Annotated in this window: 35 protein-coding genes and 1 pseudogene (1 of these 36 cut by a window edge); 16 read left to right on the plus strand and 20 right to left on the minus strand. The window is 68.5% G+C overall.

Going from position 1 to position 42,313, the window contains the following annotated elements; all coding sequences use genetic code 11:
* The 3 genes in view from E8A74_RS54540 to E8A74_RS01890 are tightly spaced (at most 28 nt apart) and all read right to left on the minus strand, a layout consistent with a single transcriptional unit that may run on beyond the window.
* On the minus strand, positions 1-80 hold the beginning of the coding sequence (locus E8A74_RS54540; protein WP_136927137.1) for a LamB/YcsF family protein. It extends 631 nt beyond the left edge of the window; 80 of the gene's 711 nt are visible here — the first part of the coding sequence; its start codon is at positions 78-80; its stop codon lies off the left edge, out of view.
* A 20-nt stretch (positions 81-100) separates the two neighbouring features.
* The gene (locus E8A74_RS01885) at positions 101-1,156 is read right to left on the minus strand and encodes a hypothetical protein (protein WP_136927138.1); all 1,056 of its coding nucleotides are present in this window, start codon (positions 1,154-1,156) and stop codon (positions 101-103) included.
* Between the two features lie 28 nt (positions 1,157-1,184).
* Entirely contained in the window at positions 1,185-3,221 is a 2,037-nt protein-coding gene (locus E8A74_RS01890) for a hypothetical protein (RefSeq protein WP_136927139.1), read from the minus strand.
* A gap of 47 nt (positions 3,222-3,268) precedes the next feature.
* Here E8A74_RS01890 and E8A74_RS01895 point away from each other — a divergent pair, with 47 nt between their 5' ends.
* Positions 3,269-4,450 (plus strand): class I SAM-dependent rRNA methyltransferase, encoded by a 1,182-nt coding sequence (locus E8A74_RS01895; RefSeq protein WP_136927140.1) that lies wholly within the window; start codon positions 3,269-3,271, stop codon positions 4,448-4,450.
* A gap of 49 nt (positions 4,451-4,499) precedes the next feature.
* Here E8A74_RS01895 and E8A74_RS01900 read toward each other — a convergent pair whose 3' ends face one another.
* The 7 genes from E8A74_RS01900 to E8A74_RS01935 form a co-directional block, all read right to left on the minus strand.
* Entirely contained in the window at positions 4,500-6,164 is a 1,665-nt protein-coding gene (locus E8A74_RS01900; RefSeq protein ID WP_136927141.1) for a serine/threonine-protein kinase, read from the minus strand.
* Positions 6,165-6,294: 130 nt separating this feature from the next.
* The gene (locus tag E8A74_RS01905) at positions 6,295-7,485 is read right to left on the minus strand and encodes a M20/M25/M40 family metallo-hydrolase (protein ID WP_136927142.1); all 1,191 of its coding nucleotides are present in this window, start codon (positions 7,483-7,485) and stop codon (positions 6,295-6,297) included.
* Between the two features lie 544 nt (positions 7,486-8,029).
* Positions 8,030-8,794 (minus strand): acyl-ACP--UDP-N-acetylglucosamine O-acyltransferase, encoded by a 765-nt coding sequence (lpxA, locus tag E8A74_RS01915; RefSeq protein WP_170228776.1) that lies wholly within the window; start codon positions 8,792-8,794, stop codon positions 8,030-8,032.
* 119 nt (positions 8,795-8,913) lie between these two features.
* Positions 8,914-9,732 carry an SIMPL domain-containing protein gene (locus E8A74_RS01920; protein ID WP_170228777.1) on the minus strand — a complete coding sequence of 273 codons (819 nt, stop codon included), beginning with the start codon at positions 9,730-9,732 and terminating at the stop codon, positions 8,914-8,916.
* Between the two features lie 214 nt (positions 9,733-9,946).
* A complete protein-coding gene (locus E8A74_RS01925) occupies positions 9,947-11,677 on the minus strand; it encodes a protein kinase domain-containing protein (protein ID WP_136927145.1) in 1,731 nt (576 codons plus the stop codon).
* Positions 11,678-11,685: 8 nt separating this feature from the next.
* Positions 11,686-12,327 (minus strand): hypothetical protein, encoded by a 642-nt coding sequence (locus tag E8A74_RS01930; protein WP_136927146.1) that lies wholly within the window; start codon positions 12,325-12,327, stop codon positions 11,686-11,688.
* Between the two features lie 116 nt (positions 12,328-12,443).
* Positions 12,444-13,151: a hypothetical protein gene (locus tag E8A74_RS01935; protein ID WP_136927147.1), complete on the minus strand. Its 708-nt coding sequence runs from the start codon at positions 13,149-13,151 to the stop codon at positions 12,444-12,446.
* Positions 13,152-13,394: 243 nt separating this feature from the next.
* Between E8A74_RS01935 and glgC the strand changes: the two genes are divergently transcribed.
* From glgC to E8A74_RS01970, 7 genes are all read left to right on the plus strand, one after another.
* Positions 13,395-14,660: a glucose-1-phosphate adenylyltransferase gene (gene glgC / locus E8A74_RS01940; protein WP_136927148.1), complete on the plus strand. Its 1,266-nt coding sequence runs from the start codon at positions 13,395-13,397 to the stop codon at positions 14,658-14,660.
* Between the two features lie 9 nt (positions 14,661-14,669).
* On the plus strand, positions 14,670-15,359 hold the full coding sequence (locus E8A74_RS01945; protein ID WP_136927149.1) for a metallophosphoesterase: 690 nt from the start codon (positions 14,670-14,672) through the stop codon (positions 15,357-15,359).
* A gap of 56 nt (positions 15,360-15,415) precedes the next feature.
* Positions 15,416-16,318, plus strand: a complete 903-nt coding sequence (locus tag E8A74_RS01950; RefSeq protein WP_136927150.1) for a hypothetical protein — start codon at positions 15,416-15,418, stop codon at positions 16,316-16,318.
* 50 nt (positions 16,319-16,368) lie between these two features.
* Positions 16,369-17,265: a 50S ribosomal protein L11 methyltransferase gene (locus tag E8A74_RS01955; protein ID WP_136927151.1), complete on the plus strand. Its 897-nt coding sequence runs from the start codon at positions 16,369-16,371 to the stop codon at positions 17,263-17,265.
* Positions 17,262-17,990: an RsmE family RNA methyltransferase gene (locus tag E8A74_RS01960; protein ID WP_136927152.1), complete on the plus strand. Its 729-nt coding sequence runs from the start codon at positions 17,262-17,264 to the stop codon at positions 17,988-17,990. Before E8A74_RS01955 ends, E8A74_RS01960 begins: the two co-directional genes overlap by 4 nt.
* Before the next feature lie 84 nt (positions 17,991-18,074).
* A complete protein-coding gene (locus tag E8A74_RS01965; RefSeq protein WP_170228778.1) occupies positions 18,075-19,622 on the plus strand; it encodes a sensor histidine kinase in 1,548 nt (515 codons plus the stop codon).
* Positions 19,623-19,627: 5 nt separating this feature from the next.
* Entirely contained in the window at positions 19,628-20,551 is a 924-nt protein-coding gene (locus E8A74_RS01970; protein WP_232379330.1) for a response regulator, read from the plus strand.
* 7 nt (positions 20,552-20,558) lie between these two features.
* Here the strand turns inward: E8A74_RS01970 and E8A74_RS01975 are convergent, their stop codons facing one another.
* Positions 20,559-22,037, minus strand: coding sequence for an STAS domain-containing protein (locus E8A74_RS01975; RefSeq protein ID WP_136927155.1), 1,479 nt, complete (start codon positions 22,035-22,037; stop codon positions 20,559-20,561).
* Between the two features lie 99 nt (positions 22,038-22,136).
* On the minus strand, positions 22,137-23,792 hold the full coding sequence (locus E8A74_RS01980) for an FAD-dependent oxidoreductase (RefSeq protein ID WP_136927156.1): 1,656 nt from the start codon (positions 23,790-23,792) through the stop codon (positions 22,137-22,139).
* A gap of 277 nt (positions 23,793-24,069) precedes the next feature.
* Here E8A74_RS01980 and E8A74_RS01985 point away from each other — a divergent pair, with 277 nt between their 5' ends.
* The 3 genes from E8A74_RS01985 to E8A74_RS01995 all read left to right on the plus strand — a co-directional run bounded on the left by E8A74_RS01985 (position 24,070) and on the right by E8A74_RS01995 (position 27,562).
* On the plus strand, positions 24,070-25,398 hold the full coding sequence (locus tag E8A74_RS01985) for an amidohydrolase family protein (protein ID WP_232379327.1): 1,329 nt from the start codon (positions 24,070-24,072) through the stop codon (positions 25,396-25,398).
* A 65-nt stretch (positions 25,399-25,463) separates the two neighbouring features.
* A complete protein-coding gene (locus E8A74_RS01990) occupies positions 25,464-26,585 on the plus strand; it encodes a Type 1 glutamine amidotransferase-like domain-containing protein (protein ID WP_136927157.1) in 1,122 nt (373 codons plus the stop codon).
* A 5-nt stretch (positions 26,586-26,590) separates the two neighbouring features.
* Positions 26,591-27,562: an alpha/beta fold hydrolase gene (locus E8A74_RS01995; RefSeq protein ID WP_136927195.1), complete on the plus strand. Its 972-nt coding sequence runs from the start codon at positions 26,591-26,593 to the stop codon at positions 27,560-27,562.
* A 4-nt stretch (positions 27,563-27,566) separates the two neighbouring features.
* On the opposite strand, the gene E8A74_RS51740 is transcribed toward E8A74_RS01995, so the two are convergent.
* From E8A74_RS51740 to E8A74_RS02035, 8 genes and pseudogenes are all read right to left on the minus strand, one after another.
* Positions 27,567-28,157: a hypothetical protein gene (locus E8A74_RS51740; protein ID WP_170228779.1), complete on the minus strand. Its 591-nt coding sequence runs from the start codon at positions 28,155-28,157 to the stop codon at positions 27,567-27,569.
* Positions 28,158-28,218: 61 nt separating this feature from the next.
* A complete protein-coding gene (locus E8A74_RS53750; RefSeq protein WP_211365263.1) occupies positions 28,219-28,782 on the minus strand; it encodes a hypothetical protein in 564 nt (187 codons plus the stop codon).
* Between the two features lie 13 nt (positions 28,783-28,795).
* Positions 28,796-31,876, minus strand: a complete 3,081-nt coding sequence (locus tag E8A74_RS02010; RefSeq protein ID WP_136927159.1) for a serine/threonine-protein kinase — start codon at positions 31,874-31,876, stop codon at positions 28,796-28,798.
* A 144-nt stretch (positions 31,877-32,020) separates the two neighbouring features.
* Positions 32,021-32,239 carry a hypothetical protein gene (locus E8A74_RS02015; RefSeq protein ID WP_136927160.1) on the minus strand — a complete coding sequence of 73 codons (219 nt, stop codon included), beginning with the start codon at positions 32,237-32,239 and terminating at the stop codon, positions 32,021-32,023.
* A 55-nt stretch (positions 32,240-32,294) separates the two neighbouring features.
* Positions 32,295-33,221 carry a hypothetical protein gene (locus tag E8A74_RS02020; protein ID WP_136927161.1) on the minus strand — a complete coding sequence of 309 codons (927 nt, stop codon included), beginning with the start codon at positions 33,219-33,221 and terminating at the stop codon, positions 32,295-32,297.
* 73 nt (positions 33,222-33,294) lie between these two features.
* Positions 33,295-33,969 carry a DUF2490 domain-containing protein gene (locus E8A74_RS02025; RefSeq protein WP_170228780.1) on the minus strand — a complete coding sequence of 225 codons (675 nt, stop codon included), beginning with the start codon at positions 33,967-33,969 and terminating at the stop codon, positions 33,295-33,297.
* A 46-nt stretch (positions 33,970-34,015) separates the two neighbouring features.
* Positions 34,016-36,145: a protein kinase domain-containing protein gene (locus tag E8A74_RS02030; protein WP_136927163.1), complete on the minus strand. Its 2,130-nt coding sequence runs from the start codon at positions 36,143-36,145 to the stop codon at positions 34,016-34,018.
* A gap of 466 nt (positions 36,146-36,611) precedes the next feature.
* Positions 36,612-36,758: pseudogene (locus tag E8A74_RS02035) on the minus strand (tyrosine-type recombinase/integrase); the annotation flags it as partial.
* Between the two features lie 117 nt (positions 36,759-36,875).
* On the opposite strand from E8A74_RS02035, the gene E8A74_RS02040 reads away from it, so the two are divergent.
* From E8A74_RS02040 to E8A74_RS51750, 5 genes are all read left to right on the plus strand, one after another.
* Positions 36,876-37,685: a hypothetical protein gene (locus E8A74_RS02040; RefSeq protein WP_136927164.1), complete on the plus strand. Its 810-nt coding sequence runs from the start codon at positions 36,876-36,878 to the stop codon at positions 37,683-37,685.
* Positions 37,686-37,887: 202 nt separating this feature from the next.
* Complete coding sequence (locus E8A74_RS02045; RefSeq protein ID WP_136927165.1) at positions 37,888-38,802, plus strand: ATP-grasp domain-containing protein; 915 nt, start codon at positions 37,888-37,890, stop codon at positions 38,800-38,802.
* 657 nt (positions 38,803-39,459) lie between these two features.
* Positions 39,460-39,735: a CPCC family cysteine-rich protein gene (locus tag E8A74_RS02050; protein ID WP_269749844.1), complete on the plus strand. Its 276-nt coding sequence runs from the start codon at positions 39,460-39,462 to the stop codon at positions 39,733-39,735.
* A 79-nt stretch (positions 39,736-39,814) separates the two neighbouring features.
* The gene (locus E8A74_RS51745) at positions 39,815-40,549 is read left to right on the plus strand and encodes an SMI1/KNR4 family protein (RefSeq protein WP_170228781.1); all 735 of its coding nucleotides are present in this window, start codon (positions 39,815-39,817) and stop codon (positions 40,547-40,549) included.
* A 191-nt stretch (positions 40,550-40,740) separates the two neighbouring features.
* On the plus strand, positions 40,741-41,517 hold the full coding sequence (locus tag E8A74_RS51750) for an alpha/beta fold hydrolase (RefSeq protein ID WP_170228782.1): 777 nt from the start codon (positions 40,741-40,743) through the stop codon (positions 41,515-41,517).
* The last annotated feature ends 796 nt before the right edge of the window (positions 41,518-42,313 follow it).

Genomic DNA, 42,313 nt, shown 5'->3' on the forward strand with positions numbered 1-42,313 from the left:
TTGACCATCGTCGCGATCGAATAAAGCTCCTCGGGCTCGCCCGGTAGCTCCCCGAGGTCCACGTTCAGCGATACGGCCATGACGCCCTCACCCTGCCATTCTAGGGATCCGACCGTACCACGGTCCACGTGAGCGCGTGCCAGAACGCGCCCGCCGCAATGCCCGGCTGCGCGCCCACCGCGACGAACGTGAACGCCCGCCCGTCCTCGAAATCGGCCTGCGTGAGGCCGCCCCGCGCGAGGGCCGCATCGAGCGGCGACGCCGAGGTCTTCACGAACTGCCCCGGCACGAACGTGAGGATCTCCGTCTGCGCGATCGATCCCAATTCGAACCGCGCGACCTGCCGGAACGGCGGAAACGGCCCGACGGCGCCCGCCGTGAGCGAGGGCGCGACCTGCTGCGGCATTCCGCCCTCGGTCCCGGGCACGAGCCGCACGTCGACGGAAGGCATCGGCTGCGCTGCATGCGCAGCCTGGAGCGAGAGATGGCCCTCCGCCGTCACGCGCGACATGGCCGCCGCGAGGAGGCCCGGATTCGGTGCGTTCGCCGAATACGTCGGGCCACAGGCTTCTCGTTCGAGCGGATCGGTATGGCCCGGCCCGCCGACGCAGCCCGTCGGCACGAGCAGGAGGCTCCGCTTGGCGACGAACGCCGACGCCGGGATCACGGCGACCGGCGCGACCACGACGCCCGCCGGCGTATTGCCCTCGGTGAGCGTCGCGCACCCGAGATCCTTGGTTTTCGTGAGATCCCCGGCGATGACGTACAGATACACGTCCTCGTCCGCGGGCAAGAGCATCGCCGGATCCACCCGCGCGGCCGCCGCAAACGCGAGCCCTGCCGGGTCGGCCGGATAAGGCGCGGGATCCCCGCCGTCGGGGTAGGGGACGAAGCAGAGCCGGATCGCCTCGTGATCGTTCACGCCATTGACGATCGTGAGCACGGGCGGCGCATCGGGCTCGGGCACGACCTCGCCGCCGCCCGCGCCGCCCGCGCCGCCGCCGCCCGCGCCGCTCGACGACGACGCGCTCGAAGAGGCGCTCGTCGTGGGCGGGAGCGGGGCGTCCGTGCCCTCGGCGCAGCCTGCTTCGAGGCCAAACACGAGGGGCACGAGGGCGGCGAGGAGGATCTTTGTCTGGCGAGGAAGGGCGGTCATGCGCCGAGTTTAGCGCGCGCCGGGGGATTCAGCGTCGGATCGAGTAGACGAAGCTCGCCTTGGGCTGCCGGAGCCATCGCTCGGTGATCGTCTTCTTGAGATCCGCGTACGCGCCGGGCGCATCCACGTATTTCGCGACGAGCGCCTCGGCGCCGGGTTTGTCGCCGCTGCCCTTGATTTTCGCCACGATCCCCATGAGCTTCTTGCTCGCGGCCGGGAACGCGTCGAGCTTGACCGCGAAGCAGCCCGCGTCCGTGCCATTTTGCGCTTTTTCGCCTGCGTTCCAGGTGAGGACGCCCTCGTCGAGCAAAAAGCCCACCTGGATCGCCGCGAGTTGGCTGTAGTTCAGCGGGTGCTTGGCCTCGTCGTACATCCCGCGCGAGATGTGGCCGAAGGCCCAGGCGATGTCCCGCACGTGCGCGAAGTTCGCCTTGTTCTTGTCGATCGTGCCCCGCTCGACGAGCCAATCCGTGAAATAAAGCGCCGCCGATTGCGCCTTCAGCTCCTCCAGCGTGCTCGCGAGCGGCCCGCCGAAGATCTCGCTGTCGATCTTGCCGTTCACCGCATACTGGTGCGAAGGCCCGAGGTTGTGCGCAGCCTCGTGCAGGACCGTGCTCATGAGCTGCGGCCCCGGGTCGTCCGTGTACGAGGCCATCGTCGCGCCGCAGAACAACGACGCCGCGAGCCCCCGCTGCGAGGCGATGCTGTCCGGGTCGGTATAAAAATTCGTCATCGCGACCGTGCGGCCGCGCCCCTCGTTGCCCACGGGGCCGAAGTTCGGCAGGCTCTGGCCGATCGTCGCGCCAAACGCGTCCCGCGAATCGCCCGCGTTCAAGATGACCGTGATGAAATCGGGCAGCTTGAAGGACACCTTCTGCGCCGTATACGGCGGCCCGGCGAGCGCCGCGAGCGCCTGCTCCATGTCCTGCTTCAGCGGATCGAGCTTCTCCTTCCATTCGATCGATCCCTGGTCGATCCGCGCGAAGCTCACGTGGAAGCCCGCCTTCTCGCTGCACGGCTCGAAATACGTCTCGTCCGGGCCGATGCGCAGGTACCATTTCGAGTTGAACGTGCTCATCCGCGCCCAGGCCTCGTCCGCCTCGAACCAGCTCCCGTCCCGGAACGCCTTCGCGGCAGCACGCAGATACGCCTGGAACGAGGCCTCGTCCGGATTCGTGATCGCCTCGGCCGCCGCGTCGAGCTCACGCGCCACGGCCTGCATGTCGTTCTCGTAGGCCCGCTGGTACGGCACGGGCTTGAGCGCGTCGCCCTCGCCCGTCACCACGACGAACGGATTCATGAGCGCGCGGGCATCCGGGCGCGCGGCGAGCGTTTTGCAGAAATCGGGCTTCGATTGCAATTCGGCGGGATAAAGCCCCGAGGGGACGCGCTTCTCTTCGCCCGGCGCCCGCGGGATCGCGTAACAATTGACGTCGCCCTTCGTGGGCGGCGCCTCGCATTGCGGGCCCTGGTTCCGGTAGAAGAGCCGCCGGCTCGCCGGATCGTCTGCGGGGACCTTCGACGCGAGCGAGAGCGTGCCTGTCTGCTTCTGGTAGAGCTTCTCGACGAGCCGCGCCGCCGCGAGCACGTGGTTCACGATCGCCCGATCCTCGTCGGTCGCAGCGCTGCCGCGGAAATCCGAGGCGACGAGCGTGGGCCGGCCCGCGTCGAGCTCGCGCAGGACGGCCTTGCGGCGCTCGACCTCGCCGGGCGCGAGGCCCGCGAACTTCGGACCGTTCTTCACGAAGTCCACGATCGAGGCGTACGCGCTGCCGAACGTCGGGTTGAAGGCGCCGGACGAGACCCAGGAGGACTCCTCCGTGGGCGCGGCGGCCCAGAGCACCGCGAGCTCGCTCGGATCGAGCGTGCCGTCGCGATCGGCATCCTCGGTCCAGAAGAGCGGTAGATCGAGGGCGACCGCAGCACGATTGAAGTCCGCGCGAGGCACCGCATCGAACGTGGCCAGCCAGACCCCGTCCGGCGAGACGGCCGGCGGCGCGCCGCCGCACGAGGCAGAGAGCGCGAGGACCCACGGAAACGCGAGGCGAGGCCAGGAAAAACGCATGCGCCCTTCTATCACGAGGGGCCCGGAAGTAGGCTTCCCAAAGCCCCGTGACCGCACGTGATTCGAAGACGCTCCGCCTCACCCGTTCCGCCGCCGCCTCCGTTCGTCGAGGTCATCCCTGGGTGTTTCGAGAAGGCCTCGCCCGGCCGCCGAAGCTCGACTCGGGCACGGCCGTCTCGCTCGCGAGCGAGGAGGGCGAGCCGCTCGGCGTGGGCCTCTGGGACGAGTCCTCCCCCATCGCCGTGCGCGTCTTCGGCAAGAGCGGGCGCCTCGACGAGCGCGCGTTGCTCGAGCGGATCGAACGCGCCTTCGCCCGCCGCGAGGCGTTCGTCGGGCCTGACACCGACGCCTACCGCCTCTGCAACGGCGAAGGCGACCACGTGCCCGGCCTCGTGATCGACAGGTACGCGCACGTCGCGATCGTCCGCCTCGACGGCGATCACCTCGACCCCTGGATCGAAAAGCTCGCGCCGAAGATCGCGCGCGTCCTCGCCGGGCGCGGCGTGCGCAGCGTCGCGCTCCGCCGCGCCCGCGACGAGGCCGGCGATCGTCGCATCCGCCCGCTCGCAGGCGAGGAGCCCGAGGACCGCGTGATCGTGCGCGAGAACGGGATGGCGATGGAGGTCGACCTCGCGCACGGGCAGAAGACGGGCGCGTTCCTCGATCAACGCGACAACCGCGCCCGCGTCCGCGCGTTCGGCTCGCGCCGCGCCCGCGCGCTGAACCTCTACAGCTACGCGGGCGGCTTCTCGGTCGCGGCCGCGCTCGGCGGCGCCGCGCACGTGACCTCGGTCGACGTCGCCGCCGCCGCGCACGCGACCGCGCAACGCTCGTTCCGCGCGAACGGGCTCGACCCGGCGAAACACGCGTTCGTCACGGCGGACGCCTTCGCCTTCCTCGAAGCGGCAGCGCGACGCGGCGACAAGTTCGACCTCATCGTGTCGGATCCGCCGAGCTTCGCGCCGAACGAGCGGACGAAGCCGCGCGCGCTCACCGCGTACCGCAAGCTCCACGGCGCGCTCGCGAAGGTGCTCGCCCCGGGCGGGCTGCTCTGCGCGGCGTCGTGTTCGAGCCACGTGTCGGCCGAGGACTTCCTCGACACGCTCGACGACGCCGCGCTCGGTCGCGACGATCTCTCGCTCGTGGCCATGCACGGACAGCCGCCCGATCACCCGACGCTGCCTGCGTGGTTCGAAGGCCGGTACTTGAAGTTCGCCGTCCTCGCCTGAGGGTTCGTCCGCGCGAACCCGTTGGGCGTGAAACGATCAGGCGCGCCGATCAGAAGCCGGGGTCACGCACGCTGGGCAGGTTGTCCTGGCCGCCCGGCTTCGGGGTGCCGGTGCTCTTCGTGCTCGGCGATTTCGTGGTGCCGGCCCCGGTGGTCGTGGTCGTGGCCTTCGTCGTCGCGCCGCCCTGGTTGTGCGTCGCGGGGGGCACGGCGGCGCTCGTCGAGGGCGCGGCGCTCGTGACGGGCGAGGGGAGGGGGGTCGGCGTGGGCGCAGGTGTGGTCGCCGCGGGCGCCATCGTGGTGACGGAAGGTTGCGTCGCGGGCTCGGGCGTCGTCGAGCCTTGCGAGAAGGCGAGGACCGCGCCGCCGATCGCGAGCACGCCGATCGCGCCGAACACCACGGCGAGCTTCTTCTTTCCGCCTCCCGTAAAGGCCGCGATGTCGTCGTCGACGTCGGCGACGATCGCGGCCGCCGTCGGCGACGAGGGCGCGCCTTGCGCGTGGAGCGTGCCGGGCACGAGGCTCGCGCGGCCGTGCGCGATCGTGGCGATGTCGGGCATCGATCCGGGCGGCGGCGGGATCGACTGCAGGCCCGGCGGGATCGTGGGCATACGATTGCCGAGCAGCCCCGGCGGGATCGTCCCTCCGTTCGCCCGCGCCTGCGCGAGGAGCGCGGCGCGTTGCGCCTTGAGCTGCTCGCGTTGCTCGGCGCGCTCGTCGGCGACCTTGAGGCCATCCCGAATCGCCGCGCGGCGCTTGTCGGCGCGCTCGCCGAGCATGGACCTGACGAACGCGACCACGTCCTCGTCGGGCTGCCCTGCGAGCTTGAGCTCCGCGATCCCACGATCGAGCGCGCGCGCGAACTCGGCCATCGACGGGTAGCGTTTGTCGGCCTCCTTCTCGAGCGCCTTCATGACGATCTCGTTCAGGAGCGTCGGGCAGTTCGGCATCGCCGAGAGCAACGACGGCGCCGGCTCTTTGTCGCAGATCCGTCGCAGCGTGATCATGTCGTTGTCCCCGCGGAACGGGTGCTTCGAGGCGAGGAGCTGGTAGAGCACGATGCCGAGCGCGAAGACGTCCGTGCGGCGATCCACGGCCCTTCCGAGCGCTTGTTCGGGCGACATGAACGGCACCTTGCCCTTGAGCTGGCCGTCCTTCGTCGCGCCCGTATCCGAGACCGCCGTGGCCTTGGCCACGCCGAAGTCCACGATCTTCACGACGCCGTCGTACGTGACGAGGATGTTCTGCGGCGAGACGTCGCGGTGCACGAGCCCCACGAGCTCGCCGGCTTCGTTCTGCAGCTCGTGCGCGGCATGCAGGCCGAGCGCGGCGTTGAGGCAGACGCGGAGCGCGATGAGCATCGGGACGCCGCCCTTCTGCCGGGCCGCGCGCGCGAGCTGGCTGAGCGGCTCGCCGTCGATCCACTCCATCACGATGTAGATCAGCCCGTCCTGCTCGCCGAGATCGAGGATCTCGCAGACGTGCGGGTGGCGGATGCGCGAGGCGAGGCCCGCCTCCGCGAGGAACATGTCCTCGAACTGCGGATCCTGCGACAGCTCGGGCAGCATCGTCTTGACCGCGACGATCTTCTGAAAGCCGCGCGTGCCCTTCATGCGCGCGGCCCACACGACGGCCATGCCGCCCTGCGCAATCGGCACGAGCAGCTCGTAGCGCCCCAGCGTATGCCCCGCCCCCACGTCCCCGAGCGAGCTCATGCGTCCCCCCTCAAAGCCCCGCGCGCGCACAAAACGCGGCCGTCCAAGCTCCTCGCCCGGTCTCGCAGCTCGTACCTCGCCGGACCCTGCACGATGTCGTCCGTCAGGATCGCAGAAGGACGGCCAAGCCTCAAGAAGATCGCAACAAGCCGTCCGGGTCGAAACTCTCCGCGCAGCCCAGCAAAAACCGCACGATCGCCTCTGCCTTCGGCACGAGTGTCGCCACCTCGATGTGCTCGTCGTGCGTGTGAAAGCCCGCGCCACGCGGCCCGAGGCCGTCGATCGACGGGATGCCGAGCGCCGCTGTCGTCGCCGCGTCCGAGCCACCGCCCACGAGCGGCGCCTCGCCGTCGCCGAGTCCTGCTGCGCGCGCGCACGCGGCATACGCTTCGTAGAGCGCTGCAGAAGCCGCTGTACGTTCGAGCGACGATCGCGCGATGCCGCCCATCACCGTCAACGTCGTCCCCGCGATTGCCGTTTCCTTCGCCACGTTCGCGAGCGCTGCGAGGAGCGCCTCTCCGTCGGCGCGCCGCTCGTAGCGGAAATCGAGCTCGGCCTCGGCGTGATCGGGCACGGTGTTTTTCGACTGTCCGCCGCGGATCGTTCCGACGTTCACGGTCACGCCGCGCGTGGCGTCGGTGAGCTGTTGCGCGTGATCGATGAAGCGCGCGAGCGCCCAGATCGCATTCGCGCCGTCCGCGTGCGCATTGCCCGCATGCGCGGCTTTCCCCGCGGCGACGACACGCGCGCTGCCCGTGCCCTTGCGCGACGTGATCACGAGGTCCTTCGCGCGCCCCGCCTCGAACACGAGCGCCGCGCGCGCGCCGGCGAGCTCCTCGGCGATCACACGTTGTCCCTCGGGAGAACCAACCTCCTCGTCCGACACGATCACCACGCGCATCGGCACACGCGCGAGCACGCCCACGTGCGCGAGCGCGCGCATCGCTTCGAGCACCACGACGAGCCCGCCCTTCATGTCGAGCACGCCGGGCCCACGCGCGATCGGCCCCTCGCGCCGGAACCCCTCGAAGGTCCCCGGCGGAAACACCGTATCGAGGTGCCCCACGATCGCCACGCACCCCGCGGCCGAGCGCTCCGCCGCCTCCGTCCGCGCGACCCAGTGCGGCGCATACCGATCGCTCGCGCGCGCGCGCACCGAGCTCACGCCCTCGATCCCGCGAAGCTCCGCCGCGAGCATCTCGCCCACGCGCGACCCGCCCGGCACGTTGTCCGTGAACGAGTTCACGCCGACGAGCGCTTCGAGCAGCAAGAGCGCCGCTTCTTCCCGCGCCCGGAGGTGCGTCTTCGCCGCCTCGATCATGCGCGGAGCTTCGTCCAAAACGCACGGATTGACGAGCCCTCCGCGCGCCTTGCCCGCGTGATGGCGTGCGCTACATGACAGGGAATCTGGACAAGGCGCGGTTGTTGGTTGGGGCAGGGTGCGCGGCCGGATGAATTTGCTCCACACGCTGGAAATCCATGCGTCCGAGATCTTCGTGGGCATGGGTGTCTTCGGGTTGAGCCTTGCGCTCAGCCTGGCCGCGGTGGCGCTCGTGGTCGTGCGGCTCGACGCCGCGCACTTCGAAGAGGCGCGGGGCCCAGGGCGCTTCCTCGCCGGCCGTCCGGCATGGCAGCGCGCCCTCGGGATCGCCGGCAAGAACCTGCTCGGGTTTTTCCTGGTCATTCTCGGGATCCTGATGTCCCTGCCCGGCGTGCCGGGACAAGGGTTGCTCACGATCTTCATCGGCCTCGTCCTCCTGGACGTCCCCGGCAAACGCGCGATCGAGCGGCGGATCGTGGCGATTCCAGCGGTGCTCCGTACGTGCAACCGCCTGCGCGCTCGTTTCGGCAAGCCGCCGTTTACCTTAACGGCGGGGCAGCGCGCGGAGGAAGGCGACGAGCTCGCGGACAAACGGATCCGAGACGGATTCGAGCCGCGCGAGGGCCTCGGCGCGCGGAAGCTCCCCCACGAAGAGCGCCCGAAACGCCCGCTTCAGCGCGACGCGTGATTCGAGCGGAACGCCCGTCCGTTCGAGCCCCACACGGTTCAACGCGCGCACGCGCGCCCGGTTTCCCTCGGCGATCACGAACGGCGGCACGTCACGCTCCACCATCGACCCGCCCGCGAGGAACGCGCGCGCGCCCACGCGGACGAAGGGCGCCACCGCGACGTGACCACCCGTCACCACGTGATCCCCGAGCACGACGTGCCCCGCGAGCAACGTGCCGTTCGCGAGCGTGACGCGATCCCCGACGACCACGTCGTGCGCGACGTGCACGCCGACCATGAAGAGCCCCGCGCTCCCGATGCGGGTCACGCCGCCGCCGTGCCCGGTGCCGCGATGCGCCGTCACGTGCTCGCGAAATAGGTTGTCGTCGCCCACGACGAGCGTCGTGGGCTCGCCCGCATACCGCCGATCCTGCGGCGCGCCCCCGATCACGGCGAACGAATGGACCACGTTGCGGCGCCCGATCCGGCTGCCCGCCGCGATCACCGCGTGCGCCTCGACGCGGCAGCCATCGCCGATCTCGCAGTCGCCCTCGATCACGGCGAAGGGGCCCACGACGACGTCCACGCCGAGCTTCGCCCCGGGATCGACATGCGCGAGCGGATGGATCGAGACGGCCACGGGCGGCGCATTGTCGTGACGGGCGCCGCGCTTGGCAAGGCGAACCCCCTCGAAAGAAGCGCCGCGCGAGGCCGGCCGGCCGAAGCCTGCGCCAAAACCTCGCGCGGACGCGGGATCCGTCAGTGGTTCGAGAAGTGGTACCGGGCGGTCACGCTCGCCGTGATCGTGAGCTCGCCGGGCTCGATCGTCGTCTCGATCTTGAGCGAGGCCGCTGCGATGCCCGCGTCGAGGAAGATCGGCGACAGGCGGCCCTGGGATCCATCCAGGCTGTGCAGCCCGAGCAGACGCACGCCCGACGTGGCCGCGAGGATCTTCGCGTTCCGCTCCGCGTCCACGGCCGCGAGGTGCAGCGCCTTGGCCTGCGCTTCCTCCGGGCGCGCGAGGAAAAACGAGATCCCCTGCACCACGTTCGCGCCCGCGCTGACGCCCGCGTCCACGAGCTTTGCCGCCTGCGTCCCGAGCTCCGTCACCTCCGCGGGGCGCAGCGTGATCGACAGCGTGTTCTGCGCGCGATAGCCGACGATCTTCGCCGCGCGGCCGGCCTTGGGCTCGTCGTGGAGCGGCTGGATCTGCAGCGCCGCCGTTTGCAGCGTGAGGCCGTCGAGGCCGAGCTTCTCGATCGCGCTCGTCACGTGCGCCATCTTGCGGGCGAGCTCGGCCTGCGCCTGCTCCAGCGTCTTCGCCCGGACCTCGACCCCGAGCTCGGCGCGCATCGCGTCGGGCTTCGCCACGATCTGGCCCTGGCCGCTCGTCGTGATGAGCTCCGTGAGCTGCTCTTGCAGGACGATGCTCGTCTGCCCCTTCGCGCCCTCATGCGCCCCGGCGCCGCTGCTCTTCGCCTCGGCCTTCGCATGCGCGGAAGCGCTCGGGGAAACGAACGACAGGACTCCGAGCACCGCGCCCGCGAGACGCGAGCTGGTCTGGAGAAGTTTCGCCATGGCCATGATGTCCCCCCCTTTTCCCGCGCGGGTAACGTGTCTCCGCGCGCGATTCACGACATGGCGGACGAACCGCCACGTGCTCCGAGGCGAGCATGGGGCCCGCGCCGTGCTTTGGCCAGATGGGGACGGACGGACGGCTCGGACGCGAAAACGGCCCGCTACGAAGGCAAAACGCCGCGGGCCGTGGGAGGGGAAAACGCGCGCGGAACGATTACTTGCACTTCTTGAAGAGACCGACGCCCGTGCATTTTTGGCCGGTCTTCGCCGTGCTGGTCGGCTTCGTCGTCGCCGTGGGGGTCGTCTTCGCCGTGCTGCCGCCGCCGCTGCCGCTCGACTTCGCGGTGCTCGCGGTCTGCGCCGTCTCTTTCGGGGCCTCGGCGAGCTTGAATTCCTTCTCGAACTTCTTGCCGGCCTCGATCGTGATCTCTTCGCTCTGCGTGACGTACCCGGCCTTCGAGAGCTCGATCTTGTGCGCGCCCGGCGCGAGCTTGAGCTTCGACGGATCCTCGATCGCCTTGTCGTCGACCTTGATCGTGTCGCAGCCCGGGCTGCACTTGATCGCGACCTCGACCTCCTCGGCCGCGGGAGGCGGCGTCGGCGGCGGCGCCTCGCCCGTGCCCGTGGGCGCGCCGCTCTCGCTGCTCGTGGTGGGCGCGCCCGTCGGCGTGATGGCAATCGGCGCGTTCGGGTCGTCGCCCTCTGTCTTGTCCTTGCCGCCCATCACGATGAACGCGCCCACCGCGCCGCCGATGAGCAGCACCGCCGCGACGCCGATGATGATCGGCAGCTTCTTCGAGCCGCCGCCGCCATCCATCGGCAGGCGCGGCGCCGCCGTCGTCGGCGCCATCGGGCCGGGGCCCATGCCCATGCCCATGCCCATGTCCGCGTTCGCCGGCGCGCCAGCGCCCTGACCACCCATGCCCGCCCCGCCCATGCCCATGCCTGCGGGCGGAGGCGGCGGCGGGTAGCCCGAGCCATCATTCTGGCCCACCGGCTGGTAGACCGGCACGGCGGCCGTCGGGCCCATCGGATCGGCGCCGCCGATCGCGGGGAACGCGATGGTCGCGTTCGTGGCCATCTCGGGCATGTTCGCCGCGGCCGAGAAGGCCACCGCGAGCTCGCTGGCCTGGCGGAAGCGCTCGTTCGGATCGATCGCGAGCGCGCGGTTGAACACGGCGTCGAGCACCGGCGAGACCAGCGCGCCGAGCTCCTGGGCGCGCTGGGACGCGGGCTGACGCGGGCCGACGAGCTCGTGTTGCCACGACGCGAGGTCGGGCTGCGCGCCCTGGCACGAGCGCCAATATGGCCGGCCCGTGAGCGCGTAGAAGAGCACGAGCCCCATCGCGAACACGTCGGCCGCGGGGCCCGCGGGCGCGCCGCCTTGCATCTGCTCGGGCGCGACCCAGGGCGCCGCGATCCCGTAGCCCTCGTTCGTCTGCACGTAGCTCCGCGCGAGGCCCGCGCCGAAGTCCATGATGCGCACGGCGAAGCCTTGCGGCGCGACGAACACGTTCGTCGGCTTGAGCGCGTGGTGCATGAGCTGCCGCACGTGGGCGTTGTCCAGCGTGCGCGCCATGTTCTGCGCGATCTGCGAGACCTCTTGCGGCGAGAGCGGGCGCTGCGAGACGAGCTGCGCGAGCGACGGCGTCGGCGAGAGCTCCGTCACCGTGAAGGGCGCGGCGGTCTGCGGATCGTAGCCCGCGTCGAGGACCGGCAGCACGGCGTCGGGCGGCAGCCCGTTCGTCGCCGTGTAGATCTGCTCGATCATCGTCATCACTTCGGGGCGCTGCGCGATGGTCGGCGCGTAGATACGCACCGCCATCGCGCGCCCCGTCGCATCGACGACGCGGTAGGTGGCCGAGGAGCCACCGTTGCCCAGGAGAGCCTGGACCGAGTATTTCTGCGCGATGACGTAGCCGGTGGAGAGCTGGGGCGCGGTCACGACGTTCCTTATTCGGCCTTGATGGACTCGATCGCTTTGCTCACCGCGCCCATGCCGGCCTCGTCATCATCGGCTGCGAAGCCCAGGCCGAGCAGCGCCGGTTCGCCGTCCTTGAGCGGCGCTTGCAGCACGAGCAGCGTGCCCTTCTTCTTGCCGCGCTCCGAGCCCGCCGCCGTCCAGACGTTGAGCTTGACGCCGTTGACCTCTTGCACGTTGTCGGGCTTCTTCCAGTTGACCTTGTAGCCCTTCGGCAAGGTGACGGTGGTCGTCTTGACGAGCTCCGCCAGCGCCGTTTCGCGCGCCGCCAGGTCCTTCTTCGCGTCCTTGTCCGGCGTGTACGAGCCGAACACGACAACCGCGCCCTCTTCCGAGGCCTGCGCGATCGTCTGCGACTCACCCTGCGCGTACACCCACTTTTCTGCGGGCTGGAACAGGACCTTGGCGCTCTTGACCTTCGCCGTCGTGTCCTTCTTGGCGGCGCACTTCTCGTCGAGCGCCTCGCACTTCGGAGGAGGCGGCGGGGGCTTCACTTCGTCCGTCTCACCGCCCGTCTTCGACGGGTCGTTGGGTTCGGGTTGGTTCCCTCCGCAGGCCGCGGCGACGAGGAGAAGAGCGAGGGGGGCGATTGCTTTGAAGGTGCGGTTGACCATGCGCAAATCCGAGCGTGTCAGATGCCAGCCGGCGTCCGCAAGTATTTCGGGTCTCGCCCCCCCCACCTTCGCCGCCGGATCCTGGGGCGCGGGGAGCGCACGGCAGAAAAAAAGCGTCAGGGCTTCTTCTTCATCCCGGGCAGGTAGGCTTTTTCGGGCGCCTGCTCGAGGAACTCGATCTTCTCGGCCGTCATGATCCCGTACTTCGGGTTCGCGGCGGCGCCCGAGCTCGCCTTCGTGAACGTCACCGAATAGGTGCCCGTCACCTTGACCTTCGCCCCGATGTTGGGGATCGGGTTCGGCAGGTCCGCGCCCCAGAACTCGTCGGCGAGCTTCGCCTCGCCTTCCTTGCCCTTCGGCTGCTTGTCGATCGCCTCGATCAACGTGAAGACCTGCGCGAAGTTCGACGCCCAGCCCATGACGTCGATCATGTCCTTCGTCTCGCCCTTCTCGTCCGCGATCGCGAAGGTCGGGATCGGCGCCTTGCAGTCCGGCGCATCCCCCTTGCCCGTCTTGTGGATCGAGCACGCCGGCGCGTCGGCGTAGTTCGTCTTGACGATGTAGCCGACGATCGACACCTGCTTCGCGTTGACGTCCTCGAAGTGCACGCGGCTGCGGAGATCGTGCGTGATGCCCCAGATCGTGAACGCGCCGTCCGGCGTCTTCTTCTGCTTCTGCGGGAGCGTCGGCACGGCGGGCAGCGCGGCCTTCTTGCCGCTCACGGCGGGCTTGGCCTTGTACGGCTCCTCCGACGGTCCGCAGCCGAGCACGGCCGAGCCTGTCAGGGAGGCGAGGGCGAAAACGAGTGCATGTCGGACGTTCATGGGTCTCTCCGGGCCGCTCGAGGGCACGCCCTCGGGCACAGGCAGCCGCCCTGGGTAGGGGGATTGGGCTGGAAAGGGCTAACACGATGGCGCACGGCGCGTAAAGAGATTCGCCGAAGGAGAGGGGCGCGGGAGCCTCGACCCCTCATAACGAGGCGCTCGAGCGGCCCAACAGGCCCGTCCAAACCCGTCGGCGTCGTGAGCGTCGCGTAGGCCACGAAGGTAGGGTAGTCTCCACGAACCATGCGCGAGACGAAGCTGCGCGCCCCGTTCGAGACCTCAAGTGTCCTCGTCATGATCCTGGCGGGTGGGGAAGGCCGGAGACTCGGCCCTCTCACCTCGGATCGCGCCAAGCCGGCGGTTCCGTTCGGCGGGCGCTACCGGATCATCGACATCGTGCTCTCGAACTTCGTCAACTCGGGGCTGCACAAGATCAAAATCCTCACGCAGTACAAGAGCGCGTCGCTCGACGAGCACATCGCACGGGCCTGGCGCCTGTCGCCGATGCTCGACAACTTCATCGAGACGATCCCGGCGCAGCAGCGCACGGGCAAGAGCTGGTTCAAGGGCTCGGCCGACGCCGTCTACCAGACCCAGCACGTCATCACGGACGAGTCGCCCACGCACGTCTGCATCTTCGGCGGCGACCACGTCTACAAGATGGACATGCGCCAGATGCTCGACGAGCACCTCGAGCGCAACGCCGAGGTGACCGTCGCGGCCATCCCCGTGCCGCGCAAGGAGGCCCGGGAGTTCGGCGTGATCGAGGCCGACGCGAACGGCCGGATCATCGCCTTCCACGAGAAGGTCGCCGATCCGCCGCCGATGCCCGGTCACCCCGACCTCGCCCTCGCGTCGATGGGCAACTACATCTTCAACACGGGCAACCTCCTCGACGCGCTCGAGCAGGACGCGAAGAACGAGCAGAGCGCGCACGACTTCGGGCGCGACATCATCCCGTACCTGGTCAAGAACGGAAAGCGCGCGTTCGTCTACGATTTCCAGACGAACCGCGTGCCCGGCGAGGACGAAGGCTCGAACGCGTACTGGCGCGACATCGGTACGATCGACGCGTACTGGGCCGCGCAGATGGATCTCATCAGCGTCCAGCCCGCCTTCAACCTCTACAACCAGCGCTGGCCGATCCGCACCGCGATGAGCCATGATCCGCCGGCGAAGTTCGTCTTCCGCGACGAGTGGAACGCGCGCGTCGGCATCGCGACCGAGAGCCTCGTCTCGCTCGGCTGCATCATCTCCGGCGGTCGCATCCATCGGAGCGTCCTTTCGAACCGCTGCCGCGTGAACTCGTTCAGCCACGTGGAGGAGAGCGTGCTCTTCGAGAACGTGGTGATCGGTCGGCACGCCAAGATCCGCCGCGCGATCATCGACAAGGACGTCGAGGTCCCGTCGGGGGCCGAGATCGGCTACAACCTCGAGGAAGACAGGAAGCGCTGGTACGTGAGCGAGGGCGGAATCGTCGTCATCCCCAAGCGCGCCAAGATCGGCTGAACGGGAGAGATGGGTCGAACGGTCGTGGTCGGCGACCTGCACGGATGCAGGGGTGAACTCGAAGATTTGCTCGGCCACGTCGGGTTCTGCGCGGACGATCGTCTGATCTCCGTCGGCGACCTCGTCGTGCGCGGCCCCGATCCAGCAGGCACGATCGAGCTGCTCCGCAAGCTCCAGGCGCGCGCCGTGCGCGGCAACCACGAGGATCGGCTCCTGCGTTACCGGCAAGCGCCGCCGGGCATCGGCCCGCAGCTCGGGAGCCTGCAACGCGAGGTCGTGCGCGCGCTGCGCCGCCGGCACTGGGAGTACCTCGCGTCGTTGCCGCTCTGGCTCGACCTGCCGGAGCACGGCCTGCGCGTCGTGCACGCCGGCGTCGATCCGACGCTGCCGATCGAACAACAGAGCCCGCGCACGTTGATGTACGTGCGTTCGCTCAACGTCGGCGGCACGCCCGAGGAGCGGCGCGGCGCCATCTTGTGGGGCGAGCGGTACGTGGGGCCGCCGCACCTCGTCTTCGGGCACAACGCCCTCGAGCAGCCGCAGATCCACCGTCACGCGACAGGCATCGACACGGGTTGCGTGTACGGCGGCCGCCTCACGGCGATGGTGCTGCGCGCGGGTGAACACCCGCCGCCGCCCGAGGATCGCCGGAGCGTGCTCGTGAGCGTGCCGGCGCGAAGGACCTACTACCCGCGCTGAAGAGCGATCAAACCGGCTCTCGCCAACGGCGCGCGTTTCCGGCTACCCTCTCGCCCATGCGCTCCGTCTGGCCTCGCCTCGCCGCGATGCTCGCCCTCACGGCTGCTTGCCATTCTGCGTTCGTCGTCGCGACGCCCTCCCTCGCGTTCGCGCAAGCCGCTGCCAAAGGCGACAAGGCCAGCGTCACCTCGCTCATCCAGCGCGGCAGCGCGCTCTTCGACGACGCCGAGTACGAAGAGTCGATCCAGACCCTCTCGGCCGCGCTCCTGCGCCCCGGCACGAGCAAGCAGGAGAAGATCGAGATCTACCGCCTGCTCGCCTACAACTACATCGTGCTCAAGCGCGCGGACGAGGCGGACGCCGCCGTGCGCGGGCTGCTCGTGCTCGACGAGACGTACAGCTTGCCGCCGACCGAGTCGCCGCGCTTCAAGGACTTCTTCAAGGCGACGCGCGAGAAGTGGGAGTCCGAGGGCAAGCCGGGCCGCGAGAAGGTCGACTCGCCTGCGGCCGAAAAGCCGATCCGCATCATGCACACCTCGCCCGCGCAGGTCCCGCCGGGCACGTTGATCAAGCTCACGGGCCGCGTCGAAGATCCGGACGGCCGCGTGCGCGCGATGCAGCTCGCGTATCGCGCGGGCGCGGAGGGCAAGTTCATCCTCGTGCCGGCGAGCTACACGCTCGGCGAGTTTCGCGCGCAGATCCCGAGCGACGCGGTCAAACCTCCGCTCGTCGAGTACTACCTGCAGGCGATCGACAAGGGCGGCTTGCCGCTCACCTCGCGCGGCGACGCGGCCACGCCGCTGCGCATCGCCGTGCCTGCGGCGCAGAAGGGCGGCGTGCTGACGAGCCCGTGGTTCTGGGTGCCCGTCGGCCTCGCGGTCGTGGGCGGCGGCGTGGCCGCGACGTACATCCTCCTCAACCAGAGGACCTCGACCGTGACGATTCGCGTGACGGAGTAGCCGATCCCGAGTGGCCAAGAGGCCCGATCCGCGCCAAACCTGCCTCACCCATGACCGAGCCCGTTTATCCGTTCGTCGCCGTCGACGTCCCTCGCGATCGAGTTGAAGAGCTCGGCGCAACCCTCTTCGATCTCGGCGCCATGGGCGTCGAGGAGCGCGACGAGCAGACGCTCGCGAAAGGCGCGGGCTCCGGGAAGGTGACCCTCGTCGCGAGCTTCTCCACGCGAGAGGAAGCCGACCAGGCGATCGCGGCGCTCGTCGAGGAGGATGCCTCGCTCGCGCCGCGCATCGAAGAGATCGTGGGCGACGCCTGGCGCGACGCCTGGAAGCAGCACTTCGAGCCGTTTCAGTTCACGCCCGACGTGATCGTGGTGCCGCCGTGGGTCGCGTACGAGAAGAAGCACGCGGACGAGCACGTGCTCGAGCTCGAACCGGGCCGCGCCTTCGGCACGGGCTTGCATGCGACGACCGCGCTCGTCGCCGAGATGCTTCACGATCGTAAGAGTTCGCTCTCCGGCGCGCGTGTGCTCGACGTCGGCACGGGCAGCGGGATCCTCGCGCTCGTCGCGCTGATCTACGGCGCCGCGAGCGCGCTCGCGATCGACAATGACGCCGAGGTGATCGACGTCGTGCGCGAGAACGCCGAGCGCAACCACCTCGCCGATCGCATCGTCGTGCGCGAGCAGACGATCGAGAGCGTGACCGAGCCGTTCCCCGTGGTGCTCGCGAACATCGAGACGCGCGTGCTCCGTCCGATCGCGGAGGATCTTGCGCGCGCGGTTTCGCCTTCGGGCCTCTTGATCCTCTCGGGCATCCTCGCGGCCGAGCACGACGAGATCGTCGCGCGGTACACCTCGCTCGCGCGCCCGCTCCGCCACCTCGAGACGCGCCGCCGCGGTGACGGTACGGGTGACGACTGGGTCGCGATCGCGTTTGCTGCGTCATGAGAGGCCCGCTGCGTGTCCCCGTCGCCCGCGTCGAAGCGGGCTCTTCGATCCTCGACGAGGACGCCTCCCGCTACGTCGCGCGTGTGCATCGAAAGCGCCTCGGGGATCGCGTGGTGCTCTTCGATCCCGACCGTGCGATCGAGGCTGACGCCGAGATCACCGCGATCGATCGCGCGAGCGTCGCCGTCGTCGTCGAAGCGCCGCGCGCGGCCACGTTCCTCCCGGCGCGCCGCGTGACGCTCCTCCAGGCCACGTGCAAGAGCGATAAGTTCGACGCCATCGTGCGCGACGCGACCGAGCTCGGCGCGAGCCGCGTGGTCCCGATCAACGCCGAGCGATCCGTGGGCCGCCCTGCGGACGGCCGTGCTGCGCGGTGGCGGCGCATCGCGGTCGAGGCCGCGCGGCAATGCGGACGCGGCGATGCGCCTGCGATCTCGTCGCCGATGGAGCTCGTGGAGGCCGTGCAGCTCTTCGCGTCGGGCGAGGGCGTGAACGGCTTCTGCCTGGATCCAGCGGCCGACGCGCCGCTCGGCCCGGCGCTCCGGCGCCTCGGCCCGGAGGTCGAGCTCGCGTTCGTCGTGGGCCCCGAGGGAGGTTTGTCGCCGGCCGAGATCGAGGCCTGCACCTCGGCTGGCCTCGCGCGTGTCTCGTTCGGCCCGCTCACGCTCCGCGCCGAGACGGTATGCGCGGCGGTGCTCGGGGCGGTCGTGCTGCTCTCCCGATAACGTCCCCGCCGGGGACAAACACCGGCCGGGGACAAACCGTGCAACGGACTTGACAAACCCGGGCGCCCGGCATCACCTTCCGGCGTGTCTTTCCTCGACGACGTGCGCCGCACTCTCGACCGCCCGGAGGGTTCTTCGTGGGCGCTCTCGGGGCTCGGCGCGCATCGAAAGACGCTGCTCGACGCCCTCGAAGCGCTCGAAGCGCGCGGCGAGCCCGAGGAGAAAATCGAGCGCCTGCACGACGTCTGGTCCGACAAGCTCGGGGCGTTCGTCCAGGAAATGCAGCGATGGCTCGAAGGCGGCCTCGCGTTTGGCGCGAGCGCCGCGGAGCTCCACGCGCTCATCGACGTCGCGCTCCGCCGCCGGCTCGGTTTGTCCGACTCGGCCGGCTCGCGCACCCGCGATCGCGAGCTCGATCGCCTCTCCAGCGAAGTCCTCTTCTCCATCCAGCGCCCCGAGCGCACCCCGAGCCTCTGGCCCGAGCGATATGCGCTCGAAGTCCGGGCATTACGTCGCGCCGAGGGCGAGACGCTCCTCACGCCCATTGGCCGGCTCGTCCTCAGCCTGCCCGAGCGGGACGCCGTCCGCTGGCTGCTCGCGGTCGAAGTCGCGCAATCCCGCGGGCCCTCGGATCCGTGGCGCCTCTCGCGCGCGGCGGCGGCGCGCCTCGTCGCGGCCCGCAGGCTCCGCGTCTTCTGGTATGGCAGCGAGGTAGCCGCGCATCCCCAATCGCTCGATCGCCTCGCCGCGCTCGGCCTCCTTTCGTTCGAGGACGAGGCCGAGGAGGCGCTCACCACATACGAGCTCACCGAGAATGGCGCCGAGCTGCTCGCCGAGGTCGCGTCCGGCGATACGCCGATGGTCCTGCTCGCCGGTGCGCTCATTCAGGACGAGACGGCCGCCGTCCTCGACCGCATTCGCGCGGCCACCGCATTGATCCAGCGCGAGAGCGCCGCCTTCGCCATGACCCGCCATGCGCGTATGGTCGCGCACGAGATCCGCAATGCCCTGGTCCCCGTGCGCGAGGCCATCGACGACCTCTTCGCCGCGCTCCAGCGGGATGGCCGCGGGCCGCTCGTCGATCGGCACGGCGCCACCATCACGGGCGGCGTCGACCGCATTTTCCGGTTCATGACCGAAATGGCGCAGGTCGTCGAGCGCGCCGGCCCGCCGCCCGAGCCTTTCGACGTCGCGGCGGCCATCGAGGACGCGCTCGCCGCCCTCGCCGAGGAGCTCGGCCGCGTGGCCCTTTTCGATCGGCCCCGCTTCCTCCCGCCCGTCCGTGGACGCCGCGACCGGTTCGTCCTGGCCATCGTCGATTTGCTCCGCAATGCGGCGCGCGCCCGCGACGACCGACCGGCTGAAATTCGCGTCGCCGCCACGCTCGACGCGGATGGCGCCATCGTCGTCACCGTCGACGATGACGGGCCGGGCGTCCCGCCCGAGTATCGAAAAGCGATTTTTGCGCCCGGATTTTCCTTGCGGCCGGGCGGGACGGGGCAGGGGCTCGCGCTCGTGCGTGAGGTCGCGCGGGCGGAGCTCGGCGGCGAGGCGTATTGCGAGGAGAGCCCGCTCGGCGGGGCTCGATTCGTCCTTCGCCTGCCGGTGGACGCCGGAAGGAGCGCCGCGTGAGACCGATGGGCCGCATCTTGATCATCGACGACGACCCGAGCTTTTTGCAGCTCTATCGCGCTCGGCTCGGCGCCGAGGGGTATCTCGTCGAGACTGCGGACGAGATCGAAAAGGCGCTCGCGCGGCTCGACCAGGGCGGCTGGGACGTCGTGCTCGTCGATCAGAAGCTCGACGGCAAGACGGGCCCGGACACCGGCCTCGACCTCGTCTCCGAGGTTTCCCGTCGCGCGCCGCTCGCGAAGACCATCCTCGTCACGGGGTATGCCACGGAGGCCGCGGTCACGCGGGCTTTCCAGGACGGCGCCTATGATTACCTCGAAAAAGGCCCGATCTTCCGGGTCCTCTTGCTGGCAAAACTGCGCAATGCGCTCGAAGCCGTGCGGGCGCACCATTTCGGCGAGCTCTCCTCGGACGAGGCCGAGGCGGCGATTCGCGACACCTGGGTCGCGGCCGAGAGCGAGACGGACCCGAACCGCAAGGGCAAGCTGCTCGAAGACCTCATGGTCCTCGTCTTCAAGACGATCCCCGGTTTTCGCCACGCCTCGGCCCGTCGCCGCAACGAGGAGGAGGAGATCGACCTCGTCATCCGCAACGAATCCACCGATCCTTTCTGGGTGAACGAACGCACGTCGTACATCCTCGCCGAATGCAAGAACTGGACGAGGCCCGCGGGCGCCACGGAGATTCGTAGCTTTCTGTGGAAGCTCTCGCGCAAGTTCAATCGCTCGCGCCTCGGCCTTTTCATCGCGCCGGGCGGGTTTTCCGCGCCCCTCCGCAGCGATCTGCACGGCGAGCGCCGGGATGATTACCTCGTCCTTCTCATCAACAAGGCGGATTTGCGGGAGCTCGTCCACGCGCCGGATCGAAATGCCTTCCTGAAGAAGCTGCACGAGCGGGCCGTGCTCGAATTGCACGGCGAGAACCGCTGAAGCGCCTTCACCTCTTGCGCGCGCCGATCAGCCGCCGCAGCGCCTCGGCCAGCGTCGGGTAGGTCCGGCGTGATTGCATGTCGACGCCGAGGTCCACCATCGTCTTCGCCACGCTCGGCCCGATGCCAGAGAGCAGCCCCGTCGCGCCGACGAGCTCCACGCTGCGCATCACGTTCGAGAGGTGCTGCGCCGCCTCCGCGTCGACCGTGTCCACGCCCGTCAGGTCGAGGATCACCGCGCTCGATTGCCTACCCACGACCTCGGTGAGCAGCCGTTCGAGCAGGATGCTCGCGCGGGCCTGGTCGATCGATCCGATCAGCGGCACGACGAGCACACCCTGCCAAACCTCGATCACCGGGCTCGACAGTCCGACGATGGCTTGCTGCTGCGATTGGATCAGCGCGAGCTGTTCTTCGAGCCGACGGTGGTTCTCTACGTGATCGGTCACGTTCTCCGCCACGGAGTAGATACGCACCACGCGCTCGCCAAACGTATCGCGCACCGGGATGATCGTGTTACGCCAGTGCGTCGTGGCAAAGGACGTCCCGGAGACGAACTGCTCCCCGGCGAACGCCCGCTTCATGTCCGCCTTGAAATCCTCGCGGTTGCTGTAAAGCTCGTAGAGGTTTGTCCCAACGAGTTCGCCTGGCATGATGCCGAGGTCCTTGAGGCCATTGCCCAGGGACATCTTGCACGTCCCGTCCGCGTCCATGGCCCAGATCGCGAGGGGCAGCTCCGCGAGCGCCCGGATCAAGGCCTTGGCCTGGAGGGTCTCTTCCGAGTTCTCATTGGCGCGGAGAGAGAATCCGACGATCGCGCTGACATTGCCGGCTGCGTCTCGCACGGGCGTGAGGCGGCGTATCCAGTAGGACATGCCCTCGATGCTGTCCCCGTAAAGCTCCTCCCCCGCGAGGGCGCGTTCGGTCTCCTCCCGGGCGACCGATCCGGGGGGATAGATCTGGAGCGCATTCATGCCGACGATCGCGCCCGGCGCGAGTCCGAAATGGGCGAGCCCTTTCCCTTCAGAGACCAGGATCGTCCCATCCTTGGCGATCGCCCAGAGGATGCCCTCGAATCGATCGAAGATTTTGCCGAGGAGCACGGTCCGAAGCGGGACGGGCTCGTCTTTTTCGACGAGGGGAGAAAGCGGCGCTGGAATGTCCGCGCGAGGCTCCGCGGGGCCGTCCATCCGGACGCATACCCCACCATGACCGGTGGGCCATGTGGTCCAGCGGTTCGCCGTGCCTGTCGCGAGACGGGCGAAAAACGTCGATTTCTGCGATTGCCCGCTCGCCACGGCCGCGCAGGCCGACGACACGACGCTCCGATCCGCCGCGTCGAAGAGCGTGAGCAGCGACGAGGCCTCGCCGAGCGCCAGGCGCGCGGCTTCATTATGCGCCACGACCACGTCGCCTTCGACGAGCAACAGCGGATCCGGGCACCCGTCGAACATTCCGCCGAGATGGCGGTATATGTCGCCGATCATGAGAGCGGCTCTAACAGAGAAGGGAGAAAGGCACAACCCGAGGCGTCATCCAGGTGCCTCTTCCATGAACATTGGTAATGTATGCACGTATTCGGCCTCTCAGAGCGGGTGCACGGGCTCGTGCGCCGCCTTTTTTCCGGCGAGGAAGCCAAAGACGAGGGCCGGGCCGATCGTCCCGCCCGCGCCCCAGTATCCGCGGCCGGCCGGGGATGCAATGCAATTGCCGGCGCCGAAGAGGCCCGGGATCCCCGTGCCATCGGGCCGGAGCACACGCCCGTCCGTCCCGGTGATCGGGCCGCCGCAGGTATCGAGCGTCCCGGCGCCGAGGATCACCGCATAATAAGGCCCGCTCGCCGACATCGGATGCATCGTGCGGTTCGCCGTCACGCTGCGCGACGGCCCTTGCCAGGCATTCTCGAACGACGTGGCGCCGCGCTGGAAATCGAGGTCCACGCCCGTCGCCGCGAAGCCATTGAAGCGTGTGATCGTGGCATCCAGATTCGTCACGAAATTCGGATCGAGCTTCACGGAGGGCACGACGCCGCTCGCCGCGAACCGCTGGCCGCGCAGCGCGTCGAGACGCGCGTCGATCGCCGCGGCGAGCGCCGCGCGGGTATTCGCCTTGATCACGAACGGAGGCAACGTCCCCGGGGCGGGCACGACGCCACGCCACGGCCAGGACGTTGGCTCCTGGGCCACGGCCTCGTCCCAGATCATGAACTGAACGAGGTTCGGCTCGTCGGTCCCGAGCGCCAGGAAATGGCTCTGCGCCCGGACGTGATAAGGCATTTTCTCGTTGACGCACCGGCGCCCGCACTTGTTGACGAGGATCGTGCTGTCGCCATAGACTCCAAAGGCGATCGCGCCGACGTTCGTGACGTGGCCGTTCTGCGCCGCGGCTTCCTCGATCGCGAGCTGAAAATAAAATCCATTCGACAGGTTCCCGATCGCGGCGCCGAGGCTCGCGGCGATATCCAAAAAGTCGCCCTTGCCCGTGGGCACGCTGCCCGTGCCGAAGAGCGGTCCTCGTTGCAACCCGAGCACCTTCCCGCGCGCGTGCGAAAAGCCGCCCGTCGCGAACACGACCGCGCGCCGCGCCCGCGCCCGCTTGCGCGCGCCGTGGTGTTCGATCTCCACGCCGACCACCTCGCCGTCCTTCTTCTGGATCGCGCCGACGACCCGATGGTTCGTGCGAATGGGGACGTGCCTCGCTTGGAGCCAATCGATCATCGACTGCGTCAGGAGGTAGCCCGGCCATCCGACCAGGCCCGGGGGCGCATTGCCGAGCACGCGCCCATACGGTGATACGTTCTCGGGCAGGCCGGCGTGGTAGTCCGGATCCGAGATCGGGCTCGGGGAGAAGCCAAAACCCGGGTAGATGATGGGGAACAGGGCGCCGAGCTGGGTGAGCTCGTCGATCACGTCGGAGCCGTGATCATAAAACGCCGCGAGCAGATCGTACTCGCGCTTCGGCAGGCCGAGATGGGACGCCGCCGGGTCGTAGAGCGACGGATAAGAGAGGCGAGCCATGAGCTTCAGCGCGTCGAGGCGCGGATCCATGAGGCCCTGCGCGCGCATCAGCGAGTTGTTGGGGATCCAGAATGCGCCACCCGATATCGAGGCGGTGCCTCCGGGCTGCGGGCCCGCCTCCAGCAAGAGCACCGATACGCCCTCGTGCACGGCCGCCACCGCCGCCGCGAGCGCCGCGGCCCCAGCTCCGACGATCACCACGTCCGCATCATAATGCCAAGTCATACAGGTGCTCCTTGTTCGAGGAGCGAATCGATGATCCGCCCACGATTACCCAATCTAACCGATCCCGCCCCCACGCCGCGCAGAATTTCCGTTCGAGGAGCACGGTTTTGTCCCCTTGGCCATTCTGTGCCAGGGGGCGCGGCCCGGCGTGGCAGGGGAGTTGCCTTGCTCGCGCTTTCCGCATGAAGCGCGGACGGTGGGCTCGCGGGTCCGGCTCGCCGGCTTAGATTTCCTGGGCGAGCGCGCTATCGTGGCGCGTTGGCCCAGGAGGTCCATCATGCCCCGGATTGCCAGGATGTTGTGCATCACCGCCGTCGCGGGCGGGTGCGTCGGGACCCCGGCGATCGCGCAGTACGATATCGGCGGACGGATGGATTTCCTGCCGCCTGCGCGGGAGATCAATCGCGTCGCCGAAGCTCCCGCCGGCCGAACCCTGGCCATCACGGGCGCGACGCTCTTCGACGGGCGCGGCGCGCCGCCCGTGCCCGACGCGGTCGTCGTCGTCCGGGAGGGGCGTATCCTCGCCGTCGGCCCGCGCGATTCCGTGGACATCCCCGCGGGCGCGGAGATCGTCGATGCCACGGGACAATCCGTCATGCCCGGCCTCATCGACGCCCATTTTCACCTCGACGGCGACATTCCCCTGCCGTCCCTGTTTCTCCAGCGCGGCGTGACCTCCCTGCGCGACCCGGGCGCATGGATCGAGGCGTATGACCCGGTGCGCTCTTCCGCCGCCCCGATTCCACGCCTCTTTTTGACCGGGCCGCACCTCGACGCGCCCCCGCCCGCGCACCCGAAGGACGCGCTCATCGTCCTCGATCCAGCCGAGGCGCGCGCCGCCGTCCATCGCCTCGCGGACCAGGGCGCGTCGGCCATCAAGATTTATTATCGATTGCCCCTCGGCACCATCCGCGCCGTCAACGAGGCTGCCCACGAGCGGGGCCTCATCACCACGGCGCACCTCGAAATCGCGGACGCGGGCGACGCCGTGCGCGCCGGGCTCGATGGCGTGGAGCACGTCACCTCGTTCGGCACCGCGATCGTGCCGCTCCGTGAGGCAGAAGATTTTCGACAGGCCGTCCTCGCGGACAACGCCGCCCGTGGCCCGACTCGTTATGCGCTCTGGAGCAACGTCGACCTGGATTCCCCGCGCGTTCGGGCGATCCTCGACCTGCTCGTCTCCGAGGGCACCTTCTTCACGCCCACGCTCGCTATTTTCGAACGCCGCCCGGGCGACCCCGGGAGCAACGACGTCGAGGCCCGCGCTTTCACCAACATGCTCGGCTTCGTCCGCCGCGCGCACGGCTCCGGCGTGCGTATCGTGGTCGGCTCCCATTCTGCGGTACCCCACGCCGAGCGCGGAGATGCTTACGTCCGCGAAATGGAGCTCCTCTACGAGGCTGGCCTCTCCCGGGGCGAGATCCTTTCGGCCGCCACGCTGGAGAACGCGAGATTTTTTCGTATCCAGGACCGGCTGGGGACCCTCGAACCCGGCAAAATCGCCGATTTGATCCTCGTCCGCGGCAACCCTGGCGAGGACCTCTCCGCCCTGCGCGACGTCCGTCGGGTCATGCTGAACGGGGTGTGGGTCGGGCCTCCCCGCTGAACCGGGTCGCTCTTCGCGCGCACGGGCTTCGCCTCGCCGCCGCTTTCGTGTACAATCCGCCCCGCATGCGCGGCGCCATCCTCTTCAACGGCAATGCCGAGTCCGATGAATGGCTCGTTCGGGCCGCGGCCCCATTCCTCGCGACGTCTCGCCACAAGGATCCGGCCGTCGCCGCCACGCGCCGCACCCTGCTCGTGACGGCCGGCTGGGCCGAGCACGAGTACGACGAGGCGCACGTCAAGCGCGCGCTCAACACCGCGGGCTTCCCCTCGGTCTTCGAGGAGGGCTTCGACCGCGCGCACGAGAACCTTTCCTTGCTGTCCGAGCTCGACGGCGTCCTTGCCGAGGCGCCCGAGCTCGCCGAGGCGTTTCGCGAGCTGCGCCGCGCCGAAGCCACCGCGCGAAGGTTTTACCTCGAGCACAACGCACATACGATCGACCTCTTCCGCCGCACGCTGCGCGAGGCGAAATCCGAGGCACCCGACACCGATCTCCAGAGCTTGCTCGCCGACATGACCCACCCCACGGGCCCGCGCGCGCTCGCCCGCCACGCCCTCGCGCGCGAGCTCCGGCGCGCGTTCCGCACGCTCGAATCGAACGACGACCACCTCTTCGAGCTCTTCGGCGATATCGAGCGCCGCGCCTTCGACGCCGCCGGCGCCCTCTACCACCCGGCGTTTCGCGCCGCCAAGGAGCGGCTCGAAGCGCGCATCCTCTCCGCGAGCAACATCTTCCTCTTCGGCGGCCGCCTCGACCTCCTGCTCGGCGCGCTCCGGTTCTTCCGCCTGCGCGACGTCTTCGTCGAGGCCTTGCGGCGCGGCGCGCAGATCGTCGCCGTCTCTGCGGGCGCGATGGTCCTCTGCGAGCGTGTCATCGTGTATGACGATTTCGCCGAGACCCCGCGTGATTTCCAGCTCTACGACCGCGGCCTAGGCATCGTGCAGGACATCCAGATCTTCCCGCATTGCATGGAGCGCATTCAAACGGACGACCCCGACAACCTCGCGTACCTCGCGCGGAGGTTCCGCCATCATGCGTGCGTCGGCCTGAACCAGCGCTCGCTCCTCCTGCTCGACCTCGCGCCGCGCCGGGCCGTGAGCGTCGGCGCGGGCGATGGTGTGTACGCCTTCGGCCCCGACGGGAGGAAACGCTGCCATCGCGCCGGTGAGGAGGTCGCGATCTCGTGAATGGCATGGGCGACGGGAAAAACCGGGTGTTTTCGTTCCTCGGTCATTGGTTCACCATCGCGCCGGTCGCGCGGCACACGCTCGCGCCGCGCCGCGTCTCCGCGTCGGTGCCGTTCCGGCTGACGGTCCCGGACGCGAAATACGGCGACATCCGCCTCTCGGGCCGCTTGCACCACGCGCCCTCCGAGACGCTGCTCGTCGTCGTCCACGGCCTCGGGGGCGACGTCCGCAGCCATTACGTGCTCTCGGCCGCGCGCGCCGCCGAGGCGGCCGGGATCGCGAGCCTACGCGTGAATCTGCGGGGCTCCGACCGCACAGGCGAGGACATTTACCACGCGGCCATCACCCAGGACCTCCACGCGACCCTCGCGAGCGCGGACCTCGCCCGGTATTCGCGCATTCTCCTCCTCGGATATTCGCTCGGCGGGCACATCGTCCTCCGCGCCGCGACTGAATCGACCCTCGACGCCCGCGTCCGCGCTGTCGCCGCGGTTTGCCCGCCGCTCGACCTCTTCGTCGGCGCGCGCGCCATCGACGAGCCTGGGCGGCTCTTGTATCGACGCCACGTCCTGTCGGCCATCAAAGAGATTTATACTGAGGTCGCCGGCCGTCGCCCCGTCCCCTTGCCGCTCGCCGAGGCGCGCCGCATCGCCACGATCCGCGACTGGGACGAGCATATCGTGGCGCCGCGCTTCGGCTTCCGCGGCGCCGACCATTATTATGGGGAGTCGAGCGTCGCGCCGCGCCTCGCGACGCTCGCCGTCCCCTCGCTCGTCGTGGCCGCCGAGCATGATCCCATGGTCCCTGCCCACACGCTGCTGCCCGTTCTCTCCGGCGCGCGCCCGCCGCTCGATGTGCGCTGGATCGATCGCGGCGGGCACGTCGGTTTTCCGGCCCGCGTCGACCTCGGTTTTCCCGGGCCGGGCGGGCTCGAAGATCAGGTCGTCGCGTGGCTCCGGGACCACGCGGGCGGTTGAACGGTCAGAACTTGCACTCCCCCGGCATGTCCGGGCTGAAGCAGGTCTGGTCGCAGGGGCAGATGATCGCGCCCGCGCACGTGCCCCCGATGCAATCCACGTCGGCCCAGCACTTCGGCAGCGGCACCTTTTCCTTGCAGCGGGTCCCGGCGCACGTATTCGTGATCGGGCAATCCAACTGCTTCATGCAACAACCGTCCACGCCCGGGCATGTCGATGTATCGATCGTGCCCGGGGGACACTCCCACTTGCCACTCACGCAGAGGGGAGCCGTGGTCTCCATGGATTGGCAGTGTGGCGCGCACTTCGGCTTGTCTACGCCACACGGGATGGAGCCTCCGCCCGCGCCACCGCTGCCCGCGTTGCTGCCCCCTTGACCACCCCCGATGCCGCCCGTGCCGCCATTGCCGCCGCCTACGCCGCCCATGCCGCCGCTGCTGGAACTGCTGCCGCCCTGGCCGGCGCTGCCGCCTTCCCCTGTGTCTTCACCCCCTTCGCCGCCGTTCCCCGAGGGCGGCTCGTAACTTCCGAGCCCGCACGCGGCGAACCCCAACGAAACGATCGCGATCGAAACAAAGTCAAGTCGATGGTCCATGCCCCCGATTGTATCACGGAACCGGGGGCAGGCCCATCCGGTGGATCGACCGCGATTCGGGTCACTGTGGCATGCATGTCCCCGGCGTGTCCGGCAGGAGGCACTCCGCCATGCAAGCGCATACCTGGGCTCCGATGCAATACGGCATCGAGGTCGGGCAATCGTTGTCGATGAAGCAGGACGGGAATGACAGCCGCTCCTTGCAGCGGTCATTGATGCACCTGGTCCCCTCCGGGCATTGCGGATCTGTGTTCGCACAGCATCCGCCCGCGGATTTGCAGACGTCACGAGGGATCGTGCCCATGGGACAAACCCACGTCGAGCCCTTGCAGAACGGCTCGGCGACCACCTCGGATTCGCAGTGCTGCACGCAGCCCGGCTTGCTGTCATTGCAAGTCGGCATGCTGCCCCCGCTGCCACCATTGCCGCCGTTTCCGCTGCCGCCGACGCCGCTCGAGGTGACCGTTCCGCTGCCCCCGTTGCCGTTGCTGCCTGTGCCCCCACCGCCCGCGCCCTCACCCCCTTCGCCCCCGTTCCCCGTCGGCGGCTGATAACTCCCGAGACCACACGCGGCGAACAGCACGGAAAGAATCGCGATCGAGCCGAAGTGAAGTCGATGGTTCATGCCATCGCTTCTATCACGGAATGGCGAACGACCATATCACCGTGAACGGCTTGCCCTCGAACGGCTGCACGTTCACCTGCCGGAACGCCCGATCCACGCACGCCCCGACCTTCGTCCCCACGAAACGCTCGTCGAGCGAGACGGCCGAGACCGTGCCGTTCGGGTCGAGGACGAGCGCGACCTTGCCATTGCCCTTCGGCTCGGACGCGTCCTCGCGCTTGCAGGACGACGCGACCACCTTGGCCTGTGACAGCTTCGAGTACGCCTCGCCGGGCACCACCGACCGCGCCACGGGGCCGCCGCGCGGCTGCGGCGGCAGCACCGTCACCGGCCCCGTGAGTCCGGGCTCCACCACGGGCGGCGGGATGTTTTCGGTTTCTCGCAAAAGATCTTCGAGCGGCTCGGGAAGCTTTGCGTTGTCGCGCTCCTGCTTGACGATGTACTCGTCGAGCTGGCGGACGACGCTCGAATCGAGCGCCGTGGGCTCCTTCGGCTCGGAGGCCGACGCTTTCGCCTGAAGCGCGAGCGAACCCTGCACGAGCTTCAGCGCCGTGAGCGCCGCCTTCACCTCGGCCTCGCGTTTCTCGGCCTCTTTTTGCCCCGAGACGGCCCGCTCCCGGTCGGCTTGCGCCTTCGATTCCCGCGCGAGCGCGAGCGCCGCCTCGGCCTTCGCCATCGCCGTGTCCGCCTCGGCCTGCGCGCGCTTGGCCTCCAGGTCGACGTACACCGTCCCCGCCCCGAGCGCGATGGCGCCGGCGAGGATGCCGACCACGCCCACGATGATGCGGCTCCGCTGCGCGGCCGCGACGCTGGCCGTGTAAAACCGTTTCGCCGCGCCTTCGAGGCGAAGCTGCCGCACGCGCAGGATCTCTTCGAGCAGCAGCAGGCGGCGCCTGCGCCAGAGCAGCTCGGGGTCCGGTTTGTCGTCCCAAACCTTGGCCGCGTCCTCGAAATCCTCGATGACGAGCCGCTCCTCCCGCTCGCTCGCGACCCAGTCCCGGAGCCTGCCCCAGTGCACGAGCAGCGCCTCGTGGGCGAGCGTGACGAGCTCGACCTCGCCGTCCTTGCGCCGCTCGGTCTCGCGCAGGACGAGCCGCGCCTCCGCGAAGACCTGCACGACCGCGCGCGCGGCGGGGCCGATCTCGCGCACGAGGTCACCGATCGGCCGCGTCATGCGCGCCCCCGCGGGCGTCGTCAGCGAGAGCAGGACGCGTTGCACCACGCGCTCGGTGCCCGCCTCCTTCACTGCGCGATCCAGCGTCTCGTTCGCGTGCCGCGAGAGCGCGCCGGAGAACTCGATCGCGCGGAGCGACGATCGCGTGACGAGCTTGTTCGCGCGATCGCGGCTGCGCCAAAGCTCGCGCAGCGCGAACTCGACGAGCGGCATCGATCCGGCCGTCGTCTCCAGCGCTTCGATGAGCTCCTTGCGCAGCCGCGGATCCTCGAACGAGTATCCGTAGCTCTCGAACGCCGCGTCGACGACCTCGCCCCACGCGGCCGATCCGAGCGGCGAGACGAGCACCGCGCCGCGCGTGATCACGCGGCCGACCTGCTCGTGCGCGAGGATCGGATCGAGCAGGTCGCGCCGCGCCGTCACCACGACGCGCAGGCCCGGCCAGGGGCGCTCGCCGAGGCGCGAGAGCAGGTCGAGCGTCCACGTCTGGCTCTTGCCGGCGGGGCCCTGCGCGAGCGTGGCGATCTCTTCGAGCTGATCGACGAGCAGCACGAGCCCGCGCTTGCTCTGCGCGAGCCACGCCTCGACCTGCGCGGCCGCCTCCTCGGGCGAGCGCCGCGGATCGATGCCCATGTGAAAGAGCGCCGTCGTGAGGACCTGCCGCGGGTCGGTGCCCGGCGAGATCAGGACGGTCTCCCATTGCCGCGGACCGCCGAGCGCGCCGTCGGCGATCGCGGGCAGGATGCCGGCGCGCGCGAGGCTCGATTTGCCGCTCCCGCTCGGGCCGAGCAGCGCCGCGAGCCCGCGTGTGCGCAAGACTTCGAGCGCCGCCGCGACCTCGACCCTGCGGCCGAAGAACACGTCGCGGTGCTCCTTCTCGAAACGTTCGAGCCCGCGAAACGGCCCGTCTTCCTCCGGCGGGAGCGCGCGCCTCCGACCGACGAGCGCGCTGCGAATACGTTCGAGCTCGATCGCCACGATCTCGGCCGATCGGGGCCGCTCCTCCGGCGCGGGGGCGAGCAGCGCTTCCACGAGATCCCCGAGCGAGGCCGGCAGCTCCGACACGAGCTCGGCGAGACGCGGCGGCCGCTTTCGCCCGTGGAGGACCTCCTCGTCGAGCGAGCCTCGGCCCGCCGCGGGCGTCCGACCGACGAGGCACACGAAGAGCACCGCGCCGAGCGCATAGAGGTCACTCGCGCTCGTCGCGGGCGAGAGATCCCGCCAGCAGACAGGATCGACGAACCCGCGTTTGCCTCCGATCGCCTCGAGCGGCGAACGAAACCCCCGATCACTCGGGCGATCACCCGGCGTACCGGGCGCGCTCGGGATCTTCGATCGCATCGAGGGAATGGTTTGTCCGGGCGTCGACGTCGGCGACGCGGCCGAGATGCCGAAATCGATCAACTTGTACGCCGCGGGGGTCCCGAGCAGCGCGGCGTCGACGACGACGTTCGCGGGCGAGATGTCGCGGTGCACGAGCCCGGCGCCGTGAACCGCGACGAGGGCGGAGGCGATCGCGATGCCGGCGTCGATCGTCTCGCGCACCGAGAGCGTTTGCTTGTCGCGCAGCCGTTCGCCGAGCGACTCGCCCGCGACGTACTCCATCGCGAGCCCGATGACGCCACGCGCCTCGTCGACGGGGAGCTGGTAGAAGCGAACGACGTTCGGGTGCTCGACGCGGCAGAGCCGCGCGGCCTCGTCGATGATCGCTTGCCTTCCGGCCTCGCCGCCCGCGTCGAGCGCGAAGAGCTTCACCGCCGAGAGCCGGAGCTTCGTCGTGCCCGCGGTCTCCTCGGCCAGCCAAACCGGCGCGAAGCCACCTCGACCGAGCTGTCGCACGAGCCAGAACGCCCCGATGCGCCGCTCGGCATCGGGGAGATCGGTCAGCCGACGGACAGCTTCGGGCAGGGCGCTCGACATGCCAGGGAGGACATTCTCGCGAGGCCAGGGGGGCGTGTCAAATGGAGCCGACGTAAGCTCGAAACGACGTACGAGAGCGACGGAAGAGCCAGCGCGCGGGGCCCGTCGGGTGCTGTGCGGCCGCCTGGAAATACCGGGGCATGATCACAGCTTCGTGAGCACACCCTCGATACGCACGGTGACGGGGACCTCGAACACGCCGGAGAGGCCGCCGCTGGTGTAGGCGTAATGGCGCATCACGAACGCGCCCTCTGCGTCGGTGCGCGTGACGAAGCGGGTCGTGACCTTGCCATTCTGGTTGAGCTCCGCGGTCAACCAATCGGCCGTTCTCGTTCGGGTTTGCCGCGTAAAACGCATCGTCACGGCGACGCTCGCGTGGGGACGTCGGCGGGCCCGCCCGCGCTGCATTCGCGGGTCGTCAGCGCTCGTCGTCGACCACGAGCCAGGCGCCGAGCGCCTCCGCCGACAGGTCGAGGATGAGGTCGCTGACGCGGTCCGCCCCCTCCTCGCGGACCCGCGTGGCCAGCCGCGCGCGTTCCTCGGGGCTCAGGCGACGGCGCAGACGGCGCTCGAACAGATGCACGAGCGGGACGAGTTTGCCCTCCTCGCGTCCCTCCTCGCGTCCCTCCTCGCGTCCCTCCTCGCGTCCCTCCTCGCGACCTTGCTGGACATACCTGCGGACGAACTCGCTCTGATACTCATAGTTCGGAATCGTCATGAGTTCCTCCAGGGCCGTCCGGGCTGCCTCGCTCAGGGAGGTTAGCACGAGATCCTCGTACAGTGTGGCGCGTTCCGGATCGAGCCCGACGCTCGCGGCCAGCGCCGCTATGGCCACGGCGAGTCCTCCCTCGCTCCGCCCGTGCGCCATCACCGAGAGCACGGACAGCTCCGGCCTTGCCCGCGCTTCGGGGATGTCTTTCACCACCGGAACGCCGTCCGGCCCGAGCACGAGGGGTGTCACGGAGGCCTCGCCAGGGCCGAGCACGATCGGCTGCGAGAGACGCGCCGCCAGCGCCGCGTCCGGCGTGATGACCAGCAAGCACGCAGGACAGCGGTAACGAGCCCGCGCTCCCGCCACGTAGGCCGGCCACGCAAATCGTTTGTCTGGGTCCCATTGGAGTTGCGCCTCGACGATGATGACCAGGACCGGCCGATCGTCGAGCAAGAGCACGAGCAGATCGGCCCGAAGCTCCCGCGGGATGATGTCCGAAAGCTCCGCGGGCGCGATGCGCGCTTCGGTGAAGCGTGGCAATGGCACCCCGAGCGCCTCGTGGAGCAGCTCCGCGGCCATCACGGGCCGGTTCCTGAAGAGCTCGACGATCGCCTCGTGCAGCAGGGAAGGCACCAGCGCGTGCGTACGCCGGGGCGATGGTTCGGTCAAGAAAAACGTTTTCCCGGGAGCACACGCGCTCCCCGCATCACTTCCCCGGCGGCTGCACGTCGAAGAAGAGCGCCATGAAAAACACCCGGTCGTGCGTCCATCCCGAAGCATCCTCCCGGCTCCGGAGCATGAAGCCCGCGTCGAGGCGCGTCTGGGGCGAGAGCATGCGCGCGAGGCCGATCAGCGCGCGGTTTTGGTTCAGGCCGAGCCCCGAGAGGTCCACGAGCACCTCGTCCCAGACGAACGGGATCCATTTGGCGCCCTTCGGCGCGTAGTTGATCCGGAGCTGGTTGCGGTACCGATACCTCGTCTCCGTATCGCGAAACCTCGCCTCGAAGCGGTTGCGGTCGTTCCACGTGAAATCGCCGATCCGCCCGAAGAAATTCGGCTCGAACTCGAAGCGCGCCTCCTGCGCGAATGCACCCGTCGGCAAGCGATCGGCATAAATCGTCCCGTGGACCCCCACGAACAGGAAGTCCGTCAAGAAAAACAGCGGCCCCGTCCGGAGGAACGACTGGTGCAACCCCCCGCTTCGACCGTTCATGCGCGACTCGGCGTACACGCGCAGGTCGATGCGGGGGAACGTCGGCTTGTCCGTCCGGACGATCGGCACGCGGTTCTCCGACCAGAGCCAGACTTCGTAATCAGCATGCGCCTCGGACGCGAGGCCGAGCGTGAGGAGGGCGGCGGGGACGGCGAGGGCGCGCTTCATACCCCGAGTCGAGCCACAGGTTTCGTTGGTGGTCAAGCGATCGGGCCTACGCGCCCTGATCGAGCACCGCGGACGTGCTTTGCCAGCTTCCGATGTCGCGCGGCACGAGGTTCGCCCCGCCGCCGCGCGCGTCCATGACACGCGCCCCCTCGTGCGTGAACGTGATGCCGACGAGCGGCGGCGCGCCCGCATCCTTCTCGTACATCGTCCGCCAGACCGGCGACGTCGAGCCCGCTTGCCGCCGCATCACCGAGGACATCGTCACGAGCCACGGCAGGCCCACCGGATCGAGCGCCATCGCCACCGGCCGATCCTTGGCCTCGACCTCCTCGGGCATCACCGCGCCGCGATCCAGGCCGAGCACGAAGCCTTCGCCCGCCGCCCACGCGAGGCGCTCGCCGCTGCAAAGCGCCGCGAACAGCGCGGGTTTGTCCTGCACGCCCGTCGCGTACACCGTCGTCTGCCCGTCGTAGCTCGCGAACAACGCGCGCCCGCGCGTGCCCTTCGCGTTCGCGCCCACGACGAGCATGCCATAAGGGCCCGAGGAGAGCGCGATCACGTGGCCCGAGAGGGGCAGCGCGACGGGCTTGGACCACGCCTCGTCGTTCCACAACCAGAGCTCGGGCAAGCTGTCCTCGTCGCCCTCGACGGCTGCCGTGACGACGGCGAACGTCTGCCCATCCCCGAGCGCGGCTTCGATCGGGCACTCGCGTGGAGGCAACACGAGCGGCACGATCTGACCGGGCCGCACGAGCCGCACGTGCGAGGGGCCGACGAGCGCGAAGCCCGCGTGAGGACCACGCACGACGAACGTCGTCGCGGCGACGATCGGCGCGTCCGTGGGCCCGACGGGGATGGGCAAGGCGCGTGGACCCCAGAGGTACATCAGCCGCCCGCCGAAGCGCGCGAGCGCGCGGCCGTCGGGCTGGAACGCGATGTTACCGGGCCGGAGCGGCGGTAGCAGCACACCCTTGATCTCGACGGGCTGGAGCTCGACGATCTCCGCGGTCGGCTCCAGCGTCACCGCGGGGGCCGCGAGCGCCTGCGTCGTGCGGAACGCGGTCGTCGCGCGATCCTCGCGGGCGGCGCGGGCCTTCCAGCGCGAGGCCGCCGATTCGAGCAGGGGCAAGAGCGCGTCGGCGAAAGCGCGGGCCGAGTCGAAGCGGGAAGGCGCCTCGCGCGGGGCGAGCGCATGCGCGGCCTCCTCGTTGCGTAGCGGCTCGGGCAGGGCCGGTGAAGCGCCCTTGCCGAGCACGCGATCGAGCTCGGTGAGCGTCGCGCGATCGGTGGCGAAGCCGGGATGCAGGCGCGGCGCTGTCACGAGCGATCGGCGCTCGCCGGTGACGAGAAAGCCGTTGTCCCAGGGCCCGCGGCACCAGTGCTCGCCTCCGAGGACGAACCACACGACGGCGGCGAGCGCGTGCACGTCGGTCCACGGGCCGATGAGCGGGTTCTTCTCGCCGGGGCGCGAGAGCCACTGCTCGGTGCCCGCGTACTCGCGCGTGAGCGCGGCGATCGTGTAGGTCGCGTCGGCGACGCGGGCGATGCCGCAGTCGGCGATCTTCGGCGTCTCGTCGCCGATGGGCCCGACGATGAGCACGTTGTCGGGCTTGAGATCGCGGTGGATGATGCCCTCGTCGTGGAGCGCGAGCACGCCCTCCACGATGCCGCGGCAGAGGCGCAGGGCGCGGATCGGATCACAGCCGTCGGGCGCGCGCGTGACGCGATCGGCGAGCGACGATCCATCGGGCCCGCCGTCGACGTATTCGAGCGCGAGCCATGGCAGCTTCACGGTCCGACCGCGCACGTCGACGGGCGCCTCGCCCATGCCGTAGAAGCCCACGACGAACTCGGTGGGCGGCGTGCGGTCCATGATGCGGCTCAGTGCCGTGGCTTCGCGCTCCGCGAGCTGACCCGCGAAGATCCCCTCTTGCATGAGGTCCGACACCATGGCCGGCTTCATGACCTTCACGGCGATGCGGGGCGGACAGAGCGGCGAGAGCGCGCTCGATCGCCTTCCGGGATCGACCTCGGCGAGGAACACGCTCGACATGCCACCCACGCCGAGCAGCCTGGCGAGGCGTGCGCCGGTGGGGCTGCCCCACGCGTCCGAGAGCGTGGGCGCGCCGCGCGCGAGGTCGCGGAGATCGACGTCTTGGGAGCGCAGGAGCGGCATGCTCGGGGAGCGATGGTAGGCGCGGATGGTGCCTGCCGTCAAAGTGCGCGACGGATGAGCGGAGGCGAAGGCGGAGGGCGCGCACGTCGCAGGGCTTGAAAGGGGAAGGCGCGCCCGGGTTCCAGCGTGCCTGCGCGCGTTCGGCGCGCTTGGGTTCGTCGGAGAGATCAACGACGCAATCGACGCCGTGATCAAGGAGCTACCCCCGGCTCGCCGGATCCGGAGGAAGCTCGCCCGGCTATCCTTGAGCGGTGCGCGAACGGGCGCGGAGCATCGGCAGGGGCCAGAGGGGCATGGTGTGTGGTGCCGAAGGGTCCTGGATTTGTCTTGCGGAGTGGGTTCGCATCGTGAGAACCATACTTCTGTGGGCCTGGGTGATGCGGGGAGCTTCTGGTCAACGAGCCACGTTCGCGCCGCGGGGGGGCGAGCCGTAGCGCCGATCCGCAGCGCAGCGCCTCTTCGCCTCTCATCGATCAAGTGGGCTCACGGCGCCCAGGGGGCCGCGATCGACGATGTGCGTGTAGATCATCGTGGTTCGCAGGTCGCTGTGCCCAGGCAAGGTCTGGATGGTGCGAATTCTCAGCAGGTGCGTCGCGAAGCTGTCGCGCAGCGTCGATCATCGATCTTTGAGAGGAATGCCGCCCGCTGGATAGCCTTCGACGCCGAATGGCAGGCGCATCAGTACAGCCGAGGCTAGACAAAGAAATTATTGGTAATTGACGAAATAGGTATGGACGCAATGACACCTGAAGAACAAGAGCACGCTCTGCTCAAGCACGTACCCGAGGACGGGAGCGCCATTGGCAACACTACACTAATGCGCACGCTTCAGTGGACTCCGATCGTGTATTGGCCTGTGCGCAATCGACTCGCTGAACGTGGTGTTCTTGAACTGGGACGAGGCCAAGGGGGGAGCGTTCGTCGCGCATTGAATGCAACCGTAGGCGCACCGGCGGCTGCGGCGGGAACAATCCCAGAGCCCACTGTTGCTCCACAAGACGAATGGGAGCGAGAAAAGAGCCTTTATGTGCCGATGGCAAAGGTAATTCGCGAGAGCTGGGTTGCGGATGCAGGATTTGACAACCACGTTCTCCAGGTGACGGCGCAACAGGGTAGCAAGATGACCGGCGGAAAGTGGTCTCGCCCGGATGTTGCAATTGCCACACTTTCGACCTATCCGTACGTTCCTGGTCGGCACTTCGACGTCATCACCTTTGAGATCAAGACCGCTGACGGCCTTGATGTAACTGCCGTATACGAAGCTCTGGCCCACCTTCGGTCAGCAACCCGCTCATACGTTCTCGCACACGTGCCCTCCGAACGCGCGAAAGACCTTGAGACCATGTTGGTCGAGGTCTTTGCCGAGGCGAAGAAACACGGTATCGGAGTAATCACGGCAGACAAGCCAGACGATTACACGACATGGGACGAGGTCATCGATCCTGTACGAACCGAGCCAGATCCTCGGAGACTCAACGACTTCTTGGCAAAGCAGTTTACCAAGGAGCAACTCGAACATATGATGAAATGGTTCAAGTGACCCCGGGATAGCAGCCCAACCCAGCGCTGCTGCCGACGTGAGCTTCGCGCTCGCGGCAGACCGCAGCGTTGGGCCGCGGCTGCTATGAGCCAATGTGTGCGTGGAAGAGTGGCTGCATGGCGACGGCGTGCTCCCGAGAGCACGCCAGAGGGGCGCGCAGCACGCCCGCAGCACACCCGCGCGTTAAGCTCATTCTACAACCATGATCCTCTTTTGCAGTCAGCCGTTCAATCCCCGCGAGGTCGATGCCGACTTTGCCGAGGAGCACACCGCGGCCAAGGACGCGGGCTTCTCCACGGCCTTCATCGACCATACCAGGGTGTCGGAAGGCGACGCTTCCGGGGCGGTACGTCATGTGCCCACCCAGCCGGCGACGGCCGTCTATCGGGGCTGGATGATGCGTGTCCAGCACTATGCAGCGTTCCATGCGGCGCTCACCGCACGGGGAGTATCCCTGGTGAACGACCCGGACGCGTATCGGTTCTGCCACCACTTGCCAGAAAGTTACTCCGCGCTCGAGGGTGACACCCCGCGGACCACGTGGCTCCCGGTGCAAGGATCGGTCGAATTCAGCCAAGTGTTCGAGCGGCTCCAGCTTTTCGGCTCGGGTCCGGTCATCGTCAAGGACTTTGTGAAATCCCAGAAGCACGATTGGAACGAGGCCTGCTTCATCCCGAACGCCGAGGACCGACCCGCCGTCGAGAGAGTCGTCCGGCGATTCATGGAGCTCCAGGGCGAAGACCTGAACGAGGGGCTCGTCTTCAGGGAGTACGTACCGCTCCAGATCGTCGGTCGTCATCCGCGGAGCGCGATGCCTCTGGCCGCCGAGGTGCGCACGTTCTGGTTCGATGGTGAGCTGCTCCTGGCTCACCCCTATTGGGGCGACCTGGCTACGCCACCGGCGCCGCCGCCGAGCGACTGGATGCACCACGTGGCGAGCCGCGTCCGGAGTCGCTTCTTCACCATGGATGTCGCCCTCCGCGAGGATGGTCGCTGGACCGTCATCGAGCTCGGCGACGGGCAGGTCGCCGGCCTACCCGCTATCGGTTTAGCAAAGCAGCTCTACGAAAGACTTCGCGGGGCGCTGGGCGGCCGCGTCTCAGCGCCAAGAGCCTAACAACACAATGCCGCTGATGAAGCCCACCGTCTTGGTTCACCGAATCGCCTCGCAGAGCAGCGTGTTCGTCGCACACCGGGACGCCGTTAGGCGGACGGAGACGATGGCATGACCACCCGAAGGGACGTGGAAGGTACTCTGGCGCGTTGGTTTGCCGTCGATGCGGACTCCCATCTTGGTGTCTTCACGGGCCCGTACGCGGCGTGGCCTGGGTCGGTATTCGATGACTACCAAGCGGTCGACGCGGCCGACGAGTTCCTCGCATCCGCTCCCCCCGTCACGGAGGCTATCCTCAGTGCTTGGTGGCGCGAATCAGGGGCGTGTCCAAGAATCCCGTCGCTCGAAGCTTCCTGTGGCCTCTACTCCTTTGATGCAGACCCCGGCTACGGGGGACAGACGGTGTACCATCTCGACGCCTCACCCGTACGCCCTCTGCTAGAGCCCAAGGCGCCCCCCATTCTTCGTCGCGCTGCACGCCTTGTCCGCTTCCCAAGCGTCCGATTTGCCACCGTCACGCAGATCGACCTTTCCGGCCTCGTCCCCATCGTCATCGGCGACGGTTGAGCCTGAGCTTTGTTGCCCATCCGGCGGACTCGGTTGATGACCATCGAAGCTTGAGCGGAGAAATTCATGCCGTGGTACGCACCAAAGGATCCGATGCCGCGCGAGCAATGCCCTTGCTGCGGGTACGTGAGTCTACCCGAGCGCGGCATGAGCCTGATTTGCCTGGTATGCTTCTGGGAGGATGACGCGTTCATCGGCAATGAGTTGGATGGATATTCCCTTTGCAACAAGATGACCCTGCGGCAAGCAAGAGCCAATTTTATCGAGATTGGCGCGTGCGATGCAGAAATGCTGGTGCACGTTCTCCCCGTGCATGAGCGCGGAAGATTTCGGTACGAGCCGCTGTCGCCACCGGAGGCGGAAGCATGACGCAGCCCAACAAGCGTCTACTGCCAACCGCGCTCTGCGCCGCGGCAGAAGCTGGCGTTGGGCGGACGGGACACGCTTGATGAAGACATCTACGCCGCCCGTTGATCTCGATCCGTTCTTGGAATGGGTTCGCGTTCGCAGCGAGCGCGCGTGGGCGACGTGGCCTCAGCCGTCGCTCGAGACCTTCAAGCGCGCCCGTGTTGGCGGCTGTGCGTGGTGGCCAGGGACCCGCTGGCTGGGCGGGCTCACGGACGCTCAGATCGCCGCTGCCGAGCGGAAGTATAATCTGCACTTTCCCGGTGACTACCGGACCTTCCTGCGAAGCCTGCACGCGCCAGACCGCCATATGTTCCATGAGGGTTTCGCGGACGAAACCCTCGTCGAAGACGAGGTACCATCGTTCTTCAACTGGCTCGCGGATGACGAACAGATCGCGGACGCGATCGAGTGGCCGCTTGAAGGCTTGGTGTTTGATGTCCTGAACGACAGTCTGTGGCGCGATGAATGGGGCCCGCATCCTTCGGACGAAGCGGAGGCTCGGCACCGACTTGCCGATGTGCTCGGCCGGGCGCCTTGCCTCGTTCCCGTGGTGGGGCATCGTTACTTGGTAGAGGCAGACACCCCGCGTGGATATGTTGTGCTCTCCGTCTACCAGTCAGACATCATCATCTACGCCCGGGATGTTCGGACCCTGCTACTGGCCGAGTTGGCCGATTTGCTCGAAGTGCCCCACCCGCGCGGTGCTGGAAGTGTAACCGAAGCGGAATGGAAGGCAGCGAAGCGCATTCCTTTCTGGGGGGAGTTTGTTGGATGAAATCGCGCTCGTCACCCACCAGGACGATGGGGCACGCTGCCGGCGTGCGAGGTCCTGTGCTACGAGAAGACGAGCATGCCGCCCAACAAGCCGTTGCTGACCACGGTCCGGGCTGCCGAGCGCCGCGAGGCTGCCCGGACCGTGGCAGAACGGCTATTCGTTGGGCGGCTCTCGCCCAGAAACGTGCTGCCATGAGCCCTGTTCCGATGCCCTCCGATCTCGTCTACTTCACCGAGCGCGGATCGGGACCGCCCCTCCTGCTCATACATGGGCTGATGATCACGGGGGAGATGTTCGAGCCGGTCATCGAACATCTCGCAGCTCGGCATCGCGTGATTGTTCCAGACCTGCGTGGCCACGGGCGGAGCCGGGGACTTGCGCCGCCGTATACGGCGGCACAGCTTGCCTCTGACCTGTCGCGCCTGCTCGACCATTTGGGCATCGATTCTACCGCGGTGCTCGGCTATTCGCAGGGCGGTGCAATTGCGCAACAATTGGTCCTCGACCACCCCCGTCGATGCGACCACCTCGTGCTCGCATGCACCTACGCCTTCAACATGGCGACCTTTCGCGAGAGGATCGAAGGCCACCTCGTGCCATTTCTCGTCCTCGCCCTTGGCATGAGGCGGTTTGCGAAGCTCGTCGCCTCACAAGGATTGAAGCAGCTTGCCAAGGAGCGTGCCGACTGGGTTGTCGGCCTCATGGCGAACCAGGACGACAAGTTGATGGTATCCGCGTGGAGGGAGGCGATGGCGTTCGACAGCAGGCGCCGCCTGGCCCAGATCAGATGTCCGACGCTCGTCGTCGCCGCCTCGAACGATGACGCGGTCCCATTCCACCACGCGAAGATGCTCCATGACGGAATCACCGGGTCTCGGCTCGTCATGATCGATGGCGCTGGCCACGCGCTCCTCTGGACGCATCCCGACGAGCTTGTGCGGGTGACGAGCGAATTCCTCGGGGGTTGATCGCGCATGAAAGCCTTCTGCCGGTTGCATCCGCATGAACCGCCCAACGCACGGCTGCGCCCGACGGCGGTCAACTCCGTGGCGCCTGATGGCACCCTCCGTTGCACGCGGGTGAGCCGAGCGTTCGGCGGCGTGATCAAGGTTCGCAGATGACTACATCAAACGTGTTGCCGGAAGCGCTCGCGGCGGTCGTGGTCGCACGCGCGCTCGAGCTCTTCGGAGCGGGCGCCGATGACGCGAACTCGACTGTCTAAAAGGATGACGCTCTTCTCGCGAGCCCGTTGGTAAAAGCTATGCTGGCGCAGGCGCCCGGCCCGCACGATGCCGACCCGTGGAAACGCGTCATGACTCGGCTGGCCATTTCGTTGGCCCGAGAGGTTGTGACGTTATGGACCGACGCCTACCCTGACCGCGCGGAGCGTATCACCTCGCTCACCCCCGTCTGGACGCCGGCCCGCTGCCGTGGCAGGCGCCGCGCGCACGCGCGTTCGTCCGGCCGCCGGGCGCATCGAGCTTCGACAGCAAGCGCGCGCAGACGTCTGCGCAAGCGCTCGTGCGAGGCAGCGTTCGTCATACGCGTACATTTTCTGGGGACACACGCCCGCTCTCTTCGCGCCGGTGTTCGACGCGGACGACCGAGGGGACGCGACGTCGGCTCGCGCTCTATCCCCGAGCGGCTATCTCATGAGGCAGGGGAATTCGCTCCCCGCGCACCGCCGCGGTGATGGCCGTACGCAGGTACGCTTTCGGATCGAGCCCGCAGAGCTTCGCGCTCTCCACGAAAGAATAAAAGAGC

This window comes from Polyangium fumosum (genome assembly GCF_005144585.1).
Classification (GTDB): Bacteria; Myxococcota_A; Polyangia; order Polyangiales; family Polyangiaceae; genus Polyangium; species Polyangium fumosum.

What these genes read in the sequence shown, in the direction of transcription:
- E8A74_RS01970 (WP_232379330.1), top strand. Translation starts at nt 19,628, where the DNA reads ATGGGCCGCATCTTGATCATCGACGACGACCCGAGCTTTTTGCAGCTC.
- E8A74_RS01960 (WP_136927152.1), top strand. Translation starts at nt 17,262, where the DNA reads ATGAGAGGCCCGCTGCGTGTCCCCGTCGCCCGCGTCGAAGCGGGCTCT.
- E8A74_RS02010 (WP_136927159.1), bottom strand. Translation starts at nt 31,876, where the DNA reads ATGTCGAGCGCCCTGCCCGAAGCTGTCCGTCGGCTGACCGATCTCCCC.
- E8A74_RS02025 (WP_170228780.1), bottom strand. Translation starts at nt 33,969, where the DNA reads ATGAAGCGCGCCCTCGCCGTCCCCGCCGCCCTCCTCACGCTCGGCCTC.
- E8A74_RS01920 (WP_170228777.1), bottom strand. Translation starts at nt 9,732, where the DNA reads ATGGCGAAACTTCTCCAGACCAGCTCGCGTCTCGCGGGCGCGGTGCTC.
- E8A74_RS01890 (WP_136927139.1), bottom strand. Translation starts at nt 3,221, where the DNA reads ATGCGTTTTTCCTGGCCTCGCCTCGCGTTTCCGTGGGTCCTCGCGCTC.
- E8A74_RS51745 (WP_170228781.1), top strand. Translation starts at nt 39,815, where the DNA reads ATGAAGACATCTACGCCGCCCGTTGATCTCGATCCGTTCTTGGAATGG.
- E8A74_RS01885 (WP_136927138.1), bottom strand. Translation starts at nt 1,156, where the DNA reads ATGACCGCCCTTCCTCGCCAGACAAAGATCCTCCTCGCCGCCCTCGTG.
- E8A74_RS53750 (WP_211365263.1), bottom strand. Translation starts at nt 28,782, where the DNA reads ATGAACCATCGACTTCACTTCGGCTCGATCGCGATTCTTTCCGTGCTG.
- E8A74_RS01990 (WP_136927157.1), top strand. Translation starts at nt 25,464, where the DNA reads ATGCGCGGCGCCATCCTCTTCAACGGCAATGCCGAGTCCGATGAATGG.
- E8A74_RS51740 (WP_170228779.1), bottom strand. Translation starts at nt 28,157, where the DNA reads ATGGACCATCGACTTGACTTTGTTTCGATCGCGATCGTTTCGTTGGGG.
- E8A74_RS01900 (WP_136927141.1), bottom strand. Translation starts at nt 6,164, where the DNA reads ATGAGCTCGCTCGGGGACGTGGGGGCGGGGCATACGCTGGGGCGCTAC.
- E8A74_RS02045 (WP_136927165.1), top strand. Translation starts at nt 37,888, where the DNA reads ATGATCCTCTTTTGCAGTCAGCCGTTCAATCCCCGCGAGGTCGATGCC.
- E8A74_RS02050 (WP_269749844.1), top strand. Translation starts at nt 39,460, where the DNA reads ATGCCGCGCGAGCAATGCCCTTGCTGCGGGTACGTGAGTCTACCCGAG.
- E8A74_RS01975 (WP_136927155.1), bottom strand. Translation starts at nt 22,037, where the DNA reads ATGATCGGCGACATATACCGCCATCTCGGCGGAATGTTCGACGGGTGC.
- E8A74_RS01980 (WP_136927156.1), bottom strand. Translation starts at nt 23,792, where the DNA reads ATGACTTGGCATTATGATGCGGACGTGGTGATCGTCGGAGCTGGGGCC.
- glgC (WP_136927148.1), top strand. Translation starts at nt 13,395, where the DNA reads ATGCGCGAGACGAAGCTGCGCGCCCCGTTCGAGACCTCAAGTGTCCTC.
- E8A74_RS01945 (WP_136927149.1), top strand. Translation starts at nt 14,670, where the DNA reads ATGGGTCGAACGGTCGTGGTCGGCGACCTGCACGGATGCAGGGGTGAA.
- E8A74_RS51750 (WP_170228782.1), top strand. Translation starts at nt 40,741, where the DNA reads ATGAGCCCTGTTCCGATGCCCTCCGATCTCGTCTACTTCACCGAGCGC.
- E8A74_RS01930 (WP_136927146.1), bottom strand. Translation starts at nt 12,327, where the DNA reads ATGGTCAACCGCACCTTCAAAGCAATCGCCCCCCTCGCTCTTCTCCTC.
- E8A74_RS01955 (WP_136927151.1), top strand. Translation starts at nt 16,369, where the DNA reads ATGACCGAGCCCGTTTATCCGTTCGTCGCCGTCGACGTCCCTCGCGAT.
- E8A74_RS02030 (WP_136927163.1), bottom strand. Translation starts at nt 36,145, where the DNA reads ATGCCGCTCCTGCGCTCCCAAGACGTCGATCTCCGCGACCTCGCGCGC.
- E8A74_RS01935 (WP_136927147.1), bottom strand. Translation starts at nt 13,151, where the DNA reads ATGAACGTCCGACATGCACTCGTTTTCGCCCTCGCCTCCCTGACAGGC.
- E8A74_RS01995 (WP_136927195.1), top strand. Translation starts at nt 26,591, where the DNA reads ATGGGCGACGGGAAAAACCGGGTGTTTTCGTTCCTCGGTCATTGGTTC.
- E8A74_RS01905 (WP_136927142.1), bottom strand. Translation starts at nt 7,485, where the DNA reads ATGATCGAGGCGGCGAAGACGCACCTCCGGGCGCGGGAAGAAGCGGCG.
- E8A74_RS01985 (WP_232379327.1), top strand. Translation starts at nt 24,070, where the DNA reads ATGCCCCGGATTGCCAGGATGTTGTGCATCACCGCCGTCGCGGGCGGG.
- E8A74_RS01950 (WP_136927150.1), top strand. Translation starts at nt 15,416, where the DNA reads ATGCGCTCCGTCTGGCCTCGCCTCGCCGCGATGCTCGCCCTCACGGCT.
- E8A74_RS02040 (WP_136927164.1), top strand. Translation starts at nt 36,876, where the DNA reads ATGGACGCAATGACACCTGAAGAACAAGAGCACGCTCTGCTCAAGCAC.